The organism is Luminiphilus syltensis NOR5-1B, assembly GCF_000158175.1.
In the GTDB taxonomy this organism is placed as follows: domain Bacteria; phylum Pseudomonadota; class Gammaproteobacteria; order Pseudomonadales; family Halieaceae; genus Luminiphilus; species Luminiphilus syltensis.
In genome coordinates this window covers 1,426,919-1,484,589 of sequence record NZ_DS999411.1, presented here as the reverse complement: position 1 = coordinate 1,484,589, position 57,671 = coordinate 1,426,919, and the positions used below count along the sequence as shown (strand labels likewise).

The window sequence follows — 57,671 nt, the reverse complement described above, 5'->3', positions numbered from 1 at the left end:
CGCGATGGCGGCCCTTTGATTCTGCTGTTCATGTTGGCTGTCGCCGTGACCATGTTCGCAGGCGTTTTGGCGCTACTGACCTTCACCAAAGATAACGAACTGTCACAATTGGTACCCGTATTAGTGGCTACCTACATAGGCGGCTCGGTCAATTTTGTTGCCGCCTCTCAATCTTTAGCGGTCGAACAGCCGGAACTGGTAGCGGCCGCGCTGGCGGCAGATGCTGTTGTGGGTATCAGTTATTTGGTTGTTCTAGCGGCCGCATCCGGCCTGGCCGCCTTAAACTACAACCCTGATACTAATAGTGAGATCGTTGTAGACAATAGTGATGATTCGACGTTGCCAGTGTTCGCTTCTCTGCCAATTTCATTAGCAGCAGCTGCGTTTATTGTGGCCGTGGCACAGGCGCTGGTGTGGTGGACCGAACTGGACAGCTTGTTCTATCTTTTTATCATTACCCTGTCTGTATTGATCGCCAACGCGTTTCCTGCGTTTCTCGGCCGTTTAACGATTGCCCCTAAACTGGGCGTGTCGGGCATGTATCTCTTTTTTGCAGTGATCGGCGGTAGCACTCAACTCTCGGCCATTAGCACCATGTTCCTACCCGCGACGGGCCTGGCAGCGTTTATCGTCATTGTTCACGCACTGCTGTTCTTTATTATCGGGCGTATTCTGAAGAAAGACTTTGCCACCTTAATCACCGTTTCCAATGCCTGCATTCTTGGTCCTGCTACCGCTGCGGCGGTGGCTTCGAGCCGCGGTTGGTCGCATTTAGTGGCGCTCGGTACGCTTTGCGGTGTTTTGGGTTACGTCATCGCTAATTTTCTCATTATCTTGTTGTTTCCGCTGCTTACCTGACGTTCCTCCGCCCCACACATAAATCCGGCCTGCACCCATGCGGTCACACGAATCGCTGAGCTTGCTTCACTGATTTGAATTGCCTCATGCCCTGTTCCCGTACCCCGCGATTGCACAGACCGAGGGAAGTCCAGTCGGGCGGGAATCGGTGGCGTTTATAGGTATTCATCGGCTGAGTCTACCAATCCGAGCCACTTAACTTGGCGATACCCTCATGCGCACTTAGTCGGGGGGCTTAGCAAAACCGAGATCGAAGAGGCGGAATTATTGCGGGTTAAGTTGACAACACTGTTTGCTAGACTAATCGAGAACAAATCCTGCAGAGCCCGGCCTAATCTCATGAAAGCGAAAACCAACCTGACAGCGTCCGTCTTTATACTTTTGGCGTTGCTGTTTTCATCCGGCGCGCAGGCTGTCGACAAAACGCCGCCGTTCACGCAGGCGGACTGTGCCGACCCGACGCTGAACCTAATAGTGGGCTCGCAAGCCGACGTCGACAGCTTCCCGTGCACCACCGTCGCGGGCGCCCTCACCCTTTCCGACTCAAGCACAAGCCCCATTGTCTCGTTGTCGCCCCTGAACAATCTGACACGGGTAGATGGCCAACTCAGGATCTTGCTCAGCGTAATAACCTCGCTCGATGGGCTCGATAACGTCACTCACGTAGGCTCGCTGAGCATCAACAACGGTACCAAATCCAATCAACTCACAGACATCAGCGCGCTCGACGGGCTCACCAGTCTCGGTCCGAGGAAGTGCCAGCCTGGGGTCTCATCAGGCGATTGTCTTGCGGAGCTCGCCATCGTCTCTTCGACCATCACCCAGCTTCCTGCCTGGAACATCGCAGGCGGAACGGCGCTGGAGAAACTGAGTCTTGACGGTTTGCCGCTGGCCGATCCGGCCCAGCTGGGCGACCTTCCCGTGCCGACCAAAGAACTCACCCTGGGGGGCTTGCCCCTGGACACCGATCAGACCGGCCAGTTGCCAGCCCTGGCACGGATCGCCTCGGCAGCGCAGGAGTCGGTCAAGCTCGCGAAGATGGCGGGCGTCAAGGCACTGCCAGCGATGCCGCAAACAGCGATCCTTCAAGTGGATGAACTCGGGCTCCCCGACCTGAGCGACATCACAGCGGCCGCGTTTCCTGCACTCACGGGTGTCGTCGTGACAAATCTCGCCGGAATCGACCCGGCGGAACTGGCGCCGATTCGGGACATCGAGAGCATCACCTTCAACACACTGCCCGGGCTCACTGGCCCGAACCCGCTGGCGGGGCTCACGGGCGGCACCTTCAACGCACTGGTGCTCAACAGTCTCACCGGTGTAGGCACGCTGGCAGACTTGTCGACGGTGACCAGCCTCGAAGGGCTCACCATAAAAGACCTCGACGCGCTCACCGACCTCGACGGATTGCAGAATCTGATGACAATCAGCCAGACACTCCGGCTGCAAAGCAACGCGAAACTGAAGAACCTGAACGGGCTGCGGAATCTTGTGACTGGCACGCTTGAAGATGTGGACGTCACCAGCAACAACACGCTCACCGATATCACCGGGCTCGCCGGCATCACCGGGGTGAGTAATAGCGTCGTCGTCTACCAAAATGCGGTCACGGAGTGCGACGTGCTGGTGAAGAGCCGCCTCAACCCGCAGCCTAAAAAGTTCTACTACGTTGACCCCCCGTGCGTCTACGCCGCGCCGACGCTGACCAGCAGCGCGACGGCACTCGACTTCGGCTCCGCGCCGATCGGCAGCACCATCGACCTCCCCGTCACCTTCCAGAACAGCACCGGCTCCATCTCCACCACGGTGGACATCAGCGCGGTGTCGATCAGTGGCGATTCCTTGGGTGAGTACAGTGTGCTCAGCGAGGACTGCAGCAGCGGGCCGCTCACCGGCGGCAGCACCCGCAACGCCTGCACCGTCAACGTGCGCTTCACCGTCATCCAGCAGGGCGTAGATAACGCCCAGCTCGACCTGACCTACACCACCTCGGATAACAGCACGCCGCAGAGTTTCCCGGTAACGTTGACCGCCGCCGGCACCGGGGTGACGGGCGACCAGCTCATCCCCAAAGACAAACTCGACTTCGATCAGGTCAAACTCGGCGCCAGCAAGACCGACACCATCACCATCGACAACACGGGCGGCTCCGGCCCGCTCACCGTCAGCGCGCTCACCGTCACCGGCGCCGACTTCACGCTCAGCGACAACAGCTGCGGTAATACCTACCCGCAGTCCGTAGCCGCCGGCAGCCAGTGCGCGATCACCATCCGCTTCGCCCCAAGCGCGCTCGGTGCCCGCTCCGGGCTGTTCACCATGGATTCCGATGGCGCCACCTCCCCGGACAGCGTCACCCTGCTCGGCAGTGGCGTCGAGCCACCTGCGCCGCTGCCCAGCAAGACCAGCCTCGACTTCGGCGATGTTCCCGTCGGCACCGTCAGTCCGCGGCAGCTCGTGGTTGTCAAGAACGCGAGTCCGATAAGCAGCCTGCCGCTCGGGCAGCTCAGCGCCAGCGGCGACTTCGCGCTGCAGTCCGACACCTGCTCCGGCGCGACCCTCACGCCAGTTCCACAAAACGGCTCACTCTGTTTAGTCTTCGTTACCTTCAACCCCACCACGACCGGCCCGGCCACCGGCACACTTACCATCCCCGGTGCCAGCGGCTTTCCGTCAGCCAACGTGGCACTGGCCGGTAACGGCCTGCAGCCGGCTAGCCTTACCGCAAACCCCACGATTCTAGCCTTCGGCACCCAGACACAACCGGCAACGCTGGATGTGACCATCACCAACATCGGCGGCCCGGGCCAGGATGCGCAGATCGGCACCGCCAGCGTCACCGGCACCGTCACCCCGCAGCAGTTCGGCATCGGCGTTGGCACCGACACCTGTTCCGGGACCACGCTGGCCAGTCAGGCGTCCTGCCAGATCTCAGTAACCTTCGATCCGGAAGTAGAAGGCGTGGACACCGGCTCGCTCGACATTCCCTACAACGGCGGCCAAACCTTGAACGTCGCCCTGTCCGGAAGGGGCGGGGACCCGGTGGATTACATCACCCCTCCGAGCCTTTCCTTCGGAGACATCGAGATCGGCAGCAGCTCAGCGCCGCAGACGGTGACGGTCACCGACAACAGCGGCATCGCGCTGGACATCGCCAACGTATTTTCCAACGACTCGGCGTTCTCGGTTCAGAACGACAGCTGTTCCGGCACCAGGGTGGCCCCAAACACCAGTTGCACCTTCGAGGTCGTCTTCACCGCTGTCACCCGCGGCCATATAGTGAGCACCGTTGACGTGATTTCAAACAGCGCCAGCTCGCCGGACCAGGTAGCCGTGGATGGCCGTGGACTCGCACCGGGCGAGGCGCAGGTCGCCCCCGGGCTGAACATCGCCTTCGGCGACGTGGCGCCGGGGCAGAACGTCCAGAAGGTTGCCACGATAACAAACATTGGGGATCAGCCTCTGCCCCTTGGAACTTTGGCGCTGTCCGGTGATTCGGCGTTTTCGGTGCCGTCGGATGCCTGCAGTGGCCAAACGCTGGTCAATAAAGGCGATAACTGTGCAATCACCGTTGCGTTCAGTCCTTCCGGCCTCGGAGATGTCAGCGCCACGCTTGATATCAATCCGACGATCACACTGACGGGAACCGGCGCCGTCGCTGCACCTCCGCAGGCCATTCCGACCCTGGGGAATATGAGTAGGCTGTTGATGATTTTGATAGTCCTGCTGGGTGTGCTCTGCCTGCTTCCGAGGCATGCAAGATTGCGATAAATGTGCCTGGCGTTTTGCCGCCCGGTGGGTGGGCGGCATTGCTGGTATTGATCGGCAAGTACGCCTTGCGCAGGCGCGCCCAACAGTAGGAACAGTAGCAAGCGGATGAGGCTAAGGTGCTGACCGCAAGGGTACCACCCCTAACTAGACAATCGTTCGGCTGCTGTCAGCGGCAACCGCACGCCGGGCCGCAACGGACCGGCGTCGATAACCCTGCTCCCTGATCAGGCCCTTTACCCGGCCACACTGTCAACGGTGTATCTCTATCACCCCGGTTTTCGCAGGACCTACGGGATTGTCCACATGGTACCCGGCTGCACGAAACAGCCACTGGCCGAATAATTACAGGCGTCGCCGACGCAACAGAAGGTGCAGTCAAAAGCCTGCGTTTCCACGAACTTGGCATCAAGTGCGATAGGGCCATAGTCCTTGCGGATAACATCACGAGGTGCACTGCCACCGTTGCCACCATAAAAACCCGGGTAAGGCACCGAGTAAGCATGGCCCCAGCGATTCAGGATGACACCTGAGACAGCGCGCTCGGGGTTGAATCCGGATGAGCCGAACGGATCCGAGGAGGCGGGGCTGCGGGTATCGATGCCGGTGCGAAGCCTTCGTGACCGGCTACGTCGGAAAAGTGGTGTCGCTTAGATAGTCAGCCACATTTTCGGGCGGTCGAACGCCGCTGGACTCGCAACCCGATCGCCATAAGCAGCAGTCCGAGTACTATGAGCTGCCTCGGCTGCAATGATGGTATTGCCCGTGGAGTTCCAGATCCGCCCCCAGCGGACTGCGCGGCTCCGCTGGGGTCGACGATCACGCCATTGACCGCGCCATCCTCGTCCAGGGGACCGCCGTCCGTCATGGAATAGCTAACGGTGCTGCCGGTTACGGAGGCAGCGACCTGACGCCAGGGGTTGCCCGCTTTCCAGTATTGGGTGCCCGGCGGCAGCGGCGTGCCGTAGTCCACCGTGACATCTACGGTGGCGCCTGGCTGACAACCGGTAATCTCAAAACCGACTACGCCATCGATGAGTTCGATATTGGACGGCGGTGCAGGCGTTGCCACGCTCAAAAAGTCCGGATCGCGGGCGAACTCGCAGCCTGCATCCGCAGTGGTGAAGGCAATGGTGCCGATGGAGCCGCTCGGTAGAGGGCCGTCGAAGCTGCGGAACAGTCTGGAACCGACCCCGGCGAGCGCAATGCTGTCCGGGCTACTCGGCGCGTCGCTGTCGATCTCGATGTTCTGGTTAACGGCGCCGGTGACGGTGGGACTGAAGCTGTACTGCAGGGTGCAGCTGTCGCCGGTATCCAGGGTAAAGGGCGGCTCGGGGCAGCTGCCTCCAGTCTGCGACAGCGGCGCGGCCACCGCCGTGATTGCAGAGACATTGAGCGCCGCGGTGCCGCTCGCATTAACGGTCACGGTCTGGGCGGCAGGGGTCTCGCCCACGAGCACCTGGCCGAAGTCGATGCTGTCGGGTGTGAGGAAAATACCCGCTTCCACGCCGTTACCGACAAGGTCGAAGCTGTCCGGACTGCTCGCCGTGTCGCTGCTGACCTTGATGGACTGGTTGATGATGCCGGTAGAACCGGGGCTGAAGCTGTACTCCAGGGTGCAGTCGTCACCGGGTTGCAATGTGTATGGCGGCGCGGTGCAGCTGCCCCCGGTCTGCGCCAGCGGTGCGGCCGCGTCATCGACCGCCGACACCGTCAGCGGCGCTGTGCCGTTGTTGCCCACGGTGACGGCAAGCGGACCGGCAGACTCTCCGACACGGACATCGCCGAAGTCGATGGCGCCAGGCGTCAGCAGCAGACTGGGCTCCACGCCTTCGCCGGCCAGAGTAATGATTTCTGGAGAGTTCGGCGCGTCGCTGGCGATCTCGATGTCCTGGTTTACGACGCCGGTGGCGGAGGGGCTGAAACTGAATTCCAGAGTGCAGCTCTCGTCCGGCTTTAGGGTAAAGGGAGGTGCGACGCAGCTACCACCGCTGAGACTCATTGGTGCGGTCGGCGTATCGATTGACGACACCGTTACCGACGCCTTGCCGCTGCTGGTGAGGGTCACGGTCTGTGCGGCGCTGCTATCGCCTACCAGCACCTTGTCAAAGTCGATGCCCTCGGGCGAGACGGACAGACCCGACACAATGCCCTCTCCCGTGAAGTCGATACTGTCCGGACTGCCTGGAGCATCGCTGACGACACCGATGGACTGGTTCACGACGCTCTCTGCAGTGGGGCTGAAGCTGTACACCAGTGTGCAGCTCTCACCGGGGTTCAGGGTAAAGGACGACGTCGCACAGCTACCGCCAGTGCGCGCCAGCGGTGCGGTCGCCGCATCGATGGCCGACACGGTCAACACCGCCGTACCGCTGTTGCGGAGGGTCACCGTCTCCAGTGCGCCGGTCTGTCCCAGCAGTACCTCTCCGAAATCTATGGTGCTGCCGGGGACGATGGTCAGCGCGGGCTGAATGCCGGTGCCCGCGAGGGCGATGCTGTCCGGGCTGCTCGGCGCGTCACTGGCGATGGCGATGGACTGGGTCGCGAGGCCGGCAATGCCGGGGCTGAACGTGTACTCGAGGGTACAGTTGGCCCCGGGGTTCAGGGTAAAAGGCGACGCCGCGCAGCTGCCGCCGCTTCGCGCCATCGGTGCGACGGCGGAGTCGATGTCCGCGACGTTCAGGGCGCCCGTACCGCTGTTGCTGACGGTCACCGCCTGAGGACCGGCAACCTGACCCACGAGCACGTTGCCGAAATTGAGTGTGGCCGGGGACAGGGTCAGCGCGGGGGCGACCACCGTCAGCGTGCCCGTCGCATTCGCGCCACTGCCGACGCTGCCATTGGGGAGCGTGAATGCGATCGCGCCGGTGGTGGTGTTGTACACGCCCGCGGCATCACCGATGATGTCCACCATGACCCTGCAACTGGCAGAGGCCGCCAGACGCACGCCCGACAACGTTACCTGCAGGCCGCCATCGGGTGCAGTCAGGACAGCGACGGGGCAGTCGGTGGTGGCATTGGACGGTGTGGCGATGCGCAGGCCCGTGGGCAGCGTATTGTCGAAGCCTACGCCCAGCGCGCGCGCCGCACCATTCTCGATGCGGTAGGTGAGGGTGCTGGTGGTGACGCCACTGCCAATGCGGATCGTCGATGGGGCAAAGTCAAGGGCAAAGGCCGGCGGCGTCACGCTGCCGAGAATGCCGCCAATGCTGTTGCAGGTGGTATCGCCGTTACGGCGAATGTCGATGGTAGTGCCGCCGACATCGGGCGTGGGCGCAACGCCGGGCCCTGCAGGATCATCATCGATCGCATCGAGGAGCGGGACCAGGGCATCGCAGGTGTCGAGCTGGTCGTTGAAGAGTACCAGTACATCCCCGTCGACCTGCACCAGTCCGCCGAAGCCGTCCAGGCGCTGTAGCAGATCGTTGTTCTGGATGCGCAGTCTGCCGCCCACAGAGACCAGCTGCGCCAGCGCCGACACATCGGTGAGGGCCGCGCCGTTCACCAGCTCGAGACTGCCGCCAATGCTGGTGATGGCGTCCAGGCCCGTGAGGTCCGGCAGCGCCCGGTTGTTGATGAGCTGCAGATTCTGGCCCACCGTGGCGATGCCGCCGAGCGCCGAGATGTCCGTCAGCCGGTTATTGTCGCGCACCACCAGCGCGCGGGGAATGGCGCTCAGCCCCTCCAGCCCTGCCAGGGTCAGGAGCCGGTTGTTGTTGCGTATCAACACGGTGCGGGTAACCGTGGTCAGGTTGCCCAGGGCCGCGATTGACGTCAGCGCATTGTTGTTCTGAATGGTGACGTTACCGCCGATCGACGTCACCGCGTCAAGGCCAGTCAGATCAGTCAGCGCGTCGTTGTTAAAGATGTAGGCGTAGCGGTCGATGGCCGTGATGTTTTTGAGGCCGGCAATCGAGGTCAGCGCCGGGTTGTCGCGGATTCGCAAATAGCCCCCCGGGAGGGCCGTGAGACCGGCAAGACCGTCGAGGTTCTGCAGTACCGCGTTGTCCTCGATGCGCAGGTAAGAGGTCAGCGAGGTGAGAGACGCGAGCCCGTCGACGTCGACCAGCGCTGCGTTGTCTCGGATATCGAGGTAACCGCCGATGGTAGCTATCGAAAGTAAATCGTCGAGGTCTGCAAGGACCGCGTTATTGCGAACGAGCAGGTTGCGACCGATGCTGCCGATGTTGTGCAGGCCCTCGGCACTGGCGAGCGACGTGGTGTCGCGCAGTAGCAGGTCGCGGCCGACGCTGGTGAGCTCGCTTAGAGGAGCCAGCGAGGTTATCGGGTCCCCGAGGGTGGGGTTCTCGTTGATGCTGAGCTGGCGTGGCACCCGGTCGCAGCCTGCGGGAAAGTTGTTGACGTCCGTTTGGCTTTCGAGTGTGTAATTGTTTCCCGGGCAGTCGACAGCGTGAGCGGGCAGAGTCATGAAACCCACCGCTGTGGCAAAGGCGACAGCGAGAATGCGGCGAGCTTTTGGGTACTGCAAAGAAACTGCTCCGGTACTCAGTGACCAGGGGCAAATCATCTAGACGGGCCCGTTCAGAGTCAAGGGTCAAGTTTGGGAAATTTGACGTAAATCCGCTTCTGCGTTCACCGAGTACTGACGAGGGACTCGAGGTCAGGAATTGGGGCGCAACAAAGCTGGCCCTGGCGTCCCGCGACGGGTCCGACAGCACCACTGCAGCCCAGTTTTAGGGCTGATATATGAACTCCACTTCCACTTTTGCAGCGAAACCAAGTAACGTGTCAGTCCCGCTTGCTGGGACCGGTGTCCCCCGTGAATGATGAACAGCCAGCCGCCCGTTGACGATAAAGTGCTCTACATCCGAACACGACTCGGTACTACATGCAGACCCAAGATCGCGGTCATCAGTAACAGAAGCAGCAACGCTGGCCACCCGAGCGCCGGCACAGGCACAGCCGGGGCACGGGTAACGGTAATGCTGACGCTTGTCTCATTGCTGTCGAGCGCGCCATCGCTGACCGTGTAGGTATACGTATCCGTGCCAATGAATCCCGCATTCGGCACGTAGCTGAAGCCGCCATTGGGGTTCTTGGCCAGGGTGCCATTTGTCGGCTGGCTGGTGACCGTCACCGTCAGCGCATGGCCCTCGGGGTCAGAGTCATTGCTCAGAACGCCAGGGGCCGCCACGGTCAGCACCGTGTCCTGAAGGGTGGTGTAGATATCACCATTAGCTACAGGCGGCAAGTTAGAGGCCGCGGCTGTAACGGTGAGCTGCACCGTTGCCACATTGCTGTCGAGGGCGCCGTCGCTTGCCGTATACGTATAGGAATCCGTGCCGCTGAAGCCGAGGAGGGTCGGCGTGTAGCTGAAGCCGCCATTCGGATTCTTGGCCAGCGTGCCATTTGTCGGCTGACTGGTCACGGTGACCGTCAAGGCGTGGCCCTCCGGGTCCGCGTCATTGGCCAGGACGCCCGGCGCCGCCACGTTCAGCACCGTGCCCTGCGGCGTAGCGTATGCGTCATTATTGACCACTGGCGGCAGGTTCGCTGTCGCAGCCGTCACAGTGATCTGCACGCTGGCCGCGGTGCTCTGTGCGGCGTCATCGCGAGCCACGTAGGCGAAAGAATCCACTCCCACAAAACCGGAATCTGGCGTGTAACTGAAGCTACCATCAGGGCTTAGCGACAAATGGCCATTGGTCGGCTGTCCGCCAAAAGAGACCGCTGCGGTTAACGCGTGGCCCTCCGGGTCGCTGTCATTGCCCAGAATGCCCGGACCCGTCACGTTCAGCACCGTGCCCTGCACTACTGAGTAGGCGTCGTTGCTTGTGACCGGCGGCCCGTTAGCGGCTGCAGCGGTGACCCTGATAGTTATGGTTGCCGTATTGCTGGACCCCGCGCCGTCGCTAGCCGTGTAGGTGAAAGAGTCTGTGCCGACAAAACCTGCGTTTGGCTTATAAGTGAACGACCCATTCTTGTCGAAACCAAAGATGGTGCCATTTGCCGGATCCGACACTTTGATGGCCGTCAGAACATGTCCTTCCGGATCCGTGTCGTTGGCCAGGAAATCATCAGCAAACAGCACTTTATCCTCGATGACCGTGTATGTATTGTTGTTAGCGACGGGCGGCTGATTGGTCGGGCTGACCGTGATCTGCGCCGTCGCAATATTGCTGTCCGACTGGTTGTCCGAGGCCCGGTATTGGAAGCTGACCGTTCCGGTGAACCCCGTAGTCGGCGTGTACTTGAACCCGCCCAGCAGGCGGGGCGCCAGCACGCCGTTGGCCGGCTGGGTCACGATGCTGGAAATCCTCAGTGCACTGCCCTCCGGGTCAATGTCATTGCCCAGAACGCCGGGAGACGCCACGACCAGGTCCGTATCCAGTGGTGTGGCATAGGTGTCGTTATTGGCCACGGGCGGCTGGTTCGCCACGGCGGTTACCGTGATCTGTACTGTCGCTGCGGCGCTTGTGGTCGCGCCGTCGCTGGCCACATAGGTAAAGGTATCCACGCCTGAGAAGGTAGGCGGGGGTGTGTAGGTGAACGACCCATCGGGATTGACAGTGACGCCGCCAACCGTGGGCACCGACGATATAGCAGCGGTCAATGGGTGACCCTGCAGGTCACTGTCGTTGCCCAGCAATCCAGGCAAGAATACGTTCAGGGTATCGCCCTGAGACATGGTATACGCATCATCGTTGGCTATTATTGGCGGCCGATTCTGATTCGGATTGACCGTGATGGAGACCGTGGCGGGGGGGCTGCTCAGGGAGCCGTCGCTTGCCGTATAGGTGAAGGAATCGCTGCCCGTAAAACCGGGATTGGGCCGGTACAAAAATACGCCAGTATCGGCGAAGGATTGAAGCGTTCCATTCGATGGATCACTCGCTTTCGCCGCCGTAAGGGCATGTCCCTCAGGATCACGGTCATTTGCCAATACGCTTTGTAGGACTGGCACAACCAACAGTGTGTCCTGCGCCATTGAATAAGCGTCTGGATTTGCCACAGGCGCCACATTGACGTCCGTCACAAAAATGGTGATTTCGGCCGTATTGCTGTCTGTCGTGCCATCGTTAGCGCGGTATTGAAAGCTATCAGACCCCGGAGTATTGGGGTTTGCCCGGGTATAAGTGAAGGACCCGTCCGGATCCAGGAACACTGTTCCGTCAGCTGCGTCAACCACCAAAGCAGCCGTCAGTGCGTCGCCGTCCGGATCGATAGCACCGCTCAGAGCACCGGGAGCGGCGATGGTCAACGATGGCGTGCCTACCGGTATTTTGATGAGGTCGTCCAGCACAGTCGGCGCCCTATTCGGTGTCGGATCGTCCACGCAGGTGATCTGAACGCTGGTGATTTCGGCGTCAGCCATGGTTCCGCTGCCGTTGGCGACTGAACAGGACTGGCCGGGAGGCTGGCTGGCGACTGTGACGGCGTAGGGGTCGCCGTAGACCAGCTGTGTGGGGAATCGGAACGTGCTGGAACCACCGACGCCCGGCGGCACGGGTACATCGTCGCCCCCATTATTTTGTAATCCCAGCGTGCCGGTTAATCCTGTGGCAGTGCCGCCCACGAAGTCCTTTGAATTGTCAGCTACAGCCAACTCGACTGTTCCAGTGGACCCGCCTCCTGCATAAGAAAAAACCACGGGGTCTACGCTGAGATTCAGATCGCTAAGCGTTCCCGGGAAAGTGGAAAAGCCCAGACCGATGGTTCCGCCGGACCCCGGGGGCACGAGGAGAAGCCCTACGGTGTCTGTCAGGCTCGCAAAGCCAAATATGCCGCCTCCGCTATTCAGCGCAGGAGGGGTTACAACAGGACCGCTTTGAAAATTATTCTCTGGAGTCCATGCGACCTGGTAAGACTCAAACTGTGCGCCGGTTGACGGCGCTCCCAGTATGTAGTCGTAATTTGTGGGACTGGCGTAATCGATTTGCGGCGTAAAAGTCTGGTTCCCTGTAGGGGGTAGACCAGCGATATCAAGCGTGCCTCCAACGGTCTCTAGTCTGTACTCGGTTGGCGTTGCCTGCTCAAAAGTGAGCGTCAACTGTGCGCTGGCGCTAAAGGACAGGAGCAACAGCGTGACAGCAACGAAAATCCTAAAAAACATGTATGAGTCCTGCGAAAACTAAAGATTAGTTGCCCGTCCGAAGGAGGTCCCGCCGAGATCGGTTCAACAGAGTAGCCTACCATTTTACCGAAATTGACGGAAGATGTCAGAGAGGTTTTGGCAAGTTAATACCCTTGGCCAGCGGAAATCTGCGACCTGACCTCAAGCCACCACCCTATTCCATTGCTCATGCGCACTTAATTCTCTGGGGTCTTAGCCAATCCGACCTCGTACCCGAGATGGAAGAGGCGGGATTATTGCGGGTAAAGCTGACAACACCCTGAATGCATTGGGTTTGCCTCGAAAGTTGTCGCCGCCAGTCGATTTACTGTGGCGACTGGGCATTTTGCCATCCGGCCTCCCCCTGCGCTAGGCCAAGTAGGAGCCGGGCATTAGCACCTACTCGCCCTTCATGACCCACTGCAGGCCTGCGCGCGTTGATCTGAACCCCACAAGGGGCGCCCGGCCACCAGCGAGATTGCATAATTGGGCAAAGGGGTTCTACCCCGATGATGCCCCGCTCCGCCAAAAGACCTTCAATATCCCGATGGCTAAGGTTAAAGCGGTAGTACAGCCAAAGAGCCTATCCCGCTTTCATGGGTGCTGCGTCGGAGGTGCTGTCAGGAGGGAATCGGTGAACTTCACAACTAGTCATCGACAGCGCCTGTCGATGTGCCGGGTTATTTTGTCAGCGCCCGATACGCAAGGTGTAAAAACGACTTCCGAGTGAGGGCTACTGCTCGCCGAGATTGATCATCACGTGCTTGAGCTCGGTGTAGTCCTCGAGCGAATACACCGAGAGGTCGCGGCCGTATCCCGACTGCTTGAACCCGCCGTGGGGCATCTCCACTGTGTGAAGCGAGTGGGCGTTCACCCACACGCAGCCGTACCGCAGATCGCGGGAAAACCGCATGGCTCGACCGACGTCCGAGGTCCAGACCGATGCGGTGAGGCCATAAGGCGAATCGTTGGCCATGGCCAACGCCTCAGCGTCATCATTGAATTTCTGCACAGTTACTACCGGGCCGAACACCTCGTGACGTACGATCTCGTCGTGCTGGCCAAGGTTGGCGATGACGGTCGGTTCCAGCCACGAGCCCTCGAGCGCCGGGCGTCCACCCCCCGTGACTATCTCCGCGTGCGCGGGAAGGCGTTCGAGGTAGCCCTCAATGCGGTCGCGCTGGCGGTCAGAGTTCACAGGGCCCAATTCCATGGTGTCGTTGAAGATGTCGCCCATAGTGAAGGAGCGAGCCACTTCGCTGAGTCCGTTGACAAGCTCGTCGTAGACCTTCGGAGCAGCCAAAATGCGGGTTGCTGCCGTACAGTCCTGTCCGGCGTTGTAAAAGCTGTTACCTCCGAGCGCCTCGAGGGTTTGTGCGAGATCGGCGTCGTCGAAGACGATAACCGGAGCGTTACCACCCAATTCGAGGTGGACCCGCTTCAACTGTTCAGACGCGATCGCGCCGACTCGCTTTCCGGTCAGCGGCGACCCCGTAACGGAAACGATCCCGACCTCGTCGTGACGTACAAGCGCCTCTCCCGTGTCACCGGCTCCGCACACAACGTTGAAGACACCTTTGGGCAAAACCGTCGCCGCCAGCTCCGCGAGGCGGCATGTCGAGAGCGGCGTTGTCTCAGCAGGCTTCAGAACAATCGTGTTTCCGGTTGCCAGAGCCGGGCCAATTTTCCAGATCGCCATGAGGAACGGATAGTTCCAGGGCGTGACCTGGCCCGCGACGCCGATCGGGTCGCGCCTTACCATCGAGGTGTGCCCAGACGCGTACTCTCCGGCCGCCCTTCCTTCCATCGTTCTGGCCGCACCAGCAAAGAACCGCAACTCGTCGACCGCCTGCTCAATCTCGTATTTGCGCGCGTGATGCAAGGGCTTACCCGCGTCGATTGCCTCAAGATTTGAGAGCTCTTCGACGTTGTCGTGGATAAGGTCGGCGAGTGCGAGCATCCGTTCGGAACGTTCGCCGGGTGTGGTAATCCGCCAGCCCTCTTCGAAAGCCCGCCGCGCCGCCTCGACGGCTTCGTTCACTTCCTCCGCACTCGAGCGGGGAGTTGAGCCAATGATCTGCCCGGTCGCGGGGGACAGAAGTGGTTCACGGGTTTCGGCGTCCGCTCTTGTCCCGTCGATCAGGTTATGGGCAGTAAGCTTGGCACTGTCGAGAGAGGGGTTCATAGGAATCCTTATAACTACAGCCGCGGGGAATGTTCCTCGGTAAATTACGCATCGATCTGGCACAGCGCTGCAACTACCATAAAGCGTTATTGGACACGGCGTAAAGTGTCATTCGCTGTATGACCAATGGCGCTGCACATCCTATTTTTTAATCTTAAGGGAGTGCCAAAAATAGTCCGCGCCATGAGATTTTCAGTAGCTTGCCTTCAGATTCAGCGTTATGGCATTGGCCAATTAAGTCACCCAGATCGCAGAAATCCGGTATCAACGCTCAAGCAACCGCCCTGCCCCATTCATTGAACGCACTGGCCCTTGGATTGCGGTCGTGTTTCTCTGATCAGATGCCTGCCAGGGTTGAAAAAAATGGCGCCTGCTGCATGAGCTTCCGGAGAGTGATGAACCTACGTCACTGATTTGAAGCGCCTCATGCCCCGCTCCCCGATTCTGGTGGCCTCGTACCCTTCAGCGTAGCGAGGACTTTGGGCGCCAACGTCGAATCGACTCCCGACTGACCAAGTTGCCCCGCTCAGGCAGAAGATCTTCGATATCTCGATGGTTGAGATTGAAACGACAGCAGAGCCAGAGAGCCTAACCCGCTCTGTAGGTACAGCGTAGCTGAAGATATCTCGCAGGAATCGGTGCCGTTTGTAGGTGTTGATCAACCGATGCTATCGAGTACAGTGACTCAGACTGGCAATACCAGAAAGAGGCATTCAGTGAACCCCGAAGATAAACGCCTGGGTATGCATCGGCGGATCTCCCGCCGCGACTTTTTGAACGGCGCAGGAATCGCCCTGGGAACCACTCTACTGCCTTTGCAGCTGCTACACGGCGCGGCCGGAGCAGACGCCTATTATCCTCCGGCGGCAAGTGGAATGCGCGGCGCTCATCCCGGCTCCTTTGAAGTAGCCCACGCCACCGTACAGGGCCAACGCTGGCGTGCCGCCAATACTTTCGAGAACTACGACCTTGTTGTGGTGGGTGCGGGGATTAGTGGCCTGGCGGCTGCCTATATCTATCGCCGCGACGTGAAGCCAGACGCCCGCATCCTGCTGCTCGATAATCACGATGACTTTGGCGGCCACGCCAAGCGCAACGAGTTCTGTATTGGCGGCCGCACGCTCATCGGCTTTGGCGGTACACAGTATATTGAAGCGCCTAACCATTACCCGGCAGTAGCCGCCGACCTTCTCAGGGAACTGGGTATCGATGCCTCACGTTTCAGTGATTACCACCACGGCTCACTGTATCCGTCGCTGGGGCTGCAGGAAGCATGCTTCCTCGACAGGGACAGCTTTGGTTCAGACCATCTTGCCCTGGGCAGTTATGGCTATAGCGATGCACTGCGCGAATCACCCCTCGCCGCATCCACTGTGACCGAGCTCAAGCGGTTGTTCGAAGACAAACAGGATTACCTGGCAGGCATGAGCCAGGCTCAGCGCCGCCAGGTAGTGCAATCGATAAGCTGGCGCGAATACCTGCGGAAATACGCGGGCCTGGGTGAAGAAGCGCTGCGCTTCATGCAGAAGTGGACCGAGGGCGAGTGGGCGATCGGTGCCGATGCCTTTCCCGCCTGGCTCGCATGGGAGGGCGGCTACCCGGGCTTCGGCGGTGCTGCTTTTGAAGTTGCTGAAGGTGTGCCCACCGGTGACGGTGGCGGCATTTTTCATTTCCCGGATGGCAATGCCTCGGTCGCCCGTCTGCTGGTTCGCAACATGATTCCTGAAGTTGCACCGGGCAACTCAATGGAAGATATTGTCACCGCGCGGTTTGACTATTCACAACTCGACCGCCCCGGAAGCGACACCCGGATTCGACTAAGCAGCACTGTGGTTGACCTGCGCCACCGCGGTGGCGACCTGAATGCCGAGGTCGACATAAGCTATGTGTCTGGAAATGAGGCGCATAGTGTCAGCGCAGCGCAGGTGATATGGGCGGGCTACAATGCCATGCTGCCCCACATCTGCCCCGACACACCCGCTGCGCAAAAAGCCGCCCAGGGGCAGTCGGTACGCGCGCCCCTGGTCTACACCAATGTACTGCTGCGCAACTGGAAAAGTTTTGAGAAGCTGGGGCTGGCGCGGGCGTATTGCCCGGGCAGTTTCTTTCAGTCGGTGCGACTGTCTCGCCCGGTGAGCATGGGCGGCTATCAATTCCCCCAGTCACCCGACGAGCCAATGGTACTCAACCTGCAGCATATACCGCTGGCGCCAGGGCTACCCGCCGCCGAACAGTTCCGCGCCGGACGCCAGACCTTACTCACCACGTCCTTCGACTCTTTCGAAAGAGCAATACGCGAACAGCTTGATCGTATGCTGGCGCCGGGGGGATTCGATGCCGCTCGCGATATAGCAGGCATCACGGTGAACCGCTGGTCACATGGCTATGCCTTTACCACTGACGCGGCAAGCGGTGAGGTGTCCTGGTATCCGGAGTATTGGCAGCATGCAAACCGGCCCTGGGAAGCGGCACGTCAGCCCCTGGGCAATATCACCTTTGCCGGCACCGATGCATCATCCAATGGCATGACAGAATCGGCGATAGAAGAAGCACATCGCGCCGTGCACGCGCTCGGCCCAGGTGCAGCGTCTTGATTTCCTGGTAATCCTCCAGCCCCTGACGACCGCCCTCGCGGCCGTTACCGGACGGTTTGCAGCCTCCAAAGAAAGCGCTACTGACGCGTTGAGCCACTAGCCTGGAGGGAAATCGAGCATCATTTCTTTGGACAATTTTGCTGCCATCGCATCTTTTTCGTTGCTGGATAGCGACTTCGGCAATCTTCCTTCAACGATATTCCTCCAAACGACGTTACCGCTGGCACTATCGATGACATCAAGGACAACGGTTCCTTCTTTGTAGGTTTTGACACTGGGTCCGCTGCTGTAGCCGACGCTGACCGCTGTGCCGTAGGTACCGACGCCGACACCGCCATGCATACCGGCAGAAGGATAGCGCGCAAAGTTATCGATCTTAACGCGCTCTTCTTTTGCTATGTGGTAGTTGATTAAGAAGTCAGCCTTCCCCGTGGCAACCTCTTTGAAGCTCTTTTTCTGCAGTTCACGATCGACGAAAAAGCGGACCCGCTTGTCTGAAGCATTGTACTGACGATAATCGGCGAGCTGGGAGGGATACACGTCGTCGTACCATCGATAGGTTTCCAACCCTGCAAAATTGTAGCTGGCGTCGTAGTCGAGCGTGAATTCGGGTTGACTGCTGCAGCCCGCCAGAAAAAATAGAGTCGCGATGATGATGTTACCCACGTGGGATCGGGCTCGAAGCATGGTGGCTTTTCCTTGCATCAGAAAGAAGGCGTAAGGCGAGTTTAAAAGTGGCGGACAGTATAACCGGCGTGCTGTGATTGCCGGGAGGGGTATTGGCGAATTAAGTCATCCCCATCGTAGAAATCCACCATCAAGGCTCAAGCAACCGCCCTGCTCGATTCATCGAACGCACTGATCCTGAGATTGCGATAGCAGAGCCCGGCAGCGTGGCTGATGGTGCCAGGCGGGAATGGGTGGCTTTTATCGGTATTCATCGACCGAGTCTGCCCATCCGAGCCCGTTAACTTGACGACGCCTCCCTGTCTTTTCGCCTCGCCATCTTGAGCAACAGGTTATCGGCTACGCCGGGAAGGCTCCAGGGGCATACAGCGATACAGGCACCACAGCCGTAGGATTCAGCAAAGAACGGTATGCATTTGTCGAAATCTACGTACCATTTCTCCGTGCCTCGCACGGTTTTTTTCTCCTGGAATATTGCGTCGGGCGGGCAGGCGTTTTCACACGCACGGCAGCCGTAGCAGACATCGTCTACGCCGAACGTATCAGGGGAATCGACGGCCAATGGCATATCGGTTGTGACGGCGGCAAGCCTGAACGATGAGCCCAGCGTTCGATTAATGAGTGAGCCATGTTTACCCAGTTCTCCCAAGCCGCAATCGATTGCTGCGGGGATCATAACAATGGCATCGGCCAGCGGCCCTGGATAGTCAGCGGCGGGATAACCCTGCTCTCGAATATAGTTGCGCAGATTGCTGACCACTCTCGAGCCGCGGTTGTATTGGCGAGCGACCTCGACTGCGGCCGCAGTGTTGTCGGCTGTAGAAGGCGCTGTTTTCATCAATTCATGGTCGTGGGCAACGCCGATCATGATGATGTATTTATGCGACACCTCGTAGCCTTCGAAGATGAATTCGTCACGCATTTTTGCAACGCCCACTACGTCGGCTTCGTTGGCCAACGCGAAGGCCTTCACACGTTCGCTCCACTGTTCGGCTGTGCCCTCGGCCACTGTCGCAGACTGTTCTGTAGCTAGCGGGCCGCGTTTAGGGTCACCCGGGCCCGCGTGAATAAATTCCGCACCCACAGAGGGCTCGCCCATGATGTATTGAAGCACTTTTTTTTGTAGTCCACCGTGGGACTGCAGTTCAGGTTTATGCCAGAAAAAGCGCGAGGCCCGGCGATAGTGTTTTTCGCCAACGCCGTTAACGTCGTTGCCAGAGATTTCGGGGAAATGCGCCAGAATATCGGCGGGTGGCGTATAGGGTGCCGACTTGGTCATATCATTTCGCCTTGGCATGGGTGCCCCTATTGCATACTACCGGATGGTGAAAGGCAATGCGCTTCAGGGCCCCGAAGGAGCTTGTAGTGGTTCGTCGAGCTTACCAATCAATACATCTGAGGGCTGTCAGAAGATTAAAGAGCGGTTTCGGGTCGGAGACGACCACAGGCCGCTTTCAGGTTGCCTACCAGGCCGCAGTGCTGCTCCAGCTCGCGCCGGTCAATCCAACTCACCCATGTCCAAATCCCGCTGGGCGCGCTTTATGGCATCGCCCATGACGGTGACGATACGATCAACGTCGTCGCGGTCAACAATCAGCGGCGGTGACATGATGCAAAGATTTTCATAGGGACGGACCAGCACCCCCGCCTCCTCACAGTACTGATCGACCCGCTGGGCAAGCGCTATGTTGCGTTCTGTCGGGCCCGCCTCTTCACCTGTCCAGCATTCGACACAGGCCATAAGATGGTGGCCGCGGACGGTGTAGACGATGGGTGAACTGGACAGCTTGCGCAATTCTGACAGGAAGTAAGGACCAAGCTCCTGGACGTGGGCGCAGATGTTATCGCGCTCCATAATGTTGATGTTGGCAATCGCGGTTGCACAGGCGACCGGGTGACCGGAATAGGTATAGCCGTTTGAGAACACGGGATTGTCCTCGGGGGCATTAGCCTTGATCGAGTCGATGATGCGATCTGAAATCATCACCACGCCCAGAGGCTGATAGCCAGAGGAGATCCCCTTCGCGGCGACAATCATGTCCGGCAGAATGTCGAAGTGCACCTCGGACGCAAAGAAGTGGCCCAGGCGGCCAAAGGCGGTGACGACTTCATCGGAGATATAGAGGATGTCGTACTTGTGGCATAGATCCAGAGTGGCCTTGTGGTATCCCTCGGGAGGCACCAGCACACCGCCGGACGCGAGTATGGGTTCGGCGACGAAGCAGGCAATATTCTCTGCGCCGATTCGGTTGATCTCGGATTCCATATCCTCCAGCAAGGCGCTGAGGCGCTCATCTGCGCTCTCCGTGGCAATGTCCGGATCGTACTCAGGGCTCGCCAGGTGATGGACGAAATCAGCCTCGTAATGAAACAGCGTACGGTCAGCGAGTTTGCCGCACAGTGATGCGGCCAAATAAGTACTTCCGTGATAGGCATTGCGACGCGATAACACATGGCGCTTTTCGGGACGCCCCTGGGCCGCAAAGTAGTAGTGCGCCGTCCGCACCGCCGAGTCGATAGCTGTTGAGCCGCAGGTCGTAAAATGTGCGCGGTTCAGATCACCCGGAGCAAGTTCCGCCAGCTTTTTTGCCAGCCGGGCCGCGGGGCTGCTCGACATGTCGCCGAACGGCGTGTAGTAGACCATCTCCCGTGCCTGCTGCGCCATGGCTTCGATCAGTTCTTCATTGCCATAACCCAATGTGATGCACCACATGCCGCCAATGGCATCGAGGTATTGTTTGCCGTTGCTGTCGTAGACGTGCACCCCTTTGGCACTTTTGATGACCATGGCGCTTTCATCACCCAGCGCACTGAGGTCCGCCCATGGATGAAGCAGGTTTGCGGCATCGGCGGCGCGCAGCTGATGGTGTTCCCGGGTGTCGGAAATATTCTGATTTTCTGGGGCATTCATTGGAAGGAAGATTCTCCAGTTGCTTGGAATACAGGTAATGGCGACTTGAAGATCAGCCTAGCAGGCGCCGCTTTCAAGTCAATCGATCTTACTGTACGAGGCCTAAGCGCCGGTTTGCCCTGAAATAAGGTGCTGAACTGCACTATCAAGGGTGGTGACAAATCAATTGATTGATCCGATAGAAATCCCGAGGCGGTAATCGATGGCGTTTATGGGTATTCAGGGGGCCGCTCTACCCATTCGATTCATCTAACTTGACGATACCCAAAAATACCGCTGGCCTGTTTTTTAGATGCAGAAGCTGAAAACGGCTGGGGCCACAACCTGCCGTCTAGGTGAGCGGCTTTCTGAAAACCAGAATATGTTGCTGAGGCAGGCTGCGTAGATTCTCCACAAAGTTAAAGCCCACCGCTTCCAACTCGCGTTTTGCCTGCTGTTCGGTCATTTTATGCAGGGGCTTGATGGGGACCCGTGGATCCTCTGCCCGGTACTCAACCAGAATGACTTTGCCACCCGGTACGAGTCCTTCCATTACGCCCTGCATGACCTCTCTGGGATGTGAGAACTCATGATAAGCATCGACTAGCAGGAGTAAGTCCACGCTGCTCGATGGAATTTTGGGATCTGACACCGTAGCCAGTACGGTATCGATGTTTTGGATATTGTCCGCGCTGCTGCGCTGGCGGATTAGGTCGAGCATTTCTGGCTGTATGTCGATGGCTAACACACGTCCGCTGCCGACCCGCTTTGCAATGGGCAGGCTGAAGTAGCCTGATCCGGCCCCGAGATCGGCGACAACGTCGCCGTCGCGAATGGGTAGTGCGTCCAGCAGCAAGTCGGTCCGTTCCTCGCGCTCACGGCTCGGGCGTTCCAGCCACGCCGCTCCCCGGTGGCCCATCACGTGGGATATCTCGCGAGTCATGTAGGTCTTGCCAATGCCGTCGCGGCTGGGTGGCTGATAACCGTAGTGGGAATCGTCCGCACGGGTAAGCAGGGGCAACAGTAGCAGCACGGTGAGCAAAAATCGGGGCATGACATAAGCCTTAGCGAAACGTACAAAGCCTACGTATTGAGCGGCGCTACCGGATTAACAGCAGGCCAGTAATCTGCCACCGATTGAGAAGTGTTCTAATGAGAACGAAAAAATCATTTACCCCTGAGCTCAATACCCTTTTTTGACACAAATCGCCGCAAGAACCGCTGGCGTTTACAGGTACTCCTGAACAAGGTTTACCCATTACAACCGCTTACCTGGCGATACCCCTCAGATCATCGAAGCGTTGATAAGCAACTAGCGGGCTTTACAGGCATCGTTTTCAAGAACTCGCGAGGGTGCTGGTTGCTCAATGTACCTGCGCGTTATCGCGCAGCGTCAATGTGAAGCCGTAGTTATGGCTCGTGGGGGTGTCATCAAACGATCCGCTGTCGCTCTCAACAATACGCTCTATGAATGGCACCACCAGACGGGGACTTACCCCACTTTGAATTAGTGCCTCACAATCGGCAGCGAAGTTACCCGCAAAGGGCTCCACGAGTTCATCCATGCCGCGCGCCGTCAAGATTTTACAGAGTAGCGCGGCAGCTCGGGCGTACCGGTCCACATCAGTGGGTCGTGCAACATTATGGTCAAATAAGACCGAACGCGCCGCTTCAAGTGCCTCTCCAGCGAAATGCAAGGCATGTGGTAACTCACCTTCACGCATGTAGCGTAATGCATCAACCGTGGACAAAAAGGCTACAGACGCGGCAGCCTCAGCATCATTCAATACCCAGTCTTTTTTCGCAGACTCCAAGAACTTGAGTTCCATATTCACCTCCTGACAACACACAGTAATGATAATGATTATCATTACGATATAAGTCAAGGGGTAGCGAATGTTTATGGCGAGTGAACGGCTGCACGCAGAGCGACGGCTCAGCACTGTTCCATGAAGGGTTGGAGGAGAAACGCGATGGGATGCGAGGGCTCGCATCCAATTTTTCTTCAACCACCAGCGTCGGTGAAAAGAATGCGCCAACAGCCTCCAGTCGTTCAACACTCCGCCGTCATTCGAGCTATGATCAAGGCAGTCGCTGATCACTGCAAACTATTATGAAGACAAGCCTACAGTCAAAATCCATATCTTTTTTGTTGCGGCTGTTAAACGTTAAGAAAACAGTCGAAAGGCAATCGGCAAAGCCAATTATCAGGCGGTCAAAAAAGGGTTTCACGCCGAAAAAACTGCATAACCAGTATTCAGTGAATGAGCAGATTATTCACAATAAGGCAGTCACCACGTTTGAGAAAAAAGACACGGTGAGCAAGAAGCATTTACTGTTCTTTCACGGGGGAGCTTATCTCTTTGAAGCGGCCGCCATACACTGGAATTTCGCCCAAAAGTTAGTCGATAAGAGTAACTGCCGACTGACGATGATCGACTATCCATTGGCGCCCGAACACGATTATCGAGCCACCTATGGAATGGTGACCGATACCTACACTGCGCTACTAACACAGTATCCCAATGACGAGTTTGTTTTTATCGGCGATTCGGCCGGCGCCGGACTGGCCATGGGGCTGTATCAAAAGCTGGTCGACCAACAACACCCCCAAATCCCGACGCAACTTATTTTACTGTCGCCATGGCTGGACCTGACCCTGTCACATCCGGACAACAAAAGCCTCGAGTCGAGCGACCACATTTTGACCCTGCGCATGTTGCAAAATGCCGCGGAGAGATACGCCAACGGTGGAGACCAGGAGCATTACTGGTTATCGCCGATCAATGGCCGCCTCGATGACTTCCCACCGACTATTATTTTCTATGGTTCGGAGGAGCTCTTCTATAACGATTGCCAAAAATTGGAAAGAATGGTGTCTGAAAACGGTAATTTCGTATTCAAGTTTTACCCGGGTATGCAGCACGACTGGCCCATGTTTCCCATTCCGGAAAGCACGCGGGTCGTAGAGGACATTATTGGGTTTATGGGTGATTAACCAATTCTTTTGGCGTCCTTGCTCAGGGCGATATTTTTTTTACCCAGACGTTTGTAGACGATCGAATCATGGGGTGGAGCTCCCCGCGCCTGCAACGAGGTCATTCAGAAATCCCAAATCCTACGACTGCTAATAGCGAGCCGAGCGGACTGCACACAGCAGCGCGCACCCACAGATGTGATGCCATGCAATCAGCAGGACCGGCATTCAAATCCGATAGCAGGCTCAATAAAACATCGACACTTTCCGCGAGGTAAAAAAAGAATGAGAAGCCTAATCAAAAGAGGATTGACTGTCCTGACGCTGTGCACCGCTGTTATGGCAAATGCAGCGCTGAGTGAGGTTGAGTATGCAATTGAGGTCAATGTTACCGGGGCCGAACCAGAAAATGGGCAGATGCTAATCAGTCTGTTCAACGCTTCTGAAGATTTTCTCGTGACGCCGCTGGTACAAACAATCGTGCCTGTTGACGAACAAGGGAATGTATCTTCCTCGCTGGGCAGCCATCCACCCGGCTATTACGCTATCGCAGTCGTTTACGACATCAATAAAAACGGCGAACTGGATACTGGGTGGTTTGGTATTCCCAAGGAAGAGATCGGCGTCTCGAATAATGCCAAGGGCCGTTTTGGCCCGTCCAAGTGGAATGACGCGCGTTTTCTCTTGACTGATGCCCCCGTCAAAATGGAGATTCAACTCGCGAAAGCCGTACCTTGACGACGCGATATTGGCCTGCTGTGATGCCACTTCAAAGAAACCTTCAATATCTTTTTGGCTGCAATTGGTTCCGTCAAAATGCACTACGTACTGTAGCCCGAAAACACCTATTCACCCGAAGCCTCTATCAAATCAATCCGGCTTACTTGCCAGCGCCCCATCGCGCGTCATACCGACATTCGCTGGGGCTTTGACCAAAATACTTCTTGAAGGCTTTAGAAAAATGCGCAGGGCTAGAGAAACCCACGCTGTATGCCACTTTTTCGATACTGTGTCCTGCGTAAGCAGAGTCTTTTAGCAGCATCGCACTCTTTTCAAGACGCTTGGTTAAAATCAACGAATGGATTGTTTCTGTCTCTCCCTGAAACAATTTATGTAGGTAACGGGTCGATATATTCTGCGCCTCGGCCACCTGTTGATTTGATAGCTCTGAGTTACACAAATTGTTATCAATATACTGCACTATTCGCCGTTTTAGTGAGTCACGGACAACGGAGTGGTCGCCAATCTGCTCCAACATTATCGAAGAACTGAACGCCATGGCGATCATGTTGACCAAATTTTCAGACAGTTCGGCAGGAGCCTGTTGCACATTGCGAAGTTCTTTGGCGAGGGAGAAAACAAAGTTTCTTAGTACGGCGCCGAGTCCGGCCTGCCCGGAAATTGGGATAGCGGTGTACTGCTCTGGATTCATCAGGTGCCGCGACAGTACGTCTTTAGGCATTTGCACTATGAGCTGGTGAAACTGCTCATTGAAGGCAAGCGTATAGGGCTGAGTGCTGTCGTACAGTGCGAAACTTCCGGGTGTCAGGAGTGCTTCCCGACCATTTTGTCGCACCAGACCCTGTTTTTCGATTTGAAAGCTAATCAGAAAATCCGCTTCTGTGGATTTTGAAATTTGCTTCTTAGAGCGCTCCACCAATTGCGGGCTTGACATCACTTCTGCAAATTGCAAATTACCAACCGCGACCCCCCCACGTAACTCACCATTAAAATCGTCATCCGCGATTTTTTCGCAATCCAGTTTGACGAATTCATCACAGATGATTTCCCGCCAAAAATCGAAGCGTTCCTCGCCCCCAAGTTCGGTCGCATTTTTTGCGTAGCCGCCTGAAATTAAAAAGCTCATCTCAATACCCGAATTGGTCTAGGACCCTTTCACGTGACGCCCCATAAGTGGTCGGCATTCTCATGATTCCCCCGCCTCGAGCTTTTCGCCGTACTCGTCCTGTGTAATCGTTCCGCCTTCAATTTCTGCTCTACCTTTATCCTGGGGACGCAACGAGTCTTGAAGAACATCGATGCGTTTCCATGCCGGAAAGGGTTGGGTGCCGTCGCTGGCTGGTACATAGGGCGAACTTTCCACCCGCTGATGCCGGTGAATATAACGTGCGCAGTTGAGAAACACCTTATCAATACGGGCTCTGACGATCAGATTCGCACCGGGGTAGCGCTCCAACAGATCGTCGTCACCACACACAGACGCCGTCGCCTGAATCCGGATACGGTTCGGGGTTTCGAAGTCAATGAACAAAAGGCCGATTTTCCCGGTATCAGAGATATTACCCATGGACAGGAACATGCCATTACCGTCGTAATTCGGGAACGCTATTGTCGAGGAATCCAGCACCGTGACTATCCCGGGAGCACCGCCTTTGTGCGAGACCGTGGGACAGCCCTCCGAGTCCACCGTAGATAGAAAAAAGAAATCCCGGGTCTCGATAAAAGAGCGGTGCATATCGTCCAGTTCGTCGCGCACTATCGCCGCTTCGACGGATGCGGCAAGAGGCTCGCTCTCAAACTGAGCCTGCATCGACTTTTGCGATTGGGTGTAAAACGCCACGGGCGGGACCCTCTGGTTCTAGCTGAATGCCATTAGCTCAACTGACGACAACAGCAGCAGGAGATGTGGCCTGAGGAAAACATTACTCAAGCACATCCTCTACCTGATCGAGATCAAAAGTGGCCGCTTCGGGAGTATGGCTTTCGGTACAGGGCTGCGGCAGCCTATTAAACAGCAAACGAGTAACGTCCGGCCGTGAGTAATGGCCTACGGGGTCCGCAAACACCTTAGCGATGGTAATAGCGTTTATAGCAAGGTCCGCGATAAGCAGTCCCTCTTGATCGTGGGGAATCTTATCGACCAGTAGCTTGCCATCCGGGCCGTAAATAACCGCATGACCGCCGCCCGCACTGATGAGTTCCTTATGTTCGTCGTTTTCGACCAACATGTCGATCATTTCATCGGACACCATGCCACAGGCACCAATCACAAAACATTGACCCTCGGCGGCATACATTTGCGAAGCGGCGTTATTAACTTCAGGGCCAAGTGCATACGCTTGTGGCATCGCTGAAAATGAAGGCCAGGCGCCGCAGTGAATTTGCTCATGCATGCTGTACATGGCGTACTTACTGAGGGGCTGTAAATGCTCCCAACAGGCGAGCTGTCCAACGCGGCCAATGTCCGTCTCTGACACACACAAATCGGAACCATCACCATCACCGAACACGGTACGTTCCTGGTGGGTTGGTTTTAACTTTCGACGACCAGATAGCAATGAGCCGTCGCGACCGAATAGAAACTGGGAGATGTAAAGCGATCCATGATCCCTCTCACTGGCGCCGACAGAAACATGGATATTGTTGTCTTTCGCTGCCTGCGCGATGGTATCGAATTCATCACTGCCAACCACCAGGGAGTTTTCGTTATATCGACCAAAATATTTCATGTTGGCCATTGTGGTATTTAGCCAGATAAACCAGGGATAGCCAGGCACCCAGGTCTCTGGAAAAACAACCAAATCGCAGCCTTTCTCCGCGGCTTCTTCAATCAGTTTTACTGTTTTTGCCACGGTACCCTTCAGGTCCATAAATACCGGGGCTGCCTGCACGGCAGCAACTCTAACGTTTTGCTTTGTATCCATAATTATTTATGTGCCTTTTCTCTTCACACGCCTAAGCGGGCTATAGGTACGCGGTAGTTCACGCTTTATTAAGATCGGTACAGCGCCTCAAAAACGGTGGCGATAAGTAACGCCATATTCACGGGGACGATTGGGTACGGCCGAATGAAAGCCCAAACCAAAATTCGAGTTGCCACTTACAATCACCCGTTCATCACCAAGATTTTCTACCCATAACACCACCTCACTATTTTCAGTGAGATCTAGGCGAGCTGACGCGTTAACGAAACTAACGGACTCCTGGTACAAGAATGGCGAGTTCTGCGAATCGTTATACACCTCATCAGTGTATGAATAATCAATTCGGAACGTCGCATCCTTGCTGGCAATCGTTGTTGCGTACTCAAGCCCCAAACTAAGCGTATTTTCCGGCGTGTTAACCAATTTGGAATCTTTTGTAATCGCAGCGGACAGACCGGGAATCGGATTTATCTCGGTGTATTCTGCATCAACATACCCATAGCCCAAATCAAGTCTCAGGCTGCTGGTCAAAAACGCTGTAGCTTCTAATTCAAAACCGTTGATGTCGGCACTGCCGGCGTTGGCTGTAAGTGGGCCACCCAAGGTATCGAAGAAAGTAACCTGGATATCGTCATACTCTGATGCGAACAGTGCGGCATTGACGCGGTAACGGCTATCGGCACTTTCCCATTTAAGACCAACTTCATGGGAATCCAGGGTCTCCGGATCAAATGACAGCACTTCTGGCACGGATGCTACATACCGCAGTACAAAGCCTCCACTTTTGAAGCCCTGAGAAAAACTGTAATACAGCAATGTGTTGTCATTGAGCTTCGTATCCACACCAAAGTAATATTGGGTTTCGTCGAAGGTTTCGCTGACACTGCCTGTACCGTCTCCTATTATAGGTATGTAGCCAGGCACCAGTGGCCCGCCCGGTTCGAGCTGCGCCGCCACGTCATCGATCAGAAAAAGCAGCGGGTCGAAAGCCAGATTGGCACCAATGTTTTGCGTATAGGCGTATTTTTTCTCGTCTTCGGTGTAACGAATACCACCGGTTACAGCCCATGTGTCAGTCAGGTCATAGGTGGCTTGCAGGTACGCCGCTTCACTGCTGTTATCGACGTCAGCATCATTCCTGATGGCGGCTTCAAATCCAGCGCCCCCGCCAGGGCCTGTGCCAGGCGCAGGAATAGTGACCGGCACGCGAACATCGTCAGTACCTTTCTCATTGAAGAAAAAGATACCGGCCGCGTATTTGAAGTGGTTTTCAAACGCTGTTCCGGTCAGTTGCAGTTCGTGGGTTGTTTGATCTACGTCGTAATTGTCATTGACGATTTCAGTAATTTGAAAGGGCGCGTTGTCGGAATCATTGGCGAATTTACTTTCAGTATTGCGATATGAACCAGTGTATTTTAAGTCGAAGGTATCTCCGTGATAGTTGGCGATAAACGTAGTTCCCAAGACTTCGATTTTTGAGAATGCTACTTGGTCACCAAATGACACATCGGCGTCGATGTCATCAACCACAAATTGATTAAAGATGTTTAGACCGCCGCCAACAATTTCGAAAAAATCACCTGTGGGCGACAGGGATCCTGGAGCAAGCGGCCCCAACCGGTTTCCAGTGGGAAGCGGGAAAGAGAAGTTCTCCACCAAGGAAGCACCAACAACACCAGCCCCGCCTGGCGTACCATCGGGAAATGCTGCGGTAAAACCGACGCCGACCGATGGTGAGGAACTCTCATCAATGTCGGTATAATCGACCGACGCTTGGAAATCCCAGTTTTCATTGGGCTTAAACAATGCCGCACCGCGGAATGACAGCCGATCTTCATCACCTAGTTCATCACCAGCCAGTGGGCGCTTAACAAAGCCATCGCGGTTTTTGCTTGAAACTGACCATGCCGTTTTCAATGTTTCACTTATAGGAACATCAACCGACGCGCGAACATTTACTCGCCCATCGATGCCGGCGGTTGCTTCAAGAAATGCCTGAAAGTCGTCCGCGGGTTTGCGCGAGATGATGTTAATCGCGCCTCCAATGGTATTACGACCAAACAGTGTCCCTTGTGGGCCTCGAAGTACCTCAATACGTTCTACATCGAGCACGTCCAGTACGCCACCAACTGAGCGTGAAACATAGACACCATCAACGTAAGTTCCGACACCCGGATCGGTTGTTAAACTGAAGTCGGTGTTACCCACGCCTCGAATAAATACGGCCGCACCGGAAGAAACACCGCCGATGGGTGATGTGGTATCAAAAACCAGATTAGGCGTGAAATAAGCGATTTCCGAGATATCGTTGACGCCTTTATCCTGCAAAGCACTGGCCGTAAAAGCGGTGATCGCAATTGGCGTGTCCTGTAAGGATGCCGCGCGTTTTTGTGCGGTAACTACAATTTCTTCCAGTACCGCGGCCCGAACGCTCAATGCGCTACTGCATAGAGAAACGGAGCTCAGAATGGCCACCGCAATGGGTGCCCTAGGAAGGAACTTTGGTCCCTGCGTCGTTCTTCGTGAATAATGCATCATGACCCCGTTTTCAGATTGCTCAGATGGCTTTCTTTCCATTGCCAGGCAACCCTACCGCAGCGTAAGGATCTCACCCACGTACTGAAGGGAACAACGACTTGTCAATTAGGGAACTATCTTTGATTGGGCCTGCAAATCTAAAAAGGACGTGGCACCTTAAATATCGGAGCGCACCAGAATCCGAACGGTGTCACTCTGACTACTGCCCTGCTCCACTCCGCAAATGCGCTTACCCGATGATTTCGGTAATGCTGATCCCGAATTAGATAGCTACCGTCCAATTCTCAACGGATTCAACATCGACGGTGAGCTTTCCGACCCGTCGGTGGTGGCTATGCTTTTTCTTAAAGCGTCCCGACGGCTACACTCCACTAACGTCGCGCCGCCGCGCGTCTTGCATTTGTAATCAGGGGACATTCTTTGGCTATCGCATACCACGTATCAGTTCTCTCGCAGGGCGAAGTCCACACACTGACCAACGCGTGGGATCCTCGCTCTCTCTCCAAAATTCTAGAACTTGCTGATGCCGACGACATAGGGGAGATCGCCGACGACGCCCTGGAGGAGTTTTGTCTGATGTCGCTTCAGGATATTGGCAACCGTAAAGCAGTAGAAATTGTTCTTGAGGCGGTGTTCGGCGATAAGATGCGCCCTGGTGTCCGCCAGAATCTGGTAGATGATTTGCAGGAAGACCAGCCTTGGGATGACTTCGCCGAGATCAGCCAACAGCGCGGTATTTTTATTGCTGTCTGCCTGCTCCATAAAGCCTTCCCGACCCATTACGGCACGCCTGATGCCACACGGTTGACTGTCAGGATCCACGCCCCGACCCCTGAAATTATGGCGTCCATCGATCCAGGCAACAGCGCGTGGTTAATGCGCTTACTCGCGTATGGGCTAAATGACAGCAGTATGGTACACCGGCTTTACGGCGATGAACTGAAGTCGGGGCCGTTTACAGACGCCGCTGGCCTGATCTGGGAAGCAGCAAGCATCAATAAGTCTGAGGTAGACGAACTGTCGCGGACGATTGCAATCACGGCGTCATCACAATTACTGAACTCGCTGGTCAAGGGCCAGGAATTCAAAGCGACGCCCGCCCATTAAGGGGTGATATAGCCAAGCGGGGAGAAACCTCCGTAGACAGACGCGGCTCTTAATCTGGCTGATAAAACGCTGCAAAAAGATCAGATCAGCCATATCGGCGTCGAAGTGGGCAATTTCACCACAGTGGCAGCCATGGACCAGATGGCGGGAGCTTGGCCTGCTCACCCTGCCGGAAGCCAATGTGACCTGCGGTTATTCGCGCCAGTACGAAACAGGGGTGACAGCTCCAAAGGTCACGCGCGGGATTTATTCCACGTTAAGGCTGCCGCCAAAGGGCGCGGAGTCCACGCACGTGAAAAGAAGACCCGAGGCGGCTGCTGACAGCGGAGACAGGCGTCGAACGGCCTCACAAGATAGCGTGATTTCAAAGGGTTTCTCCTCGGATGTTCGAGTCTGGCCAATTGTGCCGAGCCAGAGCGTTTAACCTGGTCATTTTCCGGCAGTGGCTGCGGCGAGCAGTCCGACGTATGCTCGTCAATATCGCTCGAGGAGCAGCACAGCGTGATACTCAAAATCGACGTCCAAATGCACTATGCGGTGCAATCGCAGACAGACATAATTCTGCAGATCGCGGTGCCAGACTTTGCAGATCAACGCGTCATCAGCGAACAGTTGGTTCTGAGCGAATCGCTGCACAGCGCTTCAGCGCTTGCTGAGTCAGGATTTGGTACGCGTCGACTTCTTTATGTTGAGAAAGACTTCGAGTGCCACTATACGGCGCAGGTGGCAATCGACCGGCCGCTCATCGATATCGCGTCTCTCACGGCCCTGCCTCCCCACCGACTTCCCGATGATGCGTTGCGCTACCTGATGCCCTCTCGCTACTGCCAATCTGATGAATTGCAAAACTTTGTCGAAGCAGAATTTGGCGGTAGTACCGGTGGCGAGCGTATCGCGGGCATCCGGGACTGGATCTTTGAACGCTTCCGATATTCGGCGGACAGCAGCAACCAACACACCACGGCGGTAGATTCACTCGTACATGGTCAAGGCGTGTGCCGTGACTTCGCCCATGTCCTCATCGCATTGACGCGGGCGTCGTCTATCCCCGCGCGTTTTGTCAGCGGCTACGCTCCCTATGTTTCGCCCCCCGATTTTCATGCCGTTGCAGAGGTGTACCTCGATCACGCCTGGCACCTTGTCGATGCGACGGGAATGGCAGCCTCAAACCAAATCGCCCGAATCGGCGTGGGGCTGGATGCGGCCGAGGTGGCGTTCCTGGCGAGCTTTGAGCCCATTATGCTACAACAACAAACGGTTAAGGTGTCACTGGAAGAGTAGAGTCACGTCACCCTCAATCAGACCACGGCGATTTACCGGGAGCCGTCCAGCCGTTCTTTATTGCAGAAGTGGCAGGCCCCAAGCCGCCGGAGAGGTCTCCTGATTCTGATGGTATGGAATTAATCCAGTTCCACAAAGGGGGCGCGGGTAAGCGCGTCCAGTCCCTCCGCCAGCGGATCGAAGACAAGGCGAATGTGCCGGAAGTAAATCAAGCTGGCCGGTGCGGCCAAACCACAGACAGTAAGCGGGTTAGTAATCAACACCCAACTGCGTCAAGGTCTTGCGGTCGGGAAATCCATCACCTACCAGGCCCGCGCTAATCTGGAACTCGCGCAGTGCGGAACGGGTAGTAGGGCCCAGTAACCCATCGGGCACGCCGGCATCGAAGCCTTTGTCTATTAGCAGTTCCTGCATCTGAACGACATCAGCACGGCGCAGGCGGACCTGGTCTTTGGGAATTGATTGCTTCAACGCACCCGCACCCGCTATTCGGTCTGCCAGATGTCCTACTGACAACGCATAGCTGGTAGAGCGATTCCATTGCATTATGACGTCGAAATTGTCGTACACCAGAAACACCGGACCCTTGTGGCCCGATGGGATTATCAGGTCCGCATCCATACCGATGACCACCGGTAATGGCCCACCATCAGCGTTACGTAGCCCCAGTGATCGCCAATCCTGCAGGGGACGCTGTTGTACCGCCTGGGTAAAGTCATAGTCCGCGGGCAGTTTGACTTCTCTCCCCCAGCGCTGTTGCCGCTGCCATCCCAATTGAGATAAAAAGTGAGCTGCCGATGCCAGGGCATCCCGGCGACTGCTCCACAGATCAATGCTACCGTCGTCGTCACCATCTATTGCATAACGCAAATAGCTGGAGGGCATGAACTGGGTGTGTCCGACGGCACCGGCCCACGACCCTTTCATGTCATCGACACGTAAATTCTCCCGCTCGAGCAATTTGAGCGCCAGCAGAAACTCCGTGGTAAAAAACTCACTACGGCGCGGATCACAGGCCAGTGTTGCCAAAGAATCCAGGGTGGGCATACCGCCCAGATAGCTACCAAAATTAGTTTCCAGACCCCAAAATGCCACCAGATATTGCCCGGGTACCCCATACTTTCGGGTTAACTCCGCCAAAAAGTCACGGTATTGGGCATAGAGTTCCCGACCCTTATCAATACGGCTCTGGGAGACCCGTTTGCCAAAATAGTCGGCGAATGACTGGGTAAACTCGGGTTGCGAACGATCCAGTTCAATAACCCGAGCCTGGTATTCCAGCGTCGGAATCACTTCTTTAACCGTAGCCTCTGAGACCCCTTGCGCAGACGCCTGCAATTGCATCTGTGTTTTGCACTGTTCAAATTCCGCGGGGTCGGCGCTTGCTGCGGTGCCGAAAAGGCTGAGAAGAATCACACCATAAAACTGAAGCCGCATGGTAGGTCCTGTCTGGAATAAAATGAGTACTGGCCGATCAGTCTGGATATTTGCCGTTTTGATCGGCAACGAACCAAGGCTGGGAGTACCAGTAGTAGCGTCCCGGCTGAGACTGGCTCGGCGCGGTACAGTTTACGCGAGAGCGACCAATCGGTAGTGTTTTTTCCAAGGTTACCGTAACCGTATAACCGTCAACCGAAACGGGTAACGCTTCATTGGCGTAAAAGCACCCCATCTGCTGTGCAATGACATCCCCACCGGCAACGGTGAAGGAGAAATCGCCCACAGAATTCTGCTGCGCCACCGGGTCCAATACCGATGAGGAGTTTACAGGCATTGCCAGGCTATTGATTTTAGTCTTCAGGGTACGCAGGTTGCCGTAGAGGCCCGAGGCGGGAAACCGAGGCAGCGCCGTGAAGTCACTTCCGCTGTAAATCCCACCCGAGTGCTGGCCAAAGCCGACCATACCCAGGGTGGCGACCAGACTCTGGATATCGGTATTAAATTCGCCATAAGGATAAGCTACATAGGCCGGGTTAGAAGCGAGCTTGCGATCCAGTAACGCGTTCGCGTGCGCAATATCCTTTTCAATACCATCAAGCCATTCAGCGAGACTTTCCCCTGCCGCGCGTTCCAGCAGATGCCGGTGCTGCGAGGTGTGATTAGCAAATTGGGCCCCATCGCTTTTCATCTCAGCGACCTGTTGCCAGTTGAGTTGAGACATTTGCTTGCCGATCATCTGGGGATTGATGAAGACGGTGTAAGGCATCCCATACTTGCGCAGCCTAGGATGTGCGTTGTCATAAATATTGCGGTAGCCGTCATCAAAGGTAATAACCACAGCGCGTTCCGGCAATAGCTGCTTGGCCTTAAGGGCCGTTACCGCCTGTTCCAGTGAAATGACGTTGTAACCCTCGGCAAGATACTGCAGGTGCTCCTCGAAAACGGACGGGCTGACCGAGGTTGAAGCGGGGGTCGTGGTACTGACATGGTGGTAAAGCAGGATAACCGCATTGTCGGCGTTTGTTGTCCAGGCGGGAGAGCTGGTTAGCATAGCCACTGCCAGAAAGATGAAAGCATACGGTTTTGTCATGGGGCGACTCTGCGTGGCTGAATATCGGTTTTAGCCCGGCCGCAATTAAGGCCCAATCGAGCTTTGCACACCCTTCCGGGGATGTGTAATCATGCCCGCAGACCATAAAAAAAAGAAGGTGCGTTGTGAAACCAACCGATACCACCGAACCCGAATATTTTCATAAGGTGGTAGATTGCCAGTACGGCTGTCCTGCGCATACGCCAGTGCCTGAATACATTCGCCTGATCGCTGCGGGGCGTTACACCGATGCCTACATGGTCAACTGGGAATCCAATGTATTTCCCGGTGTGCTGGGCCGCACCTGTGATCGTCCCTGCGAGCCCGTCTGCCGACGGGGGCGTGTAGACGAGGAGCCGGTGGCCATCTGTCGCTTGAAGCGGGTCGCCGCGGACAACAAGGACGATGTGGCGCATCTGATTCCAAAAGCGCCCCTGTCGCGCAATGGCAAGCGGATTGCGCTGATAGGGGGTGGGCCCGCATCGCTGACCGTGGCGCGAGATCTTGCACCCCTGGGCTACGACATTGATCTTTATGACGACCAGCCGCTGGGCGGTGGTTTCATGCGCAGCCAGATACCCGTTTTTCGCCTGCCGCCAGAAGTCCTGAACGAGGAGGTGGATTTCATTCTGGATATGGGTGTTAACCAGCACTTCAATACCTATGTCGACAGCCTGAAACGTATTCTGGATCAGGGTTACGATGCGGTATTCGTGGGTACAGGAGCTCCCCGTGGCAGCGACCTGGATCTGCCGGGCCGCGCCGAATGCGATAAGTACATCCACGTCGGTATCGACTGGCTGGGGTCGGTGGCGTTTGACCATATCGACAAAATCGGCAAACGAGTGCTGGTCCTCGGCGGTGGTAATACCGCGATGGACTGCTGCCGCACCGCGCGGCGTATCGGAGGCGATGATGTCAAGGTCGTTGTGCGCTCGGAGTTTGCGCGGATGAAGGCCTCGCCCTGGGAAATCGAAGATGCGGCTGCCGAGGATATTCCCATCATCAATAACCATGTACCCAAGGAATTCGTGCACGAGGACGGCGTCTTAAAGGGCATGGTTTTTACGGTGGTTGACGTGCTCTATGACGATGACGGTACGAGACGACTGGAACCCACCGGGGAAGAGGTTTTTTTCGAAGCTGACGAGGTGCTCATCGCCATTGGTCAGGACAATGCCTTTCCCTGGATAGAGCGGGATATCGGCATCGAGTTCGGCAAATGGGACATGCCGGTTCTCGACCAAACCACTTTTCAGAGCACCCTCGACAAGGTCTTCTTCGGTGGCGATGCCGCCCTGGGTCCGGAAAACATTATTACTGCGGTGGCGCAGGGGCATGAGGCCGCGACCTCGATCGATTTATTCCTGAATGGTGGCGATGTGCAGGCGCGCCCCGCACCCGGGGTCACCCTGTTAAGTCAGAAAATGGGTGTCCACGAGTGGAGTTATGACAGCACCGTATCGATTGATGATCGCTTCGCTGTGCCCCATGCCGCCAAGGATGCAGCACTGAAAGATCGCCGGGTCGAGGTCGAGCTGGGCTTTGATCGTGAGGTTGCCTATCAGGAAGCTGAGCGCTGCCTGAATTGCGATATACAGACCGTTTTCTCCCCGCCCAAGTGCATCGAGTGTGATGCCTGTGTCGATATTTGTCCTACCGATTGCATCAACTTCGTAGTCAACGATGATGAGCCGGCCCTGCGCAATTCCCTGCGGGTGCCCGCGAGGAACACAAGTCAGGATCTCTATGTTTCCACCACCCTCCAGCAAACCGGGCGGGTGATGGTGAAAGATGAAAACGTTTGTCTGCACTGTGGACTGTGCGCTGAGCGCTGCCCGACCGGCGCCTGGGACATGCAACAATTCCTCTACAGCGTTACCAAGGCGGGAAGCCCATGCAACCAAAAGCGTCCGTAAATGACTTCGTCATAAAGTTTGCCAATGTGAATGGCACGGGCTCTGCCAGCGCCAACGGCATGTTCGCCAAGGCGATCTTTCGAATGGGAATTCCTGTCAGTCCCCGAAATATCTTCCCGTCAAATATTCAGGGTATGCCGACCTGGTATGAGGTACGGGTTAGCGAATACGGCTATCTGGGTCGGCGTGGTGGCACCGACATCATGGTTTGCGTCAACCCGCAAAGCATGCAGCGCGACGTCGCAGAGGTCGATGCTGGCGGCTACTTTATTTACGACTCCACCAAACCCCTCGATTTGCGTCTGGTTCGCAAGGATATTCACTATATCGGCATCCCATTTACCGAAATTTGCCTGAGGGAATATACCGACGCACGACAACGGCTGTTATTCAAAAATGTTATTTATGTGGGCGCACTGGCGGCACTGCTCAATATCGACTTCGGCATCCTGAAGGACCTGGTCTCCGAGCAGTTCAAGGGCAAGGAAAAGCTGATCACTCCGAATGTCTATGCTCTTGAGCTGGGCTATCAATATGCCAGTAGTAATTTTGACTGCCCCGTTCCCATGCATCTGGAGCCGGGGCATTCCGTGGGCAAGCATATTGGCGATTTCGAAAATATTCTTATGGATGGCAATACGGCCATCGCGCTGGGCGCCGTGTATGCGGGAGCGACGGTTGCTGCGTGGTACCCGATCACGCCTTCCACCTCGGTGATCGACGCCTTCGACAAGTATTGCCGCCGACTGCGTATTGACCCGGGTACCGGCAAGAAAAACTATGCCATTGTCCAGGCTGAAGATGAACTTTCGGCCATGGGCATGGTCATTGGCGCCTGCTGGAACGGTGCCCGGGCGTTCACGGCAACCAGTGGACCAGGGGTCTCGCTGATGAGTGAATTTTTGGGACTGGCGTACTTTGCCGAAGTGCCCGCCGTTCTGGTCGACGTGCAGCGTGCCGGGCCATCAACGGGAATGCCCACGCGCACCCAGCAGTCCGATGTACTCATGGCCGCCTACGCCTCTCACGGTGATACCAAGCACGTCATGTTGTTTCCGGGCACGCCAGCAGAATGTTTCAGCATGACGCTGGATGCATTCGATCTCGCGGAACGTCTGCAAACCCCGGTCATTATTATGAGCGACCTCGAGCTGGGTATGAACGAATGCATGTCGCCGCCATTGGAATTTGACGATGAACGACGCTACGACCGGGGCAAGGTATTGGACGCCGACGCACTTGACGATATGACCGAGCGTTGGGGTCGTTACCTTGATGTCGATGGCGATGGTATTCCCTACCGTACTTATCCGGGCGCTCATCCCAGCAAGGGCTCCTATTTCACACGGGGTAGTTCAAAAGACGAATATGCGGCCTATACCGAAGACGGCGCCGCCTACGTTCGCAATATGGACCGGCTATTGAAGAAGTTCGAGACTGCCAAGTCCCTCGTTCCCCCGCCAAAAATAAAACAGGCTGACGCTGAAACCACGATGGGTGCGGTATTTTTCGGTACCACTGCTTCCCCGGCTTATGAGGCAACCGAAATTCTCGCGAAGGAGGGGATTCACCTCGATACCATGCGCATCCGCTCTTTCCCCTTTAATGAGGATGTCGAGGAATTTATTGAGACCCACGACCGCGTATTCATCATCGAGCAGAATCGCGACGGCCAAATGCGTCGGCTGATGCTCAATGAAACCAAGGTACATATGAAAGACAAGCTGGTCGCCATTCTCGAATACGATGGTTTACCGATTACCGCCCTGAAGATCGCCAGCATGATCCGCAACTATGTGCTGGGCGGCAATATCACGCCTATCCATGGGCTGGAAACCACTGAGGACGTTGCGTCATGACCTATGTAAAACCGATGTTTCGGCACCCCGATGCACCTGTCAATGGGCTGGGTCATACGCGCCAGGTGTATGAGGGCGGGCTATCGACCCTATGTGCTGGTTGTGGTCACGACTCGATCAGTGCCGCGATCATTGATGCCTGTTTCGAATTGAGTATCGAACCCCATCGCGTCGCCAAGCTGTCGGGGATCGGCTGTTCCTCAAAAACCCCCGCGTATTTTCTCTCCGGTTCTCATAGCTTTAACAGTGTCCACGGCAGGATGCCTTCGGTCGCGACTGGCGCCAATCTGGCCAACCGCGATCTTATTTACATCGGCGTATCGGGCGATGGCGATACCGCATCCATCGGCCTGGGTCAGTTTTCCCATGTGGTCCGACGCAATCTTAATATGACCTATCTGGTTGAAAACAACGGCTGCTACGGCCTGACCAAGGGTCAGGATTCAGCCACCATGGATAGCGGCTCACGAAACAAGAAGGGTGACTTGAACCAGTACTCACCTATCGACCTCGCGCGGCTCGCCATTGAGATTGGCGCTACTTTTGTTGGGCGCAGTTTTTCCGGCGATAAGCAGCAGCTGATACCGCTGATCAAAGCGGCGATCAGCCACCGCGGGTTTGCCCTTCTCGATGTCGTCTCCCCCTGCGTAACGTTCAATAACCACGCCGACTCGACCAAAAGCTATGAACATATGCGGCAGGTCAATGCGCCCATGCCCGTAGATTTTGTACCGATGCGAGAAGAAATAACCGCGAGTTACGATGCCGGCAATACCTGCGAAGTCTGCATGCACGATGGCTCGGTGGTACGCCTGTACAAGCACGATAACGACTACGATATTGAGGATCGACAATCCGCGCTACAGGCAGCACATCACTACGCAAGCGAAGGCAAGATACTGACCGGTCTTTTATATATTGAGCGCGACAGCGAAGAACTGCACGATGTACTCGATACCTCGAGGCGGCCATTGAACTCAATGGATGAAAAACAATTATGTCCCGGTTCGAGACTGCTCGATTCCATCAACGCCGGATTGCGGTGAACCGCAGCGGCGCGGGTTGTGCGGACTCACTGATAGCCCTGCGCCTGTAGATGAAACAGGGTGGCGTATTGGCCGTCGGCAGCAAGTAATTCCTCATGGCTACCCTCCTCCGTTATCCTGGATTTTTCCAAGACAATAATGTGATCAGCCATACGTACCGTTGAGAAGCGGTGCGAAATAATGATGGATATCCGGTTGGCTGTCAGGTCGCGGAAATGGGCAAAAAGCTCCGCCTCGGCGCGGGCGTCAATGGCCGCGGTAGGTTCATCCAGAATCAGCACCTCCGCCTTGCTGCGCATGAATGCCCGTGACAGGGCAATCTTCTGCCACTGGCCGCCGGACAATTCCTTGCCATCCTTGAACCAGGTACCCAATTGCGTGTTGTAGCGCTCCGGTAAATCCCTGATGAAGGCATCGGCCATGCCCTTGCCTGCGGCAGTCACTACTTTGGACTCATCCTCCATATCCGCCACATCGCCAATGCCGATGTTTTCGCCCACCATTAGCTGGTAACGCGCAAAATCCTGAAAGATAACGCCGACCTTTTGACGGAGAGCGTTAATATCCCAATCTTCCAGCGGCAAGCCCTGAAAAGTGATGCTGCCAGAACTCGGTTGATACAGCCGGGTTAACAACTTGATCAGCGTCGTTTTGCCGCTGCCATTCTCACCCACAATGGCCATGCTCTCGCCGGCCCTGATATGTAAATTGACATCGTGCAGTGCAGGCGTTTCGCTACCGGGGTAGTAAAAACAGACCCGTTCAAACCGAATGCCATCCTTGGGATTTGGACCCTCGGTCTGCGCTCCGGTTTGTTCCGGCACCTTGTGTTCCAGATACTCGGTCAGATTGGACAAGTAAAGATTGTCTTCGTACATGCCATTGATCGAGGTAAGACTGTTGGTAACCGCATTCTGTCCCAGGCGAAACTGAGCGATATACATCGTCATCTGGCCAATGGTGATCGCTCCGGCGATGGCGGCGAAACCGACCCAGCCATAGGCAAAATAGAATCCGACACTGGCCAGCAGACCGAGAACATAACCCCAGAGAGCTCGGCGCAACACCAGACTGCGATCTTCCTTATAGATGTTGCGGAAGATATCCACGTAGCGCTGCAGAAACACTTTACCCAATTGCAACAGCTTGACTTCCTTGACCCCGTCTTCCCGGGTCAACACCATTTCCAGGTAAATCTGCATACGGCGCTCCGCAGACCGACGGCGTTGAATACGAAATGCCTCGCCAGAGAATTTGGCCTCGGCAATAAACGCCGGTATGCCGGCGATAACCAGCAATAATACGGCCCAAGGGGAGAACTGCAGCAGGAACAGGGCAATGGTAATCAGGGCAATGATGTCCCGAAGCAAATCAAAGGTCTTGATAACCAGACTCAATGGCCGGCTTGATGCCTCACGACGGGCCCGGACGAGTTTGTCGTAGTACTCGGCGTCCTCAAAATGCGCCAACTCGAGCGTCAGCGCCTTTTCCAGGATCATTACATTGATCTTGTTACCCAGTAATATCCGCAGGATCGATTGGCAGATGGAATTTAATTTCTGGGCGCCAGTCATCAGTACCACCAGGCCGGCCTCGATGAGCACGTAGCGCAGAGCATCGGCCCTTGCCGCTTCCGCGATCCCATCGGTTTGCTGGATTGCCGTGGCTACTGCGTCCACAAACAGGCCACCAATGGAGGCGATCGACGCCGGCAATACACCCGCTACCAGCGTGGTGAGCGCCATGACCACGGTCAGGGGTGCACTGGTACTCCAGACAATTTCCACAGCAATACGGCTGTACTTGAATACAGAAAAGAATTTCTGGAAGGAATTCGATGCACTCTGCTTGCTCAAACCTAACTCTGTCCGGTGCGCTTAATGGGATTGTCTGGCGGGATTCGACGACTGGGGCAAGCACCATGGCCGGCGTGCCCTGAGGTTAAGGAATACTAGCACGGCCAATACCGGCTAAATGCGTGCCGGTACGGCGTGCTCCGGCTCCAACTCTGGTTTCTCGAATTTCCAGCGCATAACTCCACCCCCACGTCGTTGTTTTCTATAGCTTTTCTACAGGTTCTACCCGCCGAGAGCGGGGCAAGGGTGTGTAGTCATTAACTCTGTTGGAGCACTTATTCCCGAGGTAGGGCCAACCCATGAGAAACCCTCGTTGATCTGCGTCACTTTCCGGCGCGTAACTTTTAAGTTGCCGAAAATTTTTGTTACGGTAAACAAAGAATAGCGCAAGCGCGTCAATACAGATAACAAGATAAGAACGAGGTCAGCGTGGATTCAGATACAAATCGCTGGGGACGCCTGCGCAATGCGTCCGACGAGCAGGCGCAGCGCGCGCAGGTCTCTCAAGATCCAGGGCGCTACCATGGGGACATTGCTGCACGAGAACTGCACTGGTTCGACGGCAGTGACTGGGTCCGCATTGAAAGCGACGGACATTGGCATGGACTCGGCACTGCGGGCACGCAAGATCCAGCGCCAGCACACCCCGATGACTGGCGCCCCTGGCGCTCGGCCTTTGACGACAGCGCTGCGCCTTTTTATCGCTGGTACAGCGGCGCATTAACCAACGCCTGCTTCAATGAAGTTGACCGCCACGTTCTCGCCGGTCGCGGCAACGCGCCTGCAATTCTATTTGAAGGTGACCGCTGGGATCCATCACGTAATGAAGGTAAAGGCGGTCCGGTACAGGAAACGACGGTTAGCTTCCGTCAGCTGCTCGCATCCACCGTTGTTGCCGCCGAAGTTCTTAAATCCCTCGGCCTTGAGCGCGGAGACCGCATCGCGCTCAACCTGCCTAATATTCTTGAGCAGATTTATTACACACAGGCGGCGAAACGACTGGGCATTATCTACACGCCGGTTTTTGGCGGTTTTTCGGCGAAAACGCTCTCAGATCGTATTTATGATGCCGGCGCAAAAGTCGTTATCACCGCTGACGGGGGCTACCGCAACGCCGAGGTCGTTCCCTACAAAGAAGCCTACACGGACCAGGCGCTGGACAACTTCATCCCGCTACCCTCGGCGCTGGCTTGCCTGAATGACGTTCTGGCCGGATTTGAGCTCGGAGAAGCCAAAGATCGCATCGGTCAACGCGTAACGCAGGGGCTTACCGGTGAGATCACCATTGAACGCAGCGATCTCATGCGTGAGCTGGGTGCCGCTCTAACCGACGAAACCGATATTCCTGCGGATCTATCCGCTGAACTGCGCACTACCGTTGCGCGCGAGCTCGCTGCTGTGGAGCACACGGTCAAACAGGTCGTGGTCGTGCGCTATACCGGTCAGGATATTGTTCGCCAATCGCGGGATCGCTGGTCTCACGAGCTCATTGGTGAGGCAACCGAGAAGGTACTCGCCGCTGCCGTCGGAGCAGGCTTTACCGCAGACACAATCGAGGGGCTTCTCGAACTCTCTGATTCTGATCTGTACAAAGCGCTCAATGCTTCCCACCCAGCGCTTCCGGTCGCTGCAGACTGGCCCCTGTTTATCATTTACACCTCGGGCTCTACCGGTAAGCCCAAGGGCGTCGTACACACCCATGGTGGCTGGCTCGCAGGCATCGCCCACAGCATGCGCATGGTGTTTGACGCAACGGAAGATGACCGGATCTATGTTGTCGGGGATCCAGGCTGGATTACCGGGCAGGCCTACCTCATTGCCGCACCGCTGTGCCTTGGTATTGCCACCATCATCGCCGAGGGCTCGCCACTGTTTCCCCATGCGGGGCGTTTTTCATCGATTATCGAGCGCCAGGGCGCGACCATTTTCAAAGCAGGCTCCACCTTCCTGAAAGCCGTTATGACTGACCCGGCCAGTGTCGAGGACATGTCGGCTTACGATATGAGCGGTGTGAAAGTGGCGACCTTCTGTGCGGAGCCCGTCTCACCGGCAGTACAGCAGTTCGGCATGGAAAAGATCTGCGACCATTACATCAACTCCTATTGGGCAACAGAACACGGCGGAATGGTGTTTTCCTGCCCGTGGGGAGACTTAAAGGATCTGCAACCCGACGCCAAGACCTGGCCCCTGCCCTGGATTCAGGCGGAAGTTCGTATTGCCACAGAAAACGCCGCTGATGGCAGTGCCAGTGCATGGCGCCTCGCGGAGCCCGGGGAGAAAGGCGAACTGGTCATCACCCAGCCCTACCCCTATCTCGCACGCACCATCTGGGGAGATGCACAGAACCTCGAAAGCGAGGATTGGCGCGGCGATATCGAACGTTTCACCAACGTTTACTTCAATCGCTGGAGTGATGGCCTGGCCTACACTCAGGGCGACTATGCGCGAACCCACGACGACGGTGCCTTTACGCTGCACGGACGTTCCGATGACGTCATCAACGTCTCCGGGCACCGCATTGGTACTGAAGAGATCGAGGGTGCCATCCTGCGTGACAAGACGTTGCGTACTGACTCCCCGATCGGCAATGTCGTGGTCGTTGGCGCACCCCACGATGAAAAAGGCGAGACACCGGTAGCCTTTCTGATAGCCGCGCCGGGTTCGCGACTGGGTGACGATGACTTCAGCCGACTTCAGGGCCTGGTTCGCAGCGAAAAAGGCGTGACCGCGGTGCCCTCGGACTTTCTGGTTGTCCCCGCTTTCCCGGAAACACGCTCGGGCAAATACATGCGTCGCACCCTGCGCGCTATTCTTCTGGATGATCCCCTGGGTGATCTATCGACCTTGCGCAACCCTGAAGTCGTTGGGGATATTCAGCAAATCGTAGCCAACTGGAAGTCCTTTGGCCAGCTCACTCAGGCACGGGAAATCGTACAGAGCTATCGTTTCCTGCGCCTCGAAACCCATGAAATTGTGCGAGGACATTTTGTTGCACTGCTGGTGATCGACTCTCCCCCGGTGAATTCACTCAACGAACGCTCCCTGGATGAACTCAATACCGTTCTGCAGCACATCGCCCAGCAGGACCGTATTGAGGCGCTCGTTGTCACGGGCGCGCGCAATGCCTTCGTCGCGGGGGCCGACGTTAAGGAACTGCTTGAGATCGGCGAAGCGGGTGACATGGAGTCCGCGCGTACACCGCCCAATGCAGCCCACACCGCGTTTTCGGTGCTGGAAAATCTGGGCAAACCAGTGATCGCCGCAGTCAACGGTCCAGCGCTGGGTGGAGGCTGTGAGCTCGCCCTGGCCTGCGGCTGTATCGTTGCCGATCCGCAGGCGCGCTTCGGACAACCCGAGATCAACCTCAATCTATTACCGGGCTACGGCGGCACACAGCGTCTTGTGCGGCGGCTGCAACAACGCCGCGGGCGCGAAGGTTTGATTGACGCCATTCGCATGATCGCGTCCGGCCGTAACATCGACGCCGATGAAGCCCTCGAGATCGGACTTGTCGACAGCATCGTCCCACAGCCCGGAGTGAGTGCGGTTGAAACCGCCATGGCAATGCTTAGGGAGCACTTTGCTGGTACTGGCCCGATAGCAGACGCCCTTTCGCGCCAGCAGGCCTACCTTGCCAGTCGCGAAGAAAAATTGACCATCGACGATGAACTGCTCCATGACGCGGCACTGGCCAGCACCTTTACGCAGCTCAAGGGCAGCGGCCGCGGTCACTGCCTTGAGCGGGTCATCGACGCCATTCGCTTTGGTGCAGAGCAGGGCCAGTCCGCGGGTCTGAAGCATGAAGCAGAGCTCTTTGCCGCAGCGGTCTGCGACCCGGCAGCCGGCCCCGTGGGTATCAGCGCTTTCCTCGAACGACGTAGTGCGCCGCTGCCCATCAAGTACACGCCGGTGCCCGCCGATGCACCTATGGAACAGCGCCAGGCGTTGGAAGCGGCGGGCGATCTTATCCCCCTGGGCGCACCCTTTTTCGCCGGTGTCACACCAGTACCGCGCTACCAGTACGGAATGGGGGTCTGCAAGAATCCGCACACCGGTGCGCCCGCGCACGCCGATCCCAAAGATGCGGAAAAACTGCTGGTATTTCCAACGCCCACCCCCGGTCCCAACGAGGCCCTCGTTTTCATACTCGCCTCCGAAATGAACTTCAATGACATCTGGGCCATCACGGGTATTCCGGTCTCCCCCTTCGATGCCCGGGACTCTGATGTACAGGTCACCGGCTCCGGCGGCGTCGCGATCGTCGCCCAGCTTGGTTCCGAACTGCTGCGCGAGGGAAGATTATCCGTTGGACAGTTGGTCACAATTTACTCCGGCCAAAGCGAACTGCTCTCGCCGGATCAGGGTCTGGACCCAATGGCCGCCGATTTCCGTATCCAGGGCTATGAACAGAACGATGGTAGTCATGGGCAGTTCCTTGCGGTGCAGGGTCCGCAGTTACATCCCAAGCTTCCCAGTCTCACTATTGAGGAAGCGGGCTCCTACGGGCTGACCCTCGGTACCATTCACCGTGCACTGTTTACGACGCTAAACATCAAGCCCGGGCGGCGATTGTTTGTGGAAGGCGCAGCGACGGGCACTGGACTGGACTGTCTGCGCACGGCGCGGCAGAGCGGTCTGTCGGTCGTTGGAATGGTGTCCTCCGATGATCGCGGCGAACGCGTTCGTGAGTTTGGCGGTGCGGCGGTAAATCGAAAAAATCCGCTTTGGAAAGATATCTTTACCCCGGTACCCGAGGATCCGGCTGCGTGGGATGCCTGGGAGCAAGCCGGCGAAGCTTTCGTCGCGGAGGCCCGGGCGCAGGCCGGCGGCGACATCGACTACGTGGTTTCTCACGCGGGGGAACTGGCCTTCCCGCGCTCATTCCAATTATTGGGCAACGGCGGCGTGCTGGCCTTTTACGGCGCCTCGTCCGGATACCGTTTTTCATTTATGGGTAAAACCGGACGCTCGTCGCCGGCTGAAATGTTTGACCGCGCCGAGATGCGAGCCGGAAAGTCACTTCTGGTTATTTATGGACCGGGCGCTGAGGATGGCGTGGTCGATCCGGTTGCGATCGAGGCCATCGAAGTCGGATGCAGTCTTGGGGCTCAGGTAGCAGTACTTGCCGATAACGCCGCACAGCGCGAATTCGTTACCTCGCTGGGCTTCGGCACGCGACTCACCGGTGTGGTCAGCGTCGATGCCATCGCCCGCAAATTGGGCGACGACTTTGATCCACCGGGGGCGTTTCCCGAACTACCGGATCCCTTCACGGAGTCGGAGGCCTTTAAAGAGGCGGTACGCCGGTTCTCCGACCGAACGCTCAAGCCCATTGGATCAGCGATTGCGCCGTTCCTGCGCAATACGCTGGATAAGCGCGGATTGCCCGACGTGGTGTTCGAACGCGCCCGCCGCGACGGCCTGGGCTTGGCGACATCACTGGTTAAACCCAATATCGGGAAAGTGGTTTACTCCGAAGACCTCAGCGGTTGTCGCTTCAGCTTTTATGCGCCGCAGGTCTGGATGCGACAGCGGCGAATCATTATGCCCAGTGCAGAGATCCGGGGTACCCACCTCAATACGGCACGGGAATTTGCAGAAATGCAGGAACGGATTGCCGGTGGCCTGATCGATGTCATGCCACCGGTCGCCGTGCCCCTGACCGATATTGCCGAGGCCCACCAGGCCATGTGGGAAAACCGTCATGCGGGGGCGAATTACGTCGCCACCCATGACCTTCCCCGCCCGGGGCTCAAAACGCGGGATGAACTTTACCGCGCCTGGGCCATTCGCGAAGCCGAACAGCGGGGGGAAACCCTCGCAAACATTGACACCGGATCTGCAGGAGCACTGCGATGAATACTGAGACACGCACCACCAGCGGCGGACGTTTGCACGACAAAGTGGTCATTTTGACCGGCGCCGCGGGAAACATCGGCAGCTATATCAGCCGTAGTTTGCTGCGCGAGGGGGCCAATTTGGTAATGACCGGGCGTAATGAGCCCAAGCTCCAGGCCTTTGTGGAGGGTCTCGTCGAAGAAGGTTTTGATCGGGACAATATACTCATCGCGATTGGTGACAGTGCCAAAGCCGATATATGTCGCGAGATTGTCAAAGCCACAGTCAATCACTTCGGCAACATCGATGTTCTGGTCAATAACGCGGGAGGCGCCGGGCCTCGGCGCACGCTGCGTGACATCCCCTTTTCAGAATCCGAGCGCCTCGCGCGCGGCGACGATGAAACCATGCTCGATGCGGCGATGAATCTACTCGCTGGCGCCTGGAACATGACCCGTGCGGCGGTCCCGCATATGAGCGAAGGCGGCTCCATCGTCAATGTCTCCACCATTTTTTCCCGCACCCACTATTACGGACGCATACCCTATGTGGTGCCAAAGTCCGGATTGAATGCGCTGTCCATAGGCCTCGCCAAGGAGCTTGGTGAGGAGCACGGGATTCGCGTCAATACGCTGTTTCCCGGCCCCATTGAATCGGAGCGCATCGACACCGTCTTTGGCAATATGGATGCGCTGCAAAGCGCACCGGCAGGTGCGACATCGCAGGAATTCCGGGACCTGATGATTACCCGGCGAGAGAACCCCGATGGTGAGTACGAATATCGCTATCCGACGCCAAACGATGTGGCCTCTACGGTGACCTGGCTGGCATCGGAGGAATCCGCCGCGCTATCCGGACACCACATCGAGGTCACCAATGGCATGCAGGTGCCCGCGCAAAGCCGCTCTAAACTCGTATCCTGGCCCGACAAGCGACTGGAAGACCTGAGTGGGCAGGTTGTATTTTTGCTCGCTGGCAGCGACTATGAAGACGCACTGGCATTTGCTGAACGCCATATGGTCAGTGGTGCCAAGGTTGTTCTTGCCTTCCGCAGTCTGGAATCGCTCGGGCTCGCTCGCTCACTCTGCGCCTCGCGCGATCTCGAAAGCATTCATCTACTGCATCTGGAACCGCTGCGACGGGAATCGGCAGACCGTTGTTTCGATTATATCCGCGATCACTTCGGCCGATTAGACGGCATTGTTGTGTTACCGCGCTCGGGCAACGGAGAGCACGGCTACTCGCTCAGTACCGCCGGTGATGACGATGTTGAAGCCTTTGTTCGCGATGAAATTATATCTCCCGTAGCATTTGCTGCAGCATTGGCGATCAACCTTGATCGCTGGGGCATCCTCGAAGAAGCACCGGCCCTGACCTACGTTACCAATCCCACCGATGGCCATGGGGACTATCTCAACGAAGTAAAACGGGCAGCTATCGAAGCGCTGATCCGCATTTGGCGTCACGAAGACCGCCAGATGCGCAAAAAAGGCGAGCGCGAGTGGGCAATGCTGCCTAACCAGCTGGTTCGCTACGACAACAACGAAGAAGACAATCTCACATTTACCGCAGACTGGGCCGCGACGCTAACCAACCGGGTCCGACGCATGGATCCGATAAACCTCTGGGTGCCTGAAAGCATCATGCGCGCAACCGGCAAGAGCGGTATGCCGCAATCCATTCAGCGCGTGTTGCCGGGCCTGCACAAGGGCCGTACCGCGGTGATTACCGGTGGCAGTCTTGGCATTGGCCTGCAATTGGGCCGTTTCCTGGCTATCGCGGGTGCCCGTGTATTGCTCTCGGCTCGCAGTAAGGAAAAGCTCGAGGAGGCACGCCATGAAATTGTCGAAGAACTCCGCGGCGTTGGCTATCCCAACGCCCATCAGCGGGTCCACATCCTCCCGGACATCGATGTCGGCGATGAGGAAGCGCTTGAGCGTTTGTATAATCATTCAATAGAGCTCTTCGGAAATGTGGACTTCCTCATCAACAACGCCGGCATTTCCGGCGCTGAGGAAATGGTTGTCGATATGTCGCTTGAGGCATGGAATCGCACCATGTACGCCAACCTCATTTCCAACTACTCATTGATTCGCAAGTACGCCCCAAAAATGAAGGCCAATGGCTATGGCGTCGTACTTAATGTCTCCAGTTACTTCGGCGGCGAAAAGTACGTCGCGGTGGCTTATCCCAATCGGGCGGACTACGCCGTTTCAAAAGCAGGTCAGCGAGTACTGGCAGAAATTCTTTCACGTCATCTTGGCCCGGAAATTCGAATTAACGCATTGGCACCGGGGCCGGTGGATGGCGCGCGCCTGCGCGGCCTTGGCGGCGCACCCGGACTCTTTGAGCGACGCGGTCGACTGGTCCTTGAAAACAAGCGATTGAACAGCGTGCACAAGGCCGTGTTGGCCGCCTTGCGTGAAGGCGCAACCCCAGAAGTCATTATGGCCCTGTCGAGGAACGCGCTGGGCGACGCAAAGCCCACCGCGGGACAGAGTAAGGCATTGGACAAGCTTTTTGCGCAGGTTGAGGACAGTCCTGAGGGCGGTAATTCCACCGCATTCCTCCTCAACCGAGATCTCGCAGAAAAGCTGATGAACCGTCTGGTCACCGGCGGGCTCTTTACACCAGAAAGTGCTACTCAATTCATGGAGGGCTTTGTTGATGCCCCCGCTATTTTCTTTGACGAGAAATCGGTAAACAAAGCCGCCGCAGGAATCGAAGCGGGTATTCTCAATCGACTGCATCTCCACAAAATGCCCACCGATGAACAGATTGGCCTGTCAACGGTGTTTCACCTTGCCGACGATATTGCCAGCGGCGAGACCTTTCACCCCTCCGGCGGCCTCAAGTTTGACCGCTCGGTAACCGAGGGGGAATTGCTGCTACCACCGGACCGGGACAGCCTCGCCAAACTCAAGGGCAAGCGGGTTGTGCTCATCGGTGATTCGATGCGCGAAGAACTGTCGGCGATTGGCAATGGCTTCATCAATCAGGGCGTTGCTTCACTGACGGTTCTCACTCGCAGCCCGGAGGCGTGTGAGGAAGTGCAGCACAGCCTTCAGAAGAGCAATTCGGTCACTTTGGATGTTCGATGCATCGAGGATAATATTGAAGACGCTCTCGATGATCTGTTGCAAAACCAGGGTGGCTTTGATGTAGTGGTCAGCGCGCCCTTCTCCCGACTGCCCTACAACCCGCTCGCCGCGGAACGGGAAGGTTCCTGGAATCGGGTGTTGTCACACACGGACTTTGCGCGCCTGATCGATGAGCAGCTCACCCATCACTTCCGCGTGGCAAGGCGCGCCGCGCTGGTACCCAACTGCCAGATCGTTTTGCTCACTCCGGATACTTCATTCGTATCGTCACGGGAGGAATTCGCCCTTGCGCTGTTCGTCAAGAACTCGCTGCATGCCTTTACGGTAACCCTGGGGGTTGAAACCGAGCGCTTGCCCACCGTACCCGCGGTCAATCAGGTGCAGTTAACCCGGCGTGCTCGCGCTGAGGAGCCGGCCACCGAGAGCGAATTGCAGGAAGAAATGGAACGCCTGGTTTCGGCGGTACTGCAGTGCGCGGTCCCTGCACCCAGTCCCTCAGAGAGCCGTTATCTGGCCCGCATCTTCAGGGGTAATGCCGTTACCGTTTGATTACGATGGTTCCTTGAAAGTGGAGTGCTGTATGTGGCCTCCACTGGTTTCCGATGCCGGGGGTGTCGATACCACTCCCGTCTACGATGAAACGCCCTTCAGCTGGCGTGGGCCAGTGATTCATCGGCCCAATTCAGAGGTAGGGTAATTGCGACTTACCCTGATCTCCGTTCAGCGAGAGAATCTCTTCGCTGTTGCAGTGGTACACAGGAACACTGCACCGACGGACCCGATTTTCGTTACACCGCTGGCTGCTGTTGATTGGGATTCGGCACGACGCTGCGGCGTGGCGCACTATGAATCAATCGTCATTCCGGGTGTATCTTGTCGGCGTTGATGTCACCATGGAGCATCCAGCCTTGACCCCTGGCTATCTCTCTTGATCGCAATAACCCGTCAATACATATAGGCAGCTTCTGATGATCAATCGCTTCGGTTCTGTTTTTATCGCCACTCTGGCACTGCTACCTGGCCTCGTTCAGGCGGACACACCCATCGGCGTTTTCAGCGAACGGCTCAGTGACCGCGCACCCATTCCTACCTTCAGCGTCGACGGTGCATGGCCAAGGCTGCCCTCTGACCTGATCATCGGGCAGGCCTCAGGTGTGGCCGTTGACGCAGCGAACACCATCTGGGTTCTGCACCGCCCGAACTCGCTCAGCGCCTCTGAAATCGGGCTGGATAAGAATCCGCCGATCGCCCAGAGCTGCTGCCACGCGGCGCCCCATGTGCTGCGCTTTGACCAGGACGGTAACCTGCTGACAGCCTGGGGCGGTCCTGGCCTGGCGCCCGAGATTAACGGTATCAATCAGTGGCCGGGCACCGTTCACGGTTTGTTTGTCGACGCCGACGATACGGTGTGGCTTGGCGGAAACGGCGATGACGACCACGTGATCCTGAATTTTACAGCAACAGGGGAATTCATTCGCCAGTTCGGTCGTCGCGGCGCCACCGAGGGAAATATCAGCACCAGCACCCTGGGCAAGCCCGCCGATGTTTCCGACAACGGGGAGTCCATACTCGTGGCCGATGGCTACACCAACAATCGTATCGTGCAACTTGACGAGACCGATCTCACCCACATCCAGAACCTGGGTGCCCACGCCACAGAACCCGAGACCAGGCAACGCGAAGACGGCGGCGCCCTGTTCTCGGAGAGCAGCGCCGACTATAGCGCCGAACCCCATTCTCCTACTTTCGGAGGTGTGGTGCATTGCGTGGTCCGGGGTCCGGGAGACACCGTCTATGTCTGTGACCGACGCAACAACCGTGTTCAGGTTTTCCGCGAAGCAGGCGGCAAGTTCGAATTTATTGAGACTATTGTGATTGCCCCCAATTCAGGCGGCACAGGCACCGCGACAGATGTCGCTATCTCGCCGGACGGCACCTACCTTTACATCGCCGACATGATGAATGGAAAGGTCTGGATACTGCTGCGTGAGACCCATGAAATTCTGGGCAGCTTCGGCCGCATTGGTCGCTATCCCGGTCAGTTCACGTGGTTGCACAGTATTGATGTCGATGCGGACGGAAACCTCTACACCGCTGAGGTCGAAACCGGTCGGCGCGTGCAGCGGTTTATTTTTCAAGGTCTTGAGCCCTAGACGCAGTGCTTTTCGCCGCCGCGGACGATTACGCGTTTACGGTCGGAAGAACCTCTGAAACGGCACTCTCTGGTATAGGAGCGAACCATGAATCGAATAGAGAAGCTGAAGAACAACGTGTACAGCTTTGAAGAGCTGGATACCCTGGAAAAGAATGCGACCCGGTTGCGCGATTCAGAAACGCTGGAGCTGATCACGCGCAGCCGCTCCGCCAAGCTGGCCAGGGGCGAGAAACCCAGGAGTACCGTTGATGCAGATGGCGTCCCGCTGACCGCGAGGGGTCGTCGCGATGAAAAGGCCAAGCGCAGAGGGAAGGTGTAGCAGCGAACCCGATTAGTACGAGCCCGTTGCGTGACCTTCGGCTGGATTTTAGTACCCGAGAGGCTTTGCGGAGGGTGATGGAATAGTCCGGCGCGGAACCCTGTATCCCGAGACGCGCTGAGCCGCCAGCTACAACGCGTCTCGCGTATAGTGTGCTTGAACAGCCTCGTCCCGGTGCTGCGACGACCGACCGGGAACTCGGCCTGCGATGTAGAAGAGTAGACCGGCACGGCTATAACCGAGGAAAAATAATATGAGCGTACGGGCAGGCGCGTGGAACACGGTGATGACGGCGAATCCGGGAGAGCAGACCTTCGAGATTCCGGCGTCTGCAATCGAAGGGGCACTGCCACCCGAGCTTGCCGGTGGGCGCCATCTTCAGAACGGTCCCGGTTGGACAAAGATCGGCGATCGACTCGCACACCCCTTCGATGGGCACGGTCTGGTGCGGTCGCTCACCTTTACACACGACGGAGGGGCCAGCTACCGGGCGCGGTTCGTCAAGACCCCGGCCTACGTCGACGAGCACGCGGCCGGACACCTTGTCCATAAAGGCCTCGGCACCAACGTCAGTGAGTCACCGCTGCGCAACATTCGCGCCCCGGGCCCGCGCAATGTGTCAAATACCACCATTCAGCCCTGGGCGGGGCGCCTGATATCCGGTTGGGAAGGAGGCCGGCCCTATGCGCTGGACTCCGACAGCCTGGAGACGATTGGCGAAGAGACCTTTAACGGCGCCCTTCCCGATGCCGCCTTCCTCGCGCACATGCGTATCGATACCGCGGCCAATCGCCTGATCGGCTGCAACCTGTTCCGGGAGAGTCCCGCCCGCTTTGTATTTCGCGAGTTCGACGCCTCGGGTAAGCAAGTCGCCGAACGCGAGGCATCTATTCCCGGCATACAGTTCGAGCACGATTTTGTGGCGACCCCGCGCTGGTATGTGCTGGCAGGTAATCCGATGAAAGTGAGCTTGCCGAAGTTCGCCAAGGCGATGCTCGGCTTCGGCTCGCTGCTCGAGGCGCTGCGTACGGATAGTTCGAAGGGCGGTGAGCTATACCTGATACCCCGCGGGCGCCCTGGTCCCGTGCGCACCATCCGACTTCCCCAGCGCGCCTTCGTCGTTCATTTCGCGAACGCGCAGGACGTCGACGAGAGCACCTGCTCGATAGAATTGTGCGCGTTCGAATCCTTTGATTTCGGCGGTGAATTCGGCTTCCAGGGGCCCCATAGGCCGCTGGATATCGAGTTACCCGACAACCGTCCATCGTTCCAAAAGCTTTATAGAGCCACCGTTCGGGACGACTCAGACTACGCGCAATGGGAGCAGCTATCGGACTACGGCATGGACTTTCCCCGCGTCCACCCCGCCCGGGAAGGTCAAACCGCGCCTGCCATCTACGCGTCGACCCGCAGCGATGGCGTGAAGTCAGACCCCTTCGATGCAATTGCCCGGGTGGATACCGTAGATCGGTCCCGCCCCACCGAAATCTGGAGTGCAAGCGAGGGCCAGTTCGTCGGCGAGCCGATCTTCGCACCCCGGCCCGGCGCCAGCGACCTTGAAGACGGGTGGGTTCTTGCCGCTGTCTATGACGGTGCTTTGATGACGACCACGCTCTGCGTGTTCGATCCGAAAAATCTTGCCAAGGGGCCCATCGCGGCAGTGCCGCTACCTCTTCAACCCTATGGTTTTCACGGGTTCTGGGAGGGCGCCAGAACGTGAGAGTCGCAGGAATATGGCAGCGCATATTATCGACGTGTGTCGGCAATTTAGTGTCTAGAAAAACACCCCAATCGGATCTTGATTTGACCGTGAACGCCCTGCTCCACTCACGGAACACACCGGTTCCAACACCACGGTAGTAGCGTCACCCCGATGGCGCCCAAGCCTGAATAAGGTTCAATTGTCAGGCTAAACATTTCTCGTAGGCATAAAAAAAGGCAGACCATTGCCGGCCTGCCTTTCCAAGAAGATCTTACGCTTTAAACAGCGACGATGTTCTCGGCTTGAGGACCTTTTTGGCCCTGCGTAATAGTGAACTCAACGGCTTGACCCTCGGCCAGCGTTTTGAATCCAGATCCAGTGATGGCGCTGAAGTGTGCAAAGACATCTGGGCCACTCTTCTGCTCAATAAAGCCGAAGCCTTTAGATTCGTTGAACCACTTCACGGTACCGGTGCTTGTTTCGGACATAACGTCATATTCCTGTAAAAAATTATAAATACAGCCTCACAGAAGGCGTGCTTAGCCGCAGAAAAGACTGAAATTTAAAACTTACAGGACGGAGAACTACGAAGAGTGCACGTGATGAAGCGCTTAAACATAAGACTTACTTTTAGCTGAGGCAACAGTACAGCCCACCTGGGCTGGAGTCAACATAAACCTAGGGCTATAACTGCACAATCACAAGCTCAGCGGGATAGCCATCGGATGCCGGGTACTGCTACGACGATGAAACCCGCGGCTGTGAATGTGTGGCTCTTTTATTTGCCATATACTTCGATTTGAACGTTGTCAGCATTTGTCGTCACGGCCCAAAAGTCGGTTCAGGCGGTGTATTCGCCACGTTTATTCCTGTGGCGATAATTTAATATCAGTACTGGGTGGCCAACAGGAGATAAACCCTGAGACTTTATCTTGCTCTGGCATTGAGTCTTGTATCGCTCGCGGTCCTGGAAGTGGCGCGCCGCGAAGTCGACATCAGCCGCAGCCATGTTGGGCAGACACCCGTGGTGAGCTACATTAAGTCGGGGGCTGATGGCCCCGTTGTGGTCGTTGCACACGGCTTCGCCGGCTCCCAGCAAATGATGCAAGGGTATGCGTTGCCGCTTGCGCGTGCTGGCTATCGTGTCTATGCGTTCGACTTCCTTGGCCACGGGCGTCACCCCCTGCCGATGTCGGGTGACGTGTCCTCGGTCGATGGCACCACGCGGCTTTTAATGGAACAAACCGCCCAGGTGATCGATGCAGTCGTGCAGGGGGAGCCTGCGATCGCACTGATAGGTCACTCGATGGCCACCGATATTCTTGTGCGCGTTGCGGCTGCCCGTGACGATGTTGGTCCGGTAGTGCTGATTTCGGCTTTTTCACAATTGATCGATGCCCGGGAACCCGACAACCTATTACTGGTGACCGGCGCATGGGAGCCCGGATTGCGTCAGTTTGCGCGAACAAGCCTGCAATTGGTTGATCCCGAGGCAAGCGAAGGTGACACCACAGTGCGCGGCTCGGTGTCACGGCGCGCGGTCGCCGCACCCTTCGTAGAGCACGTTTCGATCTTGCAAAGCACGGTTGCACGCAGCGAAGCGCTGGCATGGCTGGACCGCGCTTATGGGCGCACCTCACACCTTACAATTTTGCCTACAGGATTGGCCATTCTTGGGTTGTTAGCTGGTTTAGTGCTCCTATTGGGTCCGGCATGCGCCCTGCTCCCGAAACGTGAAGCACCCGATTGCTCATTAAGTCTCCGGCAAACCGCTCTTGTTTTGATGGCACCTATGGTGGTTGCTCCGGTGTGTGCAACCGCACTGAATACCGATCTGCTGCCCGTTCTTGTGGCTGATTACCTGGCTCTACACCTATTGGTATTTGGTGGCCTGCAACTGGTCCTCTTGCGGATCTGGAAGATCTCTTTTGGGCCTCTGGCAGTACCAGGCCTTGCCCTGCTGTTGTTGGCCTGCGCTATTTTCGGGCTCGCAATGGATCGCTATGCGGCAAATTTCTGGCCGACGGGAGAGCGCTTCTGGATTATCGCTGCGATGATGATCGGGGCCCTCCCTTACATGGTGGCCGACTCCGTCTTGACGGCGAATCAATCCATACTGAGACGGCTATTTACCCGCGCCAGCTTTCTCGCTTCCCTTGGGATTGCCGTTGCACTGGATTTTGAAGCGTTGTTCTTTCTGCTCCTGATCGCGCCGGTCCTGATCCTGTTCTATCTTGTATTTGGCACCATGGGCCGGGCCGTCACGCAGCAGACCGGTCCACTTGCATCAGGTCTTGCGCTGGGAATGGTACTGGCCTGGTCGCTGGGCGTGACTTTTCCGCTTTTTCAAAACTGAAGCGTTTTGCGTCTCGAGTGGTATTGGACGAGCCTATCGGGTTCGAGCTCAGTCAGTTTTAACAGACGCTTCATACGCTGAGTATTTGAAACAGGATACATAGCTGAGCAGCCCAGGACCCGGCGAAGGTCAGGGTCCGGCCAAAGGGGATGTTGGCAACGTAGACAACAAAATGCGCAACCCGCAGCCAGAAGTAAGCAGCGGCCGCTGTTGTTGTCGCGGCATTCGAGATGTCCAGCTGCTGTGCAACAAGAACCAAGGCCGCAAAGGCAACCAGATTCTCCACCGCATTGGTGTGGGCTTTTTTGGCTCGCGCCGCCCAATCGGGAAGCGGAGTGCCATCGGCCTTGTATGTCAGCGCAGGGAACA

At 56.8% G+C, this 57,671-nt stretch carries 33 protein-coding genes and 1 pseudogene (1 of these 34 cut by a window edge); 16 read left to right on the top strand and 18 right to left on the bottom strand.

What is annotated here, in order from left to right; all coding sequences use genetic code 11:
* The coding region annotated (locus NOR51B_RS06590) for a DUF819 family protein (protein ID WP_040481877.1) crosses the window boundary (this coding region is incomplete at its 5' end): on the top strand, positions 1-858 show 858 of its 909 nt. Its footprint begins 51 nt before the window's first position.
* A 339-nt stretch (positions 859-1,197) separates the two neighbouring features.
* Positions 1,198-4,626: a choice-of-anchor D domain-containing protein gene (locus tag NOR51B_RS06585; RefSeq protein WP_009018855.1), complete on the top strand. Its 3,429-nt coding sequence runs from the start codon at positions 1,198-1,200 to the stop codon at positions 4,624-4,626.
* A 655-nt stretch (positions 4,627-5,281) separates the two neighbouring features.
* On the opposite strand, the gene NOR51B_RS06575 is transcribed toward NOR51B_RS06585, so the two are convergent.
* The 3 genes from NOR51B_RS06575 to NOR51B_RS06565 form a co-directional block, all read right to left on the bottom strand.
* Positions 5,282-9,151, bottom strand: a complete 3,870-nt coding sequence (locus NOR51B_RS06575) for a choice-of-anchor D domain-containing protein (RefSeq protein ID WP_009021132.1) — start codon at positions 9,149-9,151, stop codon at positions 5,282-5,284.
* A gap of 294 nt (positions 9,152-9,445) precedes the next feature.
* Positions 9,446-12,697, bottom strand: coding sequence for a cadherin-like domain-containing protein (locus NOR51B_RS06570; RefSeq protein ID WP_009018840.1), 3,252 nt, complete (start codon positions 12,695-12,697; stop codon positions 9,446-9,448).
* Positions 12,698-13,430: 733 nt separating this feature from the next.
* Positions 13,431-14,882 (bottom strand): aminobutyraldehyde dehydrogenase, encoded by a 1,452-nt coding sequence (locus tag NOR51B_RS06565; protein ID WP_009020251.1) that lies wholly within the window; start codon positions 14,880-14,882, stop codon positions 13,431-13,433.
* 716 nt (positions 14,883-15,598) lie between these two features.
* Between NOR51B_RS06565 and NOR51B_RS06560 the strand changes: the two genes are divergently transcribed.
* Complete coding sequence (locus NOR51B_RS06560; protein WP_009020368.1) at positions 15,599-17,476, top strand: NAD(P)-binding protein; 1,878 nt, start codon at positions 15,599-15,601, stop codon at positions 17,474-17,476.
* Between the two features lie 34 nt (positions 17,477-17,510).
* On the opposite strand, the pseudogene NOR51B_RS15850 reads toward NOR51B_RS06560, so the two are convergent.
* The 6 genes and pseudogenes from NOR51B_RS15850 to NOR51B_RS06535 all read right to left on the bottom strand — a co-directional run.
* Positions 17,511-17,573 (bottom strand): annotated as a pseudogene (locus NOR51B_RS15850) (hypothetical protein); the annotation flags it as partial.
* Complete coding sequence (locus NOR51B_RS06555) at positions 17,573-18,142, bottom strand: DUF4136 domain-containing protein (protein WP_195891479.1); 570 nt, start codon at positions 18,140-18,142, stop codon at positions 17,573-17,575. The pseudogene NOR51B_RS15850 and the gene NOR51B_RS06555, both read right to left, overlap by 1 nt.
* Positions 18,143-18,443: 301 nt before the next feature.
* The gene (locus tag NOR51B_RS06550) at positions 18,444-19,442 is read right to left on the bottom strand and encodes a 4Fe-4S dicluster domain-containing protein (protein WP_009021258.1); all 999 of its coding nucleotides are present in this window, start codon (positions 19,440-19,442) and stop codon (positions 18,444-18,446) included.
* 219 nt (positions 19,443-19,661) lie between these two features.
* Positions 19,662-21,074: an aminotransferase gene (locus NOR51B_RS06545; protein WP_009021430.1), complete on the bottom strand. Its 1,413-nt coding sequence runs from the start codon at positions 21,072-21,074 to the stop codon at positions 19,662-19,664.
* 331 nt (positions 21,075-21,405) lie between these two features.
* Positions 21,406-22,107, bottom strand: coding sequence for a class I SAM-dependent methyltransferase (locus tag NOR51B_RS06540; protein ID WP_009019842.1), 702 nt, complete (start codon positions 22,105-22,107; stop codon positions 21,406-21,408).
* Positions 22,108-22,417: 310 nt separating this feature from the next.
* Entirely contained in the window at positions 22,418-22,882 is a 465-nt protein-coding gene (locus tag NOR51B_RS06535) for a hypothetical protein (RefSeq protein ID WP_009020042.1), read from the bottom strand.
* Positions 22,883-23,166: 284 nt separating this feature from the next.
* On the opposite strand from NOR51B_RS06535, the gene NOR51B_RS06530 reads away from it, so the two are divergent.
* Complete coding sequence (locus NOR51B_RS06530) at positions 23,167-24,051, top strand: alpha/beta hydrolase fold domain-containing protein (RefSeq protein WP_009021026.1); 885 nt, start codon at positions 23,167-23,169, stop codon at positions 24,049-24,051.
* Between the two features lie 264 nt (positions 24,052-24,315).
* A complete protein-coding gene (locus NOR51B_RS06525; protein WP_195891477.1) occupies positions 24,316-24,768 on the top strand; it encodes a DUF2141 domain-containing protein in 453 nt (150 codons plus the stop codon).
* A 142-nt stretch (positions 24,769-24,910) separates the two neighbouring features.
* On the opposite strand, the gene NOR51B_RS06520 is transcribed toward NOR51B_RS06525, so the two are convergent.
* The 4 genes from NOR51B_RS06520 to NOR51B_RS06505 form a co-directional block, all read right to left on the bottom strand.
* Positions 24,911-25,897: an AraC-like ligand-binding domain-containing protein gene (locus NOR51B_RS06520; RefSeq protein ID WP_009021507.1), complete on the bottom strand. Its 987-nt coding sequence runs from the start codon at positions 25,895-25,897 to the stop codon at positions 24,911-24,913.
* 60 nt (positions 25,898-25,957) lie between these two features.
* Positions 25,958-26,611: a pyridoxamine 5'-phosphate oxidase family protein gene (locus tag NOR51B_RS06515; protein ID WP_009021230.1), complete on the bottom strand. Its 654-nt coding sequence runs from the start codon at positions 26,609-26,611 to the stop codon at positions 25,958-25,960.
* Positions 26,612-26,693: 82 nt separating this feature from the next.
* Positions 26,694-27,695: a carbon-nitrogen hydrolase family protein gene (locus tag NOR51B_RS06510; RefSeq protein ID WP_009019956.1), complete on the bottom strand. Its 1,002-nt coding sequence runs from the start codon at positions 27,693-27,695 to the stop codon at positions 26,694-26,696.
* 87 nt (positions 27,696-27,782) lie between these two features.
* Positions 27,783-30,272 (bottom strand): TonB-dependent receptor, encoded by a 2,490-nt coding sequence (locus tag NOR51B_RS06505; RefSeq protein ID WP_154647625.1) that lies wholly within the window; start codon positions 30,270-30,272, stop codon positions 27,783-27,785.
* Positions 30,273-30,653: 381 nt separating this feature from the next.
* Between NOR51B_RS06505 and NOR51B_RS06500 the strand changes: the two genes are divergently transcribed.
* Positions 30,654-31,340, top strand: a complete 687-nt coding sequence (locus NOR51B_RS06500) for a hypothetical protein (protein ID WP_009019427.1) — start codon at positions 30,654-30,656, stop codon at positions 31,338-31,340.
* A gap of 501 nt (positions 31,341-31,841) precedes the next feature.
* Positions 31,842-32,621, top strand: coding sequence for a transglutaminase-like domain-containing protein (locus NOR51B_RS06495; RefSeq protein WP_040481874.1), 780 nt, complete (start codon positions 31,842-31,844; stop codon positions 32,619-32,621).
* A gap of 249 nt (positions 32,622-32,870) precedes the next feature.
* On the opposite strand, the gene NOR51B_RS06490 is transcribed toward NOR51B_RS06495, so the two are convergent.
* Together NOR51B_RS06490 and NOR51B_RS06485 are read right to left on the bottom strand one after the other, a co-directional pair.
* Positions 32,871-34,058, bottom strand: a complete 1,188-nt coding sequence (locus NOR51B_RS06490; RefSeq protein WP_009019358.1) for a lytic murein transglycosylase — start codon at positions 34,056-34,058, stop codon at positions 32,871-32,873.
* A gap of 37 nt (positions 34,059-34,095) precedes the next feature.
* Entirely contained in the window at positions 34,096-35,151 is a 1,056-nt protein-coding gene (locus NOR51B_RS06485) for a polysaccharide deacetylase family protein (RefSeq protein WP_040481873.1), read from the bottom strand.
* A gap of 125 nt (positions 35,152-35,276) precedes the next feature.
* Here NOR51B_RS06485 and NOR51B_RS06480 point away from each other — a divergent pair, with 125 nt between their 5' ends.
* Genes NOR51B_RS06480 through NOR51B_RS06470 form a run of 3 tightly spaced genes read left to right on the top strand, consistent with a single transcriptional unit; the run spans position 35,277 to position 39,975 of the window.
* Positions 35,277-37,070 (top strand): FAD-dependent oxidoreductase, encoded by a 1,794-nt coding sequence (locus tag NOR51B_RS06480; protein ID WP_040481872.1) that lies wholly within the window; start codon positions 35,277-35,279, stop codon positions 37,068-37,070.
* Positions 37,049-38,929 (top strand): 2-oxoacid:acceptor oxidoreductase subunit alpha, encoded by a 1,881-nt coding sequence (locus NOR51B_RS06475; RefSeq protein ID WP_009020444.1) that lies wholly within the window; start codon positions 37,049-37,051, stop codon positions 38,927-38,929. The genes NOR51B_RS06480 and NOR51B_RS06475 overlap by 22 nt, the downstream gene beginning before the upstream one ends.
* Entirely contained in the window at positions 38,926-39,975 is a 1,050-nt protein-coding gene (locus NOR51B_RS06470; protein WP_009019857.1) for a 2-oxoacid:ferredoxin oxidoreductase subunit beta, read from the top strand. The genes NOR51B_RS06475 and NOR51B_RS06470 overlap by 4 nt, the downstream gene beginning before the upstream one ends.
* A 26-nt stretch (positions 39,976-40,001) precedes the next feature.
* Here NOR51B_RS06470 and NOR51B_RS06465 read toward each other — a convergent pair whose 3' ends face one another.
* Positions 40,002-41,831, bottom strand: a complete 1,830-nt coding sequence (locus NOR51B_RS06465; RefSeq protein WP_009019964.1) for an ABC transporter ATP-binding protein — start codon at positions 41,829-41,831, stop codon at positions 40,002-40,004.
* A gap of 429 nt (positions 41,832-42,260) precedes the next feature.
* On the opposite strand from NOR51B_RS06465, the gene NOR51B_RS06460 reads away from it, so the two are divergent.
* The 5 genes from NOR51B_RS06460 to NOR51B_RS06440 all read left to right on the top strand — a co-directional run bounded on the left by NOR51B_RS06460 (position 42,261) and on the right by NOR51B_RS06440 (position 54,964).
* Entirely contained in the window at positions 42,261-47,690 is a 5,430-nt protein-coding gene (locus NOR51B_RS06460; protein WP_040481871.1) for an AMP-binding protein, read from the top strand.
* Positions 47,687-51,319: an SDR family NAD(P)-dependent oxidoreductase gene (locus NOR51B_RS06455; protein WP_009019528.1), complete on the top strand. Its 3,633-nt coding sequence runs from the start codon at positions 47,687-47,689 to the stop codon at positions 51,317-51,319. Before NOR51B_RS06460 ends, NOR51B_RS06455 begins: the two co-directional genes overlap by 4 nt.
* 419 nt (positions 51,320-51,738) lie before the next feature.
* Positions 51,739-52,923 (top strand): beta-propeller fold lactonase family protein, encoded by a 1,185-nt coding sequence (locus NOR51B_RS06450; protein WP_009018942.1) that lies wholly within the window; start codon positions 51,739-51,741, stop codon positions 52,921-52,923.
* A gap of 87 nt (positions 52,924-53,010) precedes the next feature.
* Positions 53,011-53,244: a hypothetical protein gene (locus tag NOR51B_RS06445; RefSeq protein ID WP_009019536.1), complete on the top strand. Its 234-nt coding sequence runs from the start codon at positions 53,011-53,013 to the stop codon at positions 53,242-53,244.
* A gap of 253 nt (positions 53,245-53,497) precedes the next feature.
* Positions 53,498-54,964: a carotenoid oxygenase family protein gene (locus NOR51B_RS06440; protein ID WP_081443907.1), complete on the top strand. Its 1,467-nt coding sequence runs from the start codon at positions 53,498-53,500 to the stop codon at positions 54,962-54,964.
* Positions 54,965-55,224: 260 nt separating this feature from the next.
* Here the strand turns inward: NOR51B_RS06440 and NOR51B_RS06435 are convergent, their stop codons facing one another.
* Positions 55,225-55,434: a cold-shock protein gene (locus tag NOR51B_RS06435; protein ID WP_009020666.1), complete on the bottom strand. Its 210-nt coding sequence runs from the start codon at positions 55,432-55,434 to the stop codon at positions 55,225-55,227.
* Between the two features lie 455 nt (positions 55,435-55,889).
* Between NOR51B_RS06435 and NOR51B_RS06430 the strand changes: the two genes are divergently transcribed.
* Positions 55,890-57,302, top strand: a complete 1,413-nt coding sequence (locus tag NOR51B_RS06430) for an alpha/beta hydrolase (RefSeq protein ID WP_009021519.1) — start codon at positions 55,890-55,892, stop codon at positions 57,300-57,302.
* A 70-nt stretch (positions 57,303-57,372) separates the two neighbouring features.
* On the opposite strand, the gene NOR51B_RS06425 is transcribed toward NOR51B_RS06430, so the two are convergent.
* On the bottom strand, positions 57,373-57,671 hold a 299-nt coding region (locus NOR51B_RS06425; RefSeq protein WP_195891476.1), incomplete at its 5' end, for an MAPEG family protein.

Excerpts from the sequence above, each read along its gene's own strand:
- NOR51B_RS06485 (WP_040481873.1), bottom strand. The coding sequence starts at position 35,151 with ATGACAAAACCGTATGCTTTCATCTTTCTGGCAGTGGCTATGCTAACC.
- NOR51B_RS06585 (WP_009018855.1), top strand. The coding sequence starts at position 1,198 with ATGAAAGCGAAAACCAACCTGACAGCGTCCGTCTTTATACTTTTGGCG.
- NOR51B_RS06470 (WP_009019857.1), top strand. The coding sequence starts at position 38,926 with ATGACCTATGTAAAACCGATGTTTCGGCACCCCGATGCACCTGTCAAT.
- NOR51B_RS06520 (WP_009021507.1), bottom strand. The coding sequence starts at position 25,897 with ATGAGCTTTTTAATTTCAGGCGGCTACGCAAAAAATGCGACCGAACTT.
- NOR51B_RS06570 (WP_009018840.1), bottom strand. The coding sequence starts at position 12,697 with ATGTTTTTTAGGATTTTCGTTGCTGTCACGCTGTTGCTCCTGTCCTTT.
- NOR51B_RS06550 (WP_009021258.1), bottom strand. The coding sequence starts at position 19,442 with ATGACCAAGTCGGCACCCTATACGCCACCCGCCGATATTCTGGCGCAT.
- NOR51B_RS06435 (WP_009020666.1), bottom strand. The coding sequence starts at position 55,434 with ATGTCCGAAACAAGCACCGGTACCGTGAAGTGGTTCAACGAATCTAAA.
- NOR51B_RS06545 (WP_009021430.1), bottom strand. The coding sequence starts at position 21,074 with ATGAATGCCCCAGAAAATCAGAATATTTCCGACACCCGGGAACACCAT.
- NOR51B_RS06540 (WP_009019842.1), bottom strand. The coding sequence starts at position 22,107 with ATGCCCCGATTTTTGCTCACCGTGCTGCTACTGTTGCCCCTGCTTACC.
- NOR51B_RS06490 (WP_009019358.1), bottom strand. The coding sequence starts at position 34,058 with ATGCGGCTTCAGTTTTATGGTGTGATTCTTCTCAGCCTTTTCGGCACC.
- NOR51B_RS06450 (WP_009018942.1), top strand. The coding sequence starts at position 51,739 with ATGATCAATCGCTTCGGTTCTGTTTTTATCGCCACTCTGGCACTGCTA.
- NOR51B_RS06440 (WP_081443907.1), top strand. The coding sequence starts at position 53,498 with ATGAGCGTACGGGCAGGCGCGTGGAACACGGTGATGACGGCGAATCCG.
- NOR51B_RS06505 (WP_154647625.1), bottom strand. The coding sequence starts at position 30,272 with ATGGAAAGAAAGCCATCTGAGCAATCTGAAAACGGGGTCATGATGCAT.
- NOR51B_RS06445 (WP_009019536.1), top strand. The coding sequence starts at position 53,011 with ATGAATCGAATAGAGAAGCTGAAGAACAACGTGTACAGCTTTGAAGAG.
- NOR51B_RS06455 (WP_009019528.1), top strand. The coding sequence starts at position 47,687 with ATGAATACTGAGACACGCACCACCAGCGGCGGACGTTTGCACGACAAA.
- NOR51B_RS06565 (WP_009020251.1), bottom strand. The coding sequence starts at position 14,882 with ATGAACCCCTCTCTCGACAGTGCCAAGCTTACTGCCCATAACCTGATC.
- NOR51B_RS06575 (WP_009021132.1), bottom strand. The coding sequence starts at position 9,151 with ATGATTTGCCCCTGGTCACTGAGTACCGGAGCAGTTTCTTTGCAGTAC.
- NOR51B_RS06525 (WP_195891477.1), top strand. The coding sequence starts at position 24,316 with ATGAGAAGCCTAATCAAAAGAGGATTGACTGTCCTGACGCTGTGCACC.
- NOR51B_RS06475 (WP_009020444.1), top strand. The coding sequence starts at position 37,049 with ATGCAACCAAAAGCGTCCGTAAATGACTTCGTCATAAAGTTTGCCAAT.
- NOR51B_RS06535 (WP_009020042.1), bottom strand. The coding sequence starts at position 22,882 with ATGGAACTCAAGTTCTTGGAGTCTGCGAAAAAAGACTGGGTATTGAAT.
- NOR51B_RS06530 (WP_009021026.1), top strand. The coding sequence starts at position 23,167 with ATGAAGACAAGCCTACAGTCAAAATCCATATCTTTTTTGTTGCGGCTG.
- NOR51B_RS06510 (WP_009019956.1), bottom strand. The coding sequence starts at position 27,695 with ATGGATACAAAGCAAAACGTTAGAGTTGCTGCCGTGCAGGCAGCCCCG.